The sequence below is a fragment of the Streptomyces sp. NPDC050743 genome (genome assembly GCF_044456925.1).
Classification (GTDB): Bacteria; Actinomycetota; Actinomycetes; order Streptomycetales; family Streptomycetaceae; genus Streptomyces.
The window spans coordinates 1-57446 of sequence record NZ_JBITGJ010000056.1; the positions used below are offsets into that span (position 1 = coordinate 1).

50 protein-coding genes and 1 riboswitch are annotated in these 57446 nt (G+C 71.5%); of the genes, 36 read left to right on the forward strand and 14 right to left on the reverse strand.

Going from position 1 to position 57446, the window contains the following annotated elements; translation table 11 throughout:
* Positions 1–82: 82 nt before the first annotated feature.
* Positions 83–229, reverse strand: a complete 147-nt coding sequence (locus ACIBJF_RS35745) for a hypothetical protein (protein WP_399180135.1) — start codon at positions 227–229, stop codon at positions 83–85.
* A 114-nt stretch (positions 230–343) separates the two neighbouring features.
* The gene (locus ACIBJF_RS35750; RefSeq protein WP_399180137.1) at positions 344–1543 is read right to left on the reverse strand and encodes a saccharopine dehydrogenase family protein; all 1200 of its coding nucleotides are present in this window, start codon (positions 1541–1543) and stop codon (positions 344–346) included.
* 63 nt (positions 1544–1606) lie between these two features.
* Between ACIBJF_RS35750 and ACIBJF_RS35755 the strand changes: the two genes are divergently transcribed.
* The 4 genes from ACIBJF_RS35755 to ACIBJF_RS35770 all read left to right on the forward strand — a co-directional run bounded on the left by ACIBJF_RS35755 (position 1607) and on the right by ACIBJF_RS35770 (position 6603).
* Positions 1607–1789 (forward strand): hypothetical protein, encoded by a 183-nt coding sequence (locus ACIBJF_RS35755; RefSeq protein ID WP_399180139.1) that lies wholly within the window; start codon positions 1607–1609, stop codon positions 1787–1789.
* 170 nt (positions 1790–1959) lie between these two features.
* The gene (locus ACIBJF_RS35760) at positions 1960–3120 is read left to right on the forward strand and encodes a CaiB/BaiF CoA transferase family protein (protein ID WP_399180141.1); all 1161 of its coding nucleotides are present in this window, start codon (positions 1960–1962) and stop codon (positions 3118–3120) included.
* Between the two features lie 43 nt (positions 3121–3163).
* Positions 3164–4378 (forward strand): acetyl-CoA C-acetyltransferase, encoded by a 1215-nt coding sequence (locus ACIBJF_RS35765; protein WP_399180143.1) that lies wholly within the window; start codon positions 3164–3166, stop codon positions 4376–4378.
* A gap of 41 nt (positions 4379–4419) precedes the next feature.
* Positions 4420–6603: a 3-hydroxyacyl-CoA dehydrogenase NAD-binding domain-containing protein gene (locus ACIBJF_RS35770; protein WP_399180145.1), complete on the forward strand. Its 2184-nt coding sequence runs from the start codon at positions 4420–4422 to the stop codon at positions 6601–6603.
* On the opposite strand, the gene ACIBJF_RS35775 is transcribed toward ACIBJF_RS35770, so the two are convergent.
* Positions 6589–7296 carry a MerR family transcriptional regulator gene (locus ACIBJF_RS35775; protein WP_399180147.1) on the reverse strand — a complete coding sequence of 236 codons (708 nt, stop codon included), beginning with the start codon at positions 7294–7296 and terminating at the stop codon, positions 6589–6591. The genes ACIBJF_RS35770 and ACIBJF_RS35775 overlap by 15 nt on opposite strands.
* Positions 7297–7530: 234 nt before the next feature.
* Here ACIBJF_RS35775 and ACIBJF_RS35780 point away from each other — a divergent pair, with 234 nt between their 5' ends.
* Genes ACIBJF_RS35780 through ACIBJF_RS35790 form a run of 3 tightly spaced genes read left to right on the forward strand, consistent with a single transcriptional unit; the run spans position 7531 to position 10460 of the window.
* On the forward strand, positions 7531–9015 hold the full coding sequence (locus ACIBJF_RS35780) for an amino acid permease (RefSeq protein ID WP_399180149.1): 1485 nt from the start codon (positions 7531–7533) through the stop codon (positions 9013–9015).
* A 42-nt stretch (positions 9016–9057) separates the two neighbouring features.
* Complete coding sequence (locus tag ACIBJF_RS35785; protein ID WP_399180151.1) at positions 9058–9546, forward strand: macro domain-containing protein; 489 nt, start codon at positions 9058–9060, stop codon at positions 9544–9546.
* A complete protein-coding gene (locus tag ACIBJF_RS35790; protein ID WP_399180153.1) occupies positions 9543–10460 on the forward strand; it encodes a PfkB family carbohydrate kinase in 918 nt (305 codons plus the stop codon). Before ACIBJF_RS35785 ends, ACIBJF_RS35790 begins: the two co-directional genes overlap by 4 nt.
* A gap of 662 nt (positions 10461–11122) precedes the next feature.
* Here ACIBJF_RS35790 and ACIBJF_RS35795 read toward each other — a convergent pair.
* Complete coding sequence (locus ACIBJF_RS35795; protein ID WP_399180155.1) at positions 11123–12625, reverse strand: M1 family metallopeptidase; 1503 nt, start codon at positions 12623–12625, stop codon at positions 11123–11125.
* 200 nt (positions 12626–12825) lie between these two features.
* Here ACIBJF_RS35795 and ACIBJF_RS35800 point away from each other — a divergent pair, with 200 nt between their 5' ends.
* Positions 12826–14805: a Xaa-Pro dipeptidyl-peptidase gene (locus tag ACIBJF_RS35800; protein ID WP_399180156.1), complete on the forward strand. Its 1980-nt coding sequence runs from the start codon at positions 12826–12828 to the stop codon at positions 14803–14805.
* Positions 14806–14938: 133 nt separating this feature from the next.
* On the opposite strand, the gene ACIBJF_RS35805 is transcribed toward ACIBJF_RS35800, so the two are convergent.
* Complete coding sequence (locus tag ACIBJF_RS35805) at positions 14939–15853, reverse strand: FAD-dependent oxidoreductase (protein WP_399180216.1); 915 nt, start codon at positions 15851–15853, stop codon at positions 14939–14941.
* Positions 15854–15954: 101 nt separating this feature from the next.
* On the opposite strand from ACIBJF_RS35805, the gene ACIBJF_RS35810 reads away from it, so the two are divergent.
* Entirely contained in the window at positions 15955–16986 is a 1032-nt protein-coding gene (locus tag ACIBJF_RS35810; RefSeq protein ID WP_399180158.1) for an oxidoreductase, read from the forward strand.
* Between the two features lie 437 nt (positions 16987–17423).
* Positions 17424–19064: an ABC-F family ATP-binding cassette domain-containing protein gene (locus ACIBJF_RS35815; protein WP_399180160.1), complete on the forward strand. Its 1641-nt coding sequence runs from the start codon at positions 17424–17426 to the stop codon at positions 19062–19064.
* An 11-nt stretch (positions 19065–19075) separates the two neighbouring features.
* Here ACIBJF_RS35815 and ACIBJF_RS35820 read toward each other — a convergent pair whose 3' ends face one another.
* The 4 genes from ACIBJF_RS35820 to ACIBJF_RS35835 form a co-directional block, all read right to left on the reverse strand.
* The gene (locus ACIBJF_RS35820) at positions 19076–19864 is read right to left on the reverse strand and encodes a calcium-binding protein (protein WP_399180161.1); all 789 of its coding nucleotides are present in this window, start codon (positions 19862–19864) and stop codon (positions 19076–19078) included.
* Positions 19865–19961: 97 nt separating this feature from the next.
* On the reverse strand, positions 19962–20537 hold the full coding sequence (locus ACIBJF_RS35825; RefSeq protein WP_399180163.1) for a DinB family protein: 576 nt from the start codon (positions 20535–20537) through the stop codon (positions 19962–19964).
* Between the two features lie 90 nt (positions 20538–20627).
* Complete coding sequence (locus tag ACIBJF_RS35830) at positions 20628–23012, reverse strand: Tex family protein (protein ID WP_399180165.1); 2385 nt, start codon at positions 23010–23012, stop codon at positions 20628–20630.
* 111 nt (positions 23013–23123) lie between these two features.
* Positions 23124–23255, reverse strand: a complete 132-nt coding sequence (locus ACIBJF_RS35835; protein ID WP_399180167.1) for an LPFR motif small protein — start codon at positions 23253–23255, stop codon at positions 23124–23126.
* A gap of 147 nt (positions 23256–23402) precedes the next feature.
* Between ACIBJF_RS35835 and ACIBJF_RS35840 the strand changes: the two genes are divergently transcribed.
* Positions 23403–24362, forward strand: coding sequence for a GlxA family transcriptional regulator (locus ACIBJF_RS35840; RefSeq protein ID WP_399180169.1), 960 nt, complete (start codon positions 23403–23405; stop codon positions 24360–24362).
* 131 nt (positions 24363–24493) lie between these two features.
* The gene (locus ACIBJF_RS35845; protein WP_399180171.1) at positions 24494–25129 is read left to right on the forward strand and encodes a DJ-1/PfpI family protein; all 636 of its coding nucleotides are present in this window, start codon (positions 24494–24496) and stop codon (positions 25127–25129) included.
* Here ACIBJF_RS35845 and ACIBJF_RS35850 read toward each other — a convergent pair.
* Positions 25116–25871 (reverse strand): enoyl-CoA hydratase/isomerase family protein, encoded by a 756-nt coding sequence (locus ACIBJF_RS35850; RefSeq protein ID WP_399180173.1) that lies wholly within the window; start codon positions 25869–25871, stop codon positions 25116–25118. The two genes, ACIBJF_RS35845 and ACIBJF_RS35850, sit on opposite strands and share 14 nt — an antisense overlap.
* 279 nt (positions 25872–26150) lie before the next feature.
* On the opposite strand from ACIBJF_RS35850, the gene ACIBJF_RS35855 reads away from it, so the two are divergent.
* Positions 26151–26645, forward strand: coding sequence for an ATP-binding protein (locus ACIBJF_RS35855; RefSeq protein WP_399180217.1), 495 nt, complete (start codon positions 26151–26153; stop codon positions 26643–26645).
* Positions 26646–27383: 738 nt separating this feature from the next.
* Here ACIBJF_RS35855 and idi read toward each other — a convergent pair.
* The 3 genes from idi to galE all read right to left on the reverse strand — a co-directional run bounded on the left by idi (position 27384) and on the right by galE (position 30247).
* Positions 27384–27977 (reverse strand): isopentenyl-diphosphate Delta-isomerase, encoded by a 594-nt coding sequence (idi, locus tag ACIBJF_RS35860; protein ID WP_399180175.1) that lies wholly within the window; start codon positions 27975–27977, stop codon positions 27384–27386.
* A 199-nt stretch (positions 27978–28176) separates the two neighbouring features.
* Positions 28177–29118, reverse strand: a complete 942-nt coding sequence (locus ACIBJF_RS35865) for a cation diffusion facilitator family transporter (RefSeq protein WP_399180177.1) — start codon at positions 29116–29118, stop codon at positions 28177–28179.
* Positions 29119–29275: 157 nt separating this feature from the next.
* Positions 29276–30247, reverse strand: a complete 972-nt coding sequence (gene galE / locus ACIBJF_RS35870; protein ID WP_399180178.1) for a UDP-glucose 4-epimerase GalE — start codon at positions 30245–30247, stop codon at positions 29276–29278.
* Positions 30248–30519: 272 nt separating this feature from the next.
* On the opposite strand from galE, the gene ACIBJF_RS35875 reads away from it, so the two are divergent.
* From ACIBJF_RS35875 to ACIBJF_RS35970, 20 genes are all read left to right on the forward strand, one after another.
* Entirely contained in the window at positions 30520–32325 is a 1806-nt protein-coding gene (locus ACIBJF_RS35875; RefSeq protein WP_399180180.1) for a DUF5941 domain-containing protein, read from the forward strand.
* Positions 32322–33074 (forward strand): sugar phosphate nucleotidyltransferase, encoded by a 753-nt coding sequence (locus ACIBJF_RS35880; RefSeq protein WP_399180182.1) that lies wholly within the window; start codon positions 32322–32324, stop codon positions 33072–33074. The genes ACIBJF_RS35875 and ACIBJF_RS35880 overlap by 4 nt, the downstream gene beginning before the upstream one ends.
* A complete protein-coding gene (locus ACIBJF_RS35885) occupies positions 33062–34123 on the forward strand; it encodes an iron-containing alcohol dehydrogenase family protein (protein WP_399180184.1) in 1062 nt (353 codons plus the stop codon). Before ACIBJF_RS35880 ends, ACIBJF_RS35885 begins: the two co-directional genes overlap by 13 nt.
* Positions 34101–34880 (forward strand): CDP-alcohol phosphatidyltransferase family protein, encoded by a 780-nt coding sequence (locus tag ACIBJF_RS35890; RefSeq protein WP_351807020.1) that lies wholly within the window; start codon positions 34101–34103, stop codon positions 34878–34880. The genes ACIBJF_RS35885 and ACIBJF_RS35890 overlap by 23 nt, the downstream gene beginning before the upstream one ends.
* Before the next feature lie 8 nt (positions 34881–34888).
* Entirely contained in the window at positions 34889–35761 is an 873-nt protein-coding gene (locus ACIBJF_RS35895) for a glycosyltransferase family 2 protein (protein ID WP_399180219.1), read from the forward strand.
* 59 nt (positions 35762–35820) lie between these two features.
* Positions 35821–36750 (forward strand): ABC transporter permease, encoded by a 930-nt coding sequence (locus tag ACIBJF_RS35900; RefSeq protein ID WP_399180186.1) that lies wholly within the window; start codon positions 35821–35823, stop codon positions 36748–36750.
* A 79-nt stretch (positions 36751–36829) separates the two neighbouring features.
* On the forward strand, positions 36830–37570 hold the full coding sequence (locus ACIBJF_RS35905; RefSeq protein WP_399180221.1) for an ABC transporter ATP-binding protein: 741 nt from the start codon (positions 36830–36832) through the stop codon (positions 37568–37570).
* Positions 37571–37929: 359 nt separating this feature from the next.
* Positions 37930–38826: a squalene synthase HpnC gene (gene hpnC, locus ACIBJF_RS35910; protein ID WP_399180188.1), complete on the forward strand. Its 897-nt coding sequence runs from the start codon at positions 37930–37932 to the stop codon at positions 38824–38826.
* Positions 38823–39785 carry a presqualene diphosphate synthase HpnD gene (hpnD, locus tag ACIBJF_RS35915; RefSeq protein ID WP_399180190.1) on the forward strand — a complete coding sequence of 321 codons (963 nt, stop codon included), beginning with the start codon at positions 38823–38825 and terminating at the stop codon, positions 39783–39785. Before hpnC ends, hpnD begins: the two co-directional genes overlap by 4 nt.
* Positions 39785–39913, forward strand: a complete 129-nt coding sequence (locus ACIBJF_RS35920; protein WP_351807025.1) for a DUF6380 family protein — start codon at positions 39785–39787, stop codon at positions 39911–39913. Before hpnD ends, ACIBJF_RS35920 begins: the two co-directional genes overlap by 1 nt.
* Positions 39910–41343, forward strand: coding sequence for a hydroxysqualene dehydroxylase HpnE (gene hpnE / locus ACIBJF_RS35925; RefSeq protein ID WP_399180193.1), 1434 nt, complete (start codon positions 39910–39912; stop codon positions 41341–41343). The genes ACIBJF_RS35920 and hpnE overlap by 4 nt, the downstream gene beginning before the upstream one ends.
* Before the next feature lie 71 nt (positions 41344–41414).
* A complete protein-coding gene (locus ACIBJF_RS35930) occupies positions 41415–42479 on the forward strand; it encodes a polyprenyl synthetase family protein (protein ID WP_399180223.1) in 1065 nt (354 codons plus the stop codon).
* A gap of 121 nt (positions 42480–42600) precedes the next feature.
* On the forward strand, positions 42601–44628 hold the full coding sequence (gene shc, locus ACIBJF_RS35935) for a squalene--hopene cyclase (RefSeq protein WP_399180194.1): 2028 nt from the start codon (positions 42601–42603) through the stop codon (positions 44626–44628).
* Positions 44629–44630: 2 nt separating this feature from the next.
* Positions 44631–45272: a 1-hydroxy-2-methyl-2-butenyl 4-diphosphate reductase gene (locus tag ACIBJF_RS35940; RefSeq protein WP_399180196.1), complete on the forward strand. Its 642-nt coding sequence runs from the start codon at positions 44631–44633 to the stop codon at positions 45270–45272.
* A gap of 5 nt (positions 45273–45277) precedes the next feature.
* Entirely contained in the window at positions 45278–46303 is a 1026-nt protein-coding gene (hpnH, locus tag ACIBJF_RS35945) for an adenosyl-hopene transferase HpnH (protein WP_351807029.1), read from the forward strand.
* Between the two features lie 4 nt (positions 46304–46307).
* Complete coding sequence (ispG, locus tag ACIBJF_RS35950) at positions 46308–47435, forward strand: flavodoxin-dependent (E)-4-hydroxy-3-methylbut-2-enyl-diphosphate synthase (RefSeq protein WP_399180198.1); 1128 nt, start codon at positions 46308–46310, stop codon at positions 47433–47435.
* 39 nt (positions 47436–47474) lie between these two features.
* A complete protein-coding gene (gene dxs, locus ACIBJF_RS35955) occupies positions 47475–49427 on the forward strand; it encodes a 1-deoxy-D-xylulose-5-phosphate synthase (protein WP_399180200.1) in 1953 nt (650 codons plus the stop codon).
* A gap of 51 nt (positions 49428–49478) precedes the next feature.
* Positions 49479–50864, forward strand: a complete 1386-nt coding sequence (locus ACIBJF_RS35960) for an aspartate aminotransferase family protein (protein WP_399180202.1) — start codon at positions 49479–49481, stop codon at positions 50862–50864.
* Between the two features lie 141 nt (positions 50865–51005).
* Positions 51006–51629: a helix-turn-helix domain-containing protein gene (locus ACIBJF_RS35965; protein WP_399180204.1), complete on the forward strand. Its 624-nt coding sequence runs from the start codon at positions 51006–51008 to the stop codon at positions 51627–51629.
* Positions 51626–51748: a DUF6126 family protein gene (locus ACIBJF_RS35970; RefSeq protein ID WP_356311148.1), complete on the forward strand. Its 123-nt coding sequence runs from the start codon at positions 51626–51628 to the stop codon at positions 51746–51748. The genes ACIBJF_RS35965 and ACIBJF_RS35970 overlap by 4 nt, the downstream gene beginning before the upstream one ends.
* Before the next feature lie 51 nt (positions 51749–51799).
* Here the strand turns inward: ACIBJF_RS35970 and ACIBJF_RS35975 are convergent, their stop codons facing one another.
* On the reverse strand, positions 51800–52597 hold the full coding sequence (locus ACIBJF_RS35975) for a tyrosine-protein phosphatase (protein WP_399180206.1): 798 nt from the start codon (positions 52595–52597) through the stop codon (positions 51800–51802).
* Between the two features lie 175 nt (positions 52598–52772).
* Between ACIBJF_RS35975 and ACIBJF_RS35980 the strand changes: the two genes are divergently transcribed.
* The 3 genes from ACIBJF_RS35980 (at position 52773) to ACIBJF_RS35990 (ending at position 57215) form a co-directional block, all read left to right on the forward strand.
* Entirely contained in the window at positions 52773–54845 is a 2073-nt protein-coding gene (locus ACIBJF_RS35980; protein WP_399180208.1) for an alpha-galactosidase, read from the forward strand.
* Between the two features lie 269 nt (positions 54846–55114).
* Positions 55115–55298, forward strand: a riboswitch (cyclic di-AMP (ydaO/yuaA leader).
* Positions 55299–55301: 3 nt separating this feature from the next.
* On the forward strand, positions 55302–56204 hold the full coding sequence (locus ACIBJF_RS35985) for a peptidoglycan DD-metalloendopeptidase family protein (RefSeq protein ID WP_399180210.1): 903 nt from the start codon (positions 55302–55304) through the stop codon (positions 56202–56204).
* A gap of 225 nt (positions 56205–56429) precedes the next feature.
* A complete protein-coding gene (locus ACIBJF_RS35990; RefSeq protein ID WP_399180225.1) occupies positions 56430–57215 on the forward strand; it encodes an SGNH/GDSL hydrolase family protein in 786 nt (261 codons plus the stop codon).
* Positions 57216–57446: the final 231 nt, after the last annotated feature.

The window sequence follows — 57446 nt, forward strand, 5'->3', positions numbered from 1 at the left end:
GCCGACCCGTGCTCACGTGCGGGTCAGAGCGGGCTTGAGATGGCCTTCACCACCGCCCCCAAGGGCGGCGCACCGGCCAAGATCAAAGGTAGACGGCCGAGCCGTCTCCGGGTTCGAGGGCGTAGTGGTGGAGGTTCCCGCCCCAGTAGCGCAGGATGCGCCCCAGCTCACCGGCGCGGTCCTGCGCCGACGCGCCTTCGTCCACGGTCACTTCGAGCACGAACTTCATGCCTCACCCGCCTCCTTCGTTCAGCGGCCCGGGCCTCCATCGTTTCATTGAAGATCCTTGTGAGACTTTCGCGACGGAGGCCGCGGGTGGCCTGGGCCATCGGCGGCGAAAGTCTCAAACGGGGGAGGAGACGGCCGGGCCCGTGGCCGCGACCCGGAAGGTGATTCCCGCGGCGCGCAGCCGCCCGGTCAGGGCGTCCCCCATCGCCTGCGCCGTGGTGACCTGCCCGGCCGTCGGCGGGAGGTCGTCGAAGGTCAGGCTGAGGGCCGCCTCGGCGAACATCTTCGCCGTCTCGTCGTAACCGGGGTCGCCGCCCGAGACCTCCGTGAACACGCGCCGCCCGCCGCCCTCGCCGACGAAGCGCACCGCGAACCGGCTCCGCGCCCGCCGCTCCGCGCTCGGCCCGTCCCCCGGCTGCAGTCGGCCCGACAACCAGCGCCGGGCGGGCGGCAGTTGGGCGGCCGCCAGCACCGCGCCGACGGCGGCGACCCCGCCGAGGGCGACCGGCAGGTGGCGCACCGCCGCGTAGTGCCGGTAGCGGAAGTCGGGGCCGTAGCGGTCGAGCGCCTTCGCCGAGCGGCGCACGATCTGCGGGTCGACGGTCGGCAGCGGCAGCGCCCACGCGCCGACCTCCTTGGCGAACCGGGGCGCGCCCGTCGGCGCCGCGACCCGTCGCCCCATCAGCCGCGGCTCGTGCCGGCCCCGTTCACGCGCCGCGGCCAGCAGTTGCCGGCCGCGGGCGAACTGGTTCAGCGCCGAGGCCAGGGTGCCGCCGGAGAACGCCGCGTCGGCGGTCACGTATCCGTCCACGGTCAGCGGTACGCCCTCGGGCAGTTGCCGGACGGTGAAGTACACGCCCAGGTCGTGGGGTACGGAGTCGAAGCCGCACGCGTGCAGCAGGCGCGCGCCGGTCTCCCGTGCGCGTGCGTCGTGCCGGACGTACGTCAGGTCCACGAACTCCGGTTCGCCGGTCAGGTCCAGGTAGTCGGTCCCGGCGTCCGCGCAGGCGGCGACCAGTTCCTCGCCGTAGAGCACGTACGGCCCGACGGTCGTGGCGACCACGCGCGCGTGCTCGGCGAGGGCGCGCAGGGTCGCGGGTTCGGTCACGTCCGCCCGCAGGACGCCGATGTCGGCGCCGCCGGGCAGGCGCTCGCGCAGCCGCTCCAGCCTGCGTTCGTCGCGGCCGGCCACCGCCCAGCGCAGGTCCTTGGGCGCGTGCGCGGCGAGATACTCCGCCGTGAGGGTGCCGACGAAGCCGGTGGCTCCGAAGAGCACGAGGTCGTAGGGACGGTCTGTCCTGTTTAGCCTGCTCATGACACCCCTTGGTCCCGCAGCCCGCGCCGCTGTCGGTGGCTGAGGCTAGCGTGAGGAGTGCGAGTGTCGACGACCAGCCCGGAGGCAGCGGTGGCCGAAGCCAGGAATGCCCTGACGAAGCGGGGGAAAGTGCCCGGGTTCACGCTCGGTCCCGAGGGCGGGCCGCTGCGGGAGTGGGGCGGGGAGGGCCGCCGGTCGACCGCCCCGGAACGCTCCATAGCCGAGTTCGACACACGGGTCTCCTAGCGCACACGGGCTGCGCCACGGCGCAGGCGCCTCTCACCCTCCCGGGTGATCCGCGCTGATCCGGGCACTTGGCTAAGCGCTTGCTCGTTAGGTCTTGTGCCCGGTGGAGCACGTTCTTAGCATCACCGGTGTTACATCAGTTGTGTCACACACCCTTGGGAGCTGGACGCATGACGACGGCAGAGACGCCGGCGGCGCCGGGCGGCGGGCCGCTGTCCGGCGTGCGCGTGGTCGAGCTGGCCGGCATCGGGCCGGGCCCGTTCGCGGCCATGCTCCTGGCGGACCTGGGCGCGGACGTGGTCCGGGTGGACCGGCCGGGCGGCCCCGGCCTCGGCATCGACCCCGCGTACGACGTCACCAACCGCAACAAGCGCTCGATCGTCGTGGACCTGAAGGCAGCGGACGGCTCCGCGCGCGTGCTGGACCTCGCCGAGCGGGCCGACATCCTCATCGAGGGCTACCGCCCGGGCGTCGCCGAGCGCCTCGGCGTCGGCCCCGAGGACTGCCACGCCCGCAACCCGCGCCTGGTCTACGGCCGCATGACCGGCTGGGGGCAGGACGGCCCGCTCGCCGACCGCGCGGGCCACGACGTGTCCTACATCGCGGTGACCGGCACCCTCGGCATGACCGGCCGCCCGGACGAGCCCCCGGTCTTTCCCGCCAACCTGCTCGGCGACTACGCGGGCGGCTCCCTCTACCTGGTCGTCGGCGTCCTGGCCGCCCTGCACCACGCGCGCGTGACCGGCACCGGACAGGTCGTCGACGCCGCCATCGTGGACGGCACGGCCCACCTCTCGGCGATGATCCACGGCATGCTCGCGGCCGGCGGCTGGCAGGACCGGCGCGCCGCCAACCTCCTCGACGGCGGCTGCCCGTACTACGGCACCTACGAGACCGCCGACGGCGAGTACATGGCGGTCGGCGCCCTGGAGGGGCGGTTCTACGCGGAGTTCCTGCGTCTGCTCGGGCTGGACGACCTTGCAGCGGCTCACACGGACTGGAGCCGCTGGGACGAGCTGCGCGAGCGCGTCGCCGCCCGCTTCAAATCCCGCACCCGCGACGAGTGGACGGCACTCTTCGAGGGAACCGACGCCTGTGTGGCGCCCGTGCTGTCCCTGCGCGAGGCCCCGCACCACCCGCACCTGGCCGCCCGCGGCACCTTCACCGACCACGCCGGCATCACCCAGCCGGCCCCCGCCCCCCGCTTCTCCGCCACCCCGACGTCCGTCCGTACCGGCCCCGCCCTGCCGGGTGCCGACACGGAGGCGGTGGCGCGGGACTGGGGGATACCCGCACCCGTCGACGGCGACCCGGTCACCGACGCCGACTGACCCGGCCCACCCCGCTCGGCCCACCCTCCCGAAAGGCACACCAGTGAGCACCGAAGCGTACGTGTACGACGCGATCCGCACCCCGCGCGGCCGCGGCAAGGCGAACGGCGCCCTGCACGGCACGAAGCCCATCGACCTGGTCGTCGGCCTCATCCACGAGATCCGCGACCGCTTCCCCGGCCTCGACCCGGCCGCCGTCGACGACATCGTCCTCGGTGTCGTCGGACCGGTCGGCGACCAGGGCTCCGACATCGCCCGGATCGCCGCGATCGCCGCCGGACTGCCCGACACGGTCGCCGGCGTACAGGAGAACCGCTTCTGTGCCTCGGGCCTGGAGGCCGTCAACCTGGCCGCGGCCAAGGTCCGCTCCGGCTGGGAGGACCTGGTCCTCGCGGGCGGCGTGGAGTCGATGTCCCGGGTGCCGATGGCCTCCGACGGGGGCGCCTGGTTCAACGACCCGATGACCAACCTCGCGGTCAACTTCGTGCCGCAGGGCATCGGCGCCGACCTGATCGCCACCATCGAGGGCTTCTCCCGCCGGGACGTCGACGAGTACGCGGCCCTGTCCCAGGAGCGCGCCGCCACGGCCTGGAAGGAGGGCCGCTTCGACCGCTCGGTCGTCCTCGTGAAGGACCGCAGCGGCCTGGTCGTCCTCGACCACGACGAGCACCTGCGCCCCGGCACCACCGCCGACTCGCTCGCGAAGCTCAAGCCGTCCTTCGCGGACATCGGCGAGCTGGGCGGCTTCGACGCCGTCGCGCTGCAGAAGTACCACTGGGTGGAGAAGATCGACCACGTCCACCACGCGGGCAACTCCTCCGGCATCGTGGACGGCGCCTCGCTCGTCGCGATCGGCTCCAAGGAGGTCGGCGAGCGCTACGGCCTCACCCCGCGCGCGCGGATCGTCTCCGCCGCCGTCTCCGGCTCGGAGCCGACCATCATGCTCACCGGGCCCGCCCCCGCCACCCGCAAGGCCCTGGCGAAGGCCGGCCTCACCGTCGACGACATCGACCTGGTCGAGATCAACGAGGCGTTCGCCGCGGTCGTGCTGCGCTTCGTCAAGGACATGGGCCTGTCCCTGGACAAGGTCAACGTCAACGGCGGCGCCATCGCCCTCGGCCACCCGCTCGGCGCGACCGGCGCGATGATCCTCGGCTCGCTCATCGACGAGCTGGAGCGCCAGGACAAGCGCTACGGCCTCGCCACCCTGTGCGTCGGCGGCGGCATGGGCATCGCCACCATCGTCGAGCGCATCTGAACTCCCCGCGGAATCACCAGACTTCAACGGAGACGACTGTCATGACCGAGAGCACCACCATCCGCTGGGAGCAGGACGACACCGGTGTCGTCACCCTCGTCCTGGACGACCCCAACCAGTCCGCGAACACCATGAACCAGGCGTTCCGCGACTCCCTCGCCGCGATCACCGACCGCCTGGAGGCCGAGCAGGACTCCGTCCGCGGCATCATCTTCACCTCCGCCAAGAAGACCTTCTTCGCGGGCGGCGACCTGCGCGACCTGATCCGGGTCACCCCGGAGACCGCCCAGGACCTCTTCGACGGCGGCCTCGCCATCAAGCGCAACCTGCGCCGCATCGAGACCCTCGGCAAGCCCGTCGTCGCCGCCATCAACGGCGCCGCCCTGGGCGGCGGCTTCGAACTGGCCCTCGCCTGCCATCACCGGGTCGCCCTCGACACCTCCGGCACCAAGATCGGCTGCCCCGAGGTCACCCTCGGCCTGCTCCCCGGCGGAGGCGGCGTCGTGCGCACCGTACGGCTGCTGGGCATCGCCGACGCCCTGCTGAAGGTGCTCCTCCAGGGCCAGCAGTACAACGCACGCCGCGCCCAGGAGAACGGCCTCGTCCACGAGGTCGCCGCCACCCCCGAGGAACTGCTCGCCAAGGCCCGCGCCTTCATCGACGCCAACCCCGAGTCGCAGCAGCCCTGGGACAAGCCCGGCTACAAGATCCCCGGCGGTACGCCCGCCAACCCGAAGTTCGCCGCGAACCTGCCCGCCTTCCCGGCCACCCTGCGCAAGCAGACGAACGGCGCCCCCTACCCGGCTCCGCGCAACATCCTCGCCGCGGCCGTCGAGGGTTCCCAGGTCGACTTCGAGACCGCCCAGGTCATCGAGGCCCGCTACTTCGTGGAGCTGGCCGCCGGTCAGACCTCGAAGAACATGATCCAGGCGTTCTTCTTCGACCTCCAGGCCGTCAACTCCGGCGCCAACCGCCCCAAGGGCATCGAGCCCCGCCAGGTCCGCAAGGTCGCCGTCCTCGGCGCCGGCATGATGGGCGCCGGCATCGCCTACTCCTGCGCCCGCGCCGGCATCGACGTCGTCCTGAAGGACGTCTCCCTGGAGGCGGCGACCAAGGGCAAGGGCTACTCCGAGAAGCTGTGCGCCAAGGCCGTCGCCAAGGGCCGTACCAGCCAGGAGAAGGCGGACGCGCTGCTTGCCCGGATCACGCCCACCGCCGAGGCCGCCGATCTCGCGGGCTGCGACGCGGTCATCGAGGCCGTCTTCGAGGACACCTCGCTCAAGCACAAGGTGTTCCAGGAGATCGAGTCCGTCGTCGCGCCCGACGCGCTGCTGTGCTCCAACACCTCCACCCTGCCCATCACCACCCTCGCCGAGGGTGTGGAGCGCCAGGCCGACTTCATCGGGCTGCACTTCTTCTCGCCCGTCGACAAGATGCCGCTGGTGGAGATCATCAAGGGCGAGCGCACCGGTGACGAGGCGCTGGCGCGCGCGTTCGACCTGGTCCGGCAGATCAACAAGACGCCGATCGTCGTCAACGACTCGCGCGGCTTCTTCACCTCCCGCGTGATCGGCCACTTCATCAACGAGGGTGTCGCCATGGTCGGCGAGGGCATCGAGCCCGCCTCGGTGGAGCAGGCCGCCGCCCAGGCCGGCTACCCGGCCAAGGTCCTCTCCCTCATGGACGAACTGACTCTCACCCTGCCGCGCAAGATCCGCAATGAGACGAAGCGGGCCGTGGAGGAGGCGGGCGGCACCTGGACCGCGCACCCGGCGGAAGCCGTCATCGACCGCATGGTCGACGACTTCGGCCGCCCCGGCCGCAGCGGCGGCGCCGGCTTCTACGACTACACCGAGGACGGCAAGCGCGCCGGACTCTGGCCGGGCCTGCGCGAGCACTTCACCAAGCCCGGGCACCAGATCCCGTTCCGGGACATGCAGGAGCGGATGCTCTTCTCCGAGGCGCTCGACACCGTACGCCTCCTCGAAGAGGGCGTCCTGACGTCGGTCGCCGACGCCAACATCGGCTCGATCTTCGGCATCGGCTTCCCCGGCTGGACCGGAGGCGTCCTGCAGTACATCAACGGCTACGAAGGCGGCCTGCCCGGCTTCGTGGCCCGCGCGCGGGAACTCGCCGAGGCATACGGCGAGCGCTTCACCCCGCCCGCGCTGCTCGTGGAGAAGGCCGAGAAGGGGGAGCCGTTCAGCGACTCAGTCCGTTCCTGACCCGGTGACCCACCCGCTCAGCTCTTCCCGCAGCGAGCGCTGGAACGTCGTCAGCAGCGCCTGCACCACCAGAGGGTGCATGTGCGCCGACAGGGACTTCACGTCCCGGGCGTCACGCTCCGCCACCTCGCCGCGGAAGAGCTGGGAGAGCTCGTGAGCCGCGGCGCGCGAGTGCTCGATGAGCACCTTGCGCGCCGCGAGGATCACCTCGTGCGACAGTGGCACGTCGAGCAGCTGCACCCCGAGCCGGAGCAGCCCGGAGTCGACGCGGAAGGCGCCGCCCTCCGCCGCCTTGACGACGTTCATCGCCGCCAGCCGCTCCACGTCCTCGTCGGCGAGCGGCCGTCCGGCCCGCCGCTCCAGCTCCTCCCGCGACACCGTGTCGACCGTGTCCGGCGCCCAGGACGCGACGACCGCACGGTGAATGGCCAGGTCGTGCGGGGAGAGACCGGCAGGCAGCTGCCTGAGGTAGCGATCGATCGCCGACAGGGTCATGCCCTGCTGCTGCAACTCCTCGATCAGCGCCAGCCGCGCCAGGTGATCCGGTCCGTAGTGCCCCACCCGGCGCGGGCCGATCACCGGGGGCGGCAGCAGCCCCTTGCTGCCGTAGAACCGGACGGTGCGCACCGTGACACCGGCCCGGGCGGCCAGCTCGTCGATGGTGAGGGGCGTGTCCCCGGCATCGGTCGTCATGTGCAGCAGTATCGCTGTCTCACCAATGGTGTGAAACCTCGGGTGAACGCTATATGGACTCTGGGTTGATTGTGTGAGAAGTAACGCTGTGTGACGTGGGCCACCGCGTAGGGGCGGATCTTTCCGGGAAGCTGCTGCCTTGGTCTGTACCGCGACTCATCAGGGTGGTGCGGACCAAGCCCTGCACGTCCCCCGAACCCACGAGGTCCGGGCGCACCAGGAAGTGAACCACCCGTGAGCAAGGACGCCGTGGAATCGGCACGGGCCCCCGCCCGCATCCAGGCCGCGCAGGCCGCCCAGACGCCCGCGGACGCGGGCGACGCCGGCTACAGCAAGGACCTCAAGGCCCGCCACGTCAACATGATCGCCATCGGTGGCGCCATCGGCACCGGACTCCTCCTCGGAGCCGGCGGCCGCCTGCACAACGCGGGCCCGGCGCTCGCCCTGGCCTACCTGGTCTGCGGCGTCTTCGCCTTCTTCGTCGTCCGGGCCCTCGGCGAACTGGTCCTGTACCGCCCGTCCTCCGGGTCCTTCGTGTCCTACGCGCGCGAGTTCCTCGGCGAGAAGGGCGCCTATGTCGCCGGCTGGATGTACTTCCTGAACTGGTCGACCACCGGCATCGCCGACATCACCGCGATCGCGCTCTACACGCACTACTGGAGCATGTTCACCAGCATTCCCCAGTGGGTGCTGGCGCTGATCGCCCTCGCGGTGGTCCTGGCCGTGAACCTGATCTCGGTGAAGATCTTCGGCGAGCTCGAGTTCTGGTTCTCGATCATCAAGGTCGCCACCATCGTCGGCTTCATGCTGATCAGCATTTTCCTGCTCGCCACCCAGCACAAGGTCGGCGGCCACACACCTGGTCTGAGCGTCATCAGCGACCACGGCGGACTCTTCCCGCACGGCGCGATGCCGGTCGTCCTGGTCATGCAGGGCGTGATCTTCGCCTACGCCGCCCTGGAACTGGTCGGTATCGCCGCCGGCGAGACCGCCGAGCCGGAGAAGGTCGTCCCGCGTGCGGTGAACTCGATCATGTGGCGTGTGGGCCTGTTCTACGTCGGCTCCGTCGTGCTGCTCGCCCTGCTGCTGCCCGGCTCGGTGTACTCCGCCGACGAGAGCCCGTTCGTCACGGTCCTGTCGAAGATCGGTGTCCCCGCGGCCGGTGACGTGATGAACCTGGTCGTGCTGACCGCCGCCATGTCCTCGCTGAACTCCGGCCTGTACTCCACCGGCCGCATCCTGCGCTCCATGGCCATGGCGGGCTCCGCCCCTAAGTTCACCGCCCGCATGAACCGCAGCCAGGTCCCCTACGGCGGCATCCTGCTGACCTGCGCGGTCTGTGTGCTCGGCGTCGGCCTGAACTACCTGATGCCCAGCCAGGCCTTCGAGATCGTGCTGAACATCGCCTCCCTCGGCATCATCAGCACGTGGGTGATCATCATGATCTGCCACATGATCTTCGTCCGCCGCGCCCGCGCGGGCCTCGCGACCCGGCCGCACTTCCAGCTGAAGTTCAGCCCGGTCATCGAGATCGCCACGATCGCGTTCCTGCTGATCTGCCTCGGCATGATGTGGAACGACCCCGAGGTCGGCCGGAAGACCATCCTGCTGATCCCGGTGATCGCCGTCATGCTGGTCGCAGGCTGGTTCGGCGTGCGCCGCCGGGTGTCGAAGACCACCGACCAGGAGCTGACGGAGCTGTCGCGCTCCACGAACTAGCAGTTCAGCGCCACTGTCAGTGGCATCGCCTACGGTGGCGTCATGTCGGGGATCATGTATGTCCGGGGTGACGCCACCGTGCCGTCGGTCAAGGGCGTCAAGGTGATCGCCCACGTCTGCAACGACATCGGCGGCTGGGGGAAGGGCTTCGTCCTCGCCGTCTCGCGGCGCTGGCCGGAACCGGAGGCGGCGTACCGCGCCTGGCACCGCGACCGCGCCCGGAGCGGCTTCGGGCTGGGCGCCGTCCAGATGGTCCGGGTCGAGCCGTATGCGTGGGTGGCCAACATGATCGGCCAGCGCGGTATCCGCAGGGGCAGCAAGGGCGTCCCCGTCCGCTACGAGGCGATCGACACCGCCCTCGCCCGCCTCGCGATCGAGGTGACCCAACGCGGCGCGTCCGTGCACATGCCCCGCATAGGCTGCGGGCTGGCGGGCGGCACCTGGTCCCGCATAGAGCCGCTCATCATCGAGCGGCTGGTGAAGCACGGCATCGCCGTGACGGTCTACGACCACGGAGAGGGCGGCGGATGAGCTCACACACCCCTGCGACGGACGTCCTGGTACTGGGCGGAGCCGGCGTGGACACGATCATCCACGTCCCCGAACTGCCCCTCCCGTACGCCGACAGCTACATGATCGACTCCGGGATCCGCACCCGGGCCGGGCAGACCGGCGACTTCGTCGCGCTGGGCCTCGCCGCACTCGGCCTGCGCACCCACCACCTCGACCTGCTCGGCGACGACCCCGAGGGCGACCTCGTACGCGCCCTGCACCGCGAGCACGGCATCGGACTGACCGCACTCCCGCAGCCCGCCGGCACCAAACGGGCGGTCAACCTCGTCGGCCCGGACGGCCGCCGCCTGTCCCTGTACGACACCAGCCGAGCCCGCCCCGGCGACCGCTTCCCGCAGGAGACGCTGCGGACGCTGGCCGGGGCGAGCCAGCATGTGCACGTGACCATCACCCAGCCCTGCGCCGAGGCTCTGCCGGTCCTGGCCGCGACGGGCGTGCCGCTGTCCACGGATCTGCACGACTGGGACGGGGAGAACCCCTACCACGAGCCCTTCGCCCACGCGGCGGACGTCGTCTTCCTGTCGGCCACCGCCCTGACCGACCCCGAGCGCACCATGCGTCGGATCACCGAGCGGGGCAGGGCCGAGGTGGTCGTCGCCACCGCCGGAGCCGAGGGCGCGTATCTACTGGCCGACGGCGAGCTGACCCGCGTGCCCGCGGCGTTGCCGCCCGCGCCGGTGGTGGACTCCAACGGCGCGGGCGACGCCTTCGCCGCCGCGTTCCTCTACGGCCGCCTCGCCGGCGAGCCGCCCGCGACCTGCGCCCGCTACGGCGCGGTCGCGGGCGCGCACGCGTGCACCGTCCCGGCCTCCCGAGCGGAGTCGATAGCCCGGGACGAACTCCTCAAACGGTCAGCGGAACCGAGCCCCTGAACGGGCCGGATGCCAGGGCCGGGTCTCTGCGCAGGCCGGGGGGGTGGGCCGGGTCTCTGCGCAGGCCGGGGGGGGTGGGCCGGGTCTCTGCGCAGGCCGGGGGGGTGGGCCGGGTCTCTGCACTGGCCGGGTGTCAGGGCCGAGCCCCTGAACCGGGCCGGACGGCAGGGCCGGGGCTGTGCATTGGCTGGGTGGCGGGGCCGGGGGCCCGCACTGGCCGGATGTCAGAGCCGAGCTCCTGCACCCGGCCGGGTGTCAAGGCCGAGCTCCTGAACCGGCCGGACGGCTGGGCTGGGGCTCTGCATTGGATGGGTGGCGGCTCCGGGGCCCGCACAGGCCGGTTGCCAGGGCTGAGCTCCTGCACCCGGCTGGATGCCAGGGGCTGGGTCTCTGCGCTGGCCGGGCGGAGGAACCGAGCCCCTGAACCGGCCGGGTGGCGGGGCCGGGCGCCTGCACCGGCCGGATGCCCGAGTCGAGCCGAGCTCCTGCACCGGCCGGATGCCAGGGGCCGCGTCTCTGCGCATGCCGGGCGGTGGGGCCGGTGCCTGCCCTGAGCCCGCCGGGCGGCGGGCCCGGGCGCCCGCACCGGCCGGGTGCCCGGGCCGAGCCCCTGCGCCGGCCGGACGGCAGAGCCGGGGTGGCCTCGGGCCGCCCGGCCCGGGTCAGTGGCCGCGTGTGGCGTGGATGTCGTTCGTCGCCTCGATCTTCTTCCACGACTTCGGCTGGGCCACCGCCGTGTCCGCCTTCGCCGGCGCCGCGGCGCGGGCCGCGGGCGCGGCCGGCTTCGACGGCTGGAACAGCCAGGTGTCGAACAGCGCCGCGAGGGGCTTGCCGGACACCTGCTCGGCGTACTTCTGGAAGTCGGCCACCGAGGCGTTGCCGTACGCGTGCTCCTGCGGCCAGCCCTTCAGGATGCGGAAGAACGCGTCGTCACCGATCTCGTTGCGCAGTGCCTGGATGGCGAGCGCTCCGCGGTCGTAGACGGCGATGTCGAACTGGTCGTCCGGACCCGGGTCACCGGGCTTGACCGTCCAGAACGCGTCATCGGCCGGGTGGGAGGCGTACACGTAGTCGGCGAGTTCCTGCGTGGTGCCCTCGCCCTCGTGCTCCGACCACAGCCACTGCGCGTACCGGGCGAAGCCCTCGTTGATCCAGATGTCCTTCCAGCCCTTCAGCGACACGTCGTCGCCGTACCACTGGTGGGCCAGCTCGTGCACGACCACCGAGGTGTTGGAGCCGTTCGCGAACTGCTTCGGGCTGTAGTAGACGCGGGTCTGGGTCTCCAGCGCGTACCCGGTGGTGGTGTTCGGCACGTATCCGCCGGCGGTGCTGAACGGGTAGGGCCCGAAGTAGCCGCTCAGCCAGTCGACGAGCTCCCCGGTGCGTTCCACGCTCGCCCGCGCGGCCCCGTCGTTGTCGCCGAGGTCCTTGCTGTAGGCGTTGATGACCGGCACCCCGCCGTCGGAGGTGCTGGTCGTGATATCGAACTTGCCGAGGGCGAGCGTGCTCAGATAGGTCGCCTGCGGCTTGTTCTGCCGCCAGTTGTAGCGGGTCCAGCCCAGCCTCGAACTGGTCGACTGCAGCGTGCCGTTGGAGAGGGCCTGGGTGCCGTCGGGCACGGCCACCGACACGTCGTAGGTGGCCTTGTCGCTCGGGTGGTCGTTGCTCGGGTACCACCACCAGGCGGCCTCGGGCTCGTCGGCCGCGACCGCGCCGTCGGGCGTGCGGTGCCAGGTGGTGAAGCCGTAGGCGCTCTTCGTCGACGGCACCCCGCTGTAGCGGACCACCACGGTGATCGGCGTGCCCTTGGCGAGCGGCGTCTTCGGCGTGATCACCAGTTCGTGCTGCCCGGACGTGGTGAAGGCGGCCTTGGCGCCGTTGACCCGCACCTCGCTCACGTCCAGCAGGAAGTCCAGGTCGAAGCTGGACAGGTCCTGCGTGGTCCTCGCCAGGATCGTCGCCGTGCCCTGCAACTCGTCCGTCGTCGGCTGGTACTGGAGCCTCAGGTCGTAGTGGGAGACGTCGTAGCCGCCGTTGCCGTAGTACGGGTAGTAGGGGTCGCCGATGCCCGGCGCGCCGGGGGAGAAGCTCGCGGCCGATGCCGGGATCGCCAGCAGGAGGGAGGCCGCCGCCAGTGCGCCCGGCGCGATGATTCTGCGGTGCACGTCAGCTCCAAGTCGTCGGGACTGCAAGTCCGTTCGGAAGGGTCCTTCGGGGAACGCTGTTCGGAGCCTATTCAGTCCCTGTGGCCCCTCACCTGTCCATGGCCACCGCTGTCGCACGATCGCCATTCGGCCGTCACGTACCCGCGGACTGCCGTAAAGTCCCCTTCTGTAGCGGGAGTTCACCGGAGTACCGTCCGCGCATGCCGATACGCACCCTCATCCGGACGCGCTTCACGATCTGGAGAGCGCTCGCGACCGCGGTCGTCGCCATCCTGACGGCCGCCCTCCTCACTCCCTCCGCCGCGCAGGCCGGCACCGGCACGAGCCGGGCCCCGCGCGAGAGCCGGCCCGTCTACTCCTACGCCCACGCCGTCCGCGAGTCCGTCTGGGTGGACACGGGGCTCGACGAGGACGGCGACGGCCACACCGACCGCGTCGCCGCCGACATCGTCCGGCCCGCCGAACCCGCCCGGCAGGGCCGCAAGGTGCCCGTCATCATGGACGCCAGCCCCTACTACTCCTGCTGCGGACGCGGCAACGAGAGCCAGGTCAAGACGTACGACGCGCAGGGCCACGTCGTCCAGATGCCGCTCTTCTACGACAACTACTTCGTTCCCCGCGGTTACGCCTTCGTCGGCGTCGACCTCGCCGGCACCAACCGCTCCGACGGCTGCGTCGACGTCGGCGGCCGCTCCGACATCCGGTCCGCTAAGGCCGTCGTCGACTGGCTCAACGGCCGCGCCAAGGCGTACACGAGCCGGACCGGGGCGACGACCGTCAAGGCCACCTGGACCAACGGCCGGACCGGCATGATCGGCAAGAGCTGGGACGGCACGATCGCCAACGGCGTCGCCGCCACCGGCGTCAAGGGCCTGAAGACCATCGTCCCGATCAGCGGCATCTCCTCCTGGTACGACTACTACTTCGCGCAGGGCGCCCCGCTGTACGACGGCGGCCCCGACGAACTGGCCGGTTACGTCGAGAGCGACGCGGCGCAGGCCCACTGCGCGGCCGTACAGAAGAAACTCGCCGACGGCAGCCCCCGCAGCGGCGACTGGACCCCGCTGTGGACCGAGCGGGACTACGTCGAGGACACGGCCAAGGTGCGCGCCAGCGTGTTCCTGGTGCACGGCATGCAGGACCTCAACGTCCGCACCAAGCACTTCGGCCAGTGGTGGGACGCGCTGGCGAAGCACGGCGTCGAGCGCAAGATCTGGCTCTCCCAGACCGGGCACGTCGACCCCTTCGACTACCGGCGCGGCACCTGGGTGGACGCCCTGCACCGCTGGTTCGACCATGAACTCCTCGGTTACGACAACGGCATCGACCGTGAGCCGATGGCCGACATCGAACGCCACCCCGACCAGTGGGTCACCTCCCGCGTCTGGCCCCCGCGGAGCACCCGTACCACCGTGGTGCACCCGGCCCCCGGCACCCAGGCGGGCGTCGGCACGCTCGGTCCGCGCCCGGCCACCGGCACCGAGACCTTCACCGACGACCCGAAACTGAGCGAGACCGACTGGGCGGCGCACCTGACCACGCCGACCCCGGAGAAGGCGGGCTTCCTCACCGTGCCGCTCAGCCATGACCTGCGACTGTCCGGCTCGTCCACGGTGACGGTGACCGCGACACCGACCACCACCTCGGCCCACCTGTCCGCCGTGCTGGTCGACCTCGGCCCGGACACCATCCGCGACTACGCCGACGCCGCCGAGGGCATCACCACCGTCACCCACCGCACCTGCTGGGGCGCGAGCACGGCGGGGGACAGCGCCTGCTTCAAGGAGACGGCGGCCAAGACGGCGAAGGTCGACTACACCGTGTTCAGCCGCGGCTGGGCCGACCTCGGCCACTACGCCTCGCTCGGCGACGGCGTCCCGCTCACCCCGGGCAAGGCGTACACGATGACGCTTCGTCTCGCGGCCACCGACCACGTCGTCCCCAAGGGGCACCGGCTGGCCCTGATCATCGCGGGCACGGACAAGGACCTCATCGACCCGCCCGCCACGAAGCCGACCCTCACGGTGTCCCTGTCGGGTACGTCGGCCGGGCTGCCGCTGGTCGGTGGGGCGCCGGCGTTCGCGAGGGCCACCGGCGGTACGACGGCCAAGGCCCCCGCCCCGGCACGGCTGACCGGTGTCCGCGCACCGCACGCCGGTCAGCACATTCCGGCGAACTGACCGGCGCCGGGTCACTGCGCGGCTTGGGCCGCCCGGCGCCTGCGGAGTCGTCGTGGCTGGTCGGCCCACGCGGCGGAGCCGCATATCGATACAGCCCCGCGCCCCTTTCGGGGCGCGGGGCTGCGGGCACCTTTCAGGCGGCCGGGAACGCCAACCCGGCCGCCTCCCGTGCACACCCCCATGCGACGGTGATCCCGGCCCCGCCGTGCCCGTAGTTGTGGACCAGCGTCCGGCCGTCCGGCAGCGGCTGCCGTTCCAGGCGTACCGCCTCCCTGGCCGGCCGCAGACCCACCCGGTGGTCCAGCACCCGCGCCTGCGCGAGCTCCGGGCGGACCGCGGCGCACCGGGCCACGATCGCCGCGGCGGTGGCCGGGTCCGGCTCCAGGGACCAGTCGTCCTCCTCCGCCGTACCGCCGAGCAGCAGACCCCCCGGCTGCGGGATGAAGTACGTGGAGGCGGCGGAGGAGTGGTCCACGGAGGTGAACCACGTCGTGACCCCCGGGTTCTCCACGACCACCAGCTGCCCGCGCACCGGGCGCACCGCCGGGTCCGGCACCAGAGAACGCGCGTCCAAGCCCGAGCAGTTGACCACGACCGGCGCGGGCACCGCGGCCAGGTCGGTCACCTCGCGCGCCTCGATCACGCCTCCGGCCTTCGCGAGCCGCTCCCGCAGCCACGCCAGATGCACCGGCATGTCGATCACCGGCAGCCGCGCCGCCAGACCGTCGGCCACCGCCCGCAGGCCCGGCACCCGGCCCCCCCAGGCACCCAGCTCGTCCAGCCGGGTCCCCTGGTGTACGCCGTCGACCAGGCGTACGCCCGTCTCGTCCGGACGGCCCGCCGACTCCTCGTACACGGCGAGGGACGCTAGCGCCCACGCGCCCACCAGAGGCTCGGGTTCGATGCGGTACGGCCACCACAGGCCGCCCGCGACCGCCGAGGTCGTACGCTCGGCGGGCTCCCGCGCCCACACCCGCACCCGGCGCCCGGACTCCGCCAGGACCACCGCCGTCGTCAGCCCGGCGACCCCGCTCCCGACCACGATCACTTCGTCACTCGGCTCGCTGTCCACGCCAGGACGATAGGCCCTGTCCGGCCGACTCTGTCATGCTGCGCTCACATCCATGCCGGTGTGGGGATACTCACAGCATGTCTGCCGCATACGCGACCTTCGGCCTGGCACCGGCGATCCGCGCCGGCGGTGTACTCGCCGACGGCGGCTACCAGGTCCACCGCGACTTCGTGGACTTCGTCGTGGACGGCCGTCCGCTGCTGTTCCGGCTGTCCGACCTCGACGCCGTCTCCCCGCTCGCCTCGGACGTCCCGCCCGCCATCTTCACCGAGCAGGTGCGCGCACTGCTCCTGGAGGCCGAACCGCCGCTCCCGGACGGCCGGTTCGTCATCTACGGCTGCCCCGAGTGCGCGGACCTGGCCTGCGGGGCGGTCACCGCCGTGATCGAGCGCGACGGCGAGGACTACGTGTGGCGGGACTTCGCCTGGCAGACGGACGAACACGCCGACCTGGAGCTGAACGGCTACCACGGCATAGGGCCGTTCCGCTTCCGGGGTGCCGAGTACCGCGCCGCACTCGGCGACCTGATGGAGGGCTCCGCCGCGCCCCGCCGGCGGGTGCTGCTGATCGGCGCCCGGGTCGCGGTCCTGGCCAAGCTGGCCGCCGCGCTGCGCACCATCGGCATCGGCGCCGACATCACCCAGGACGCCCGGGCCGTCCCCGCCGAGGAACTGCGCGGTTACGGCGCGGTCGCCTTCGGCCGCGCGGTCGGCGAAGCCGACCGGGCCGCCGTACTGGAGGCCTTCGAGCGCGCCGGGGTCGACATCGCCCGGGTGGACGGCCTGGCCCCGATCGTGCCGCTGCTCGTCGCGCAGATCGAGCACGCCCTCGACCGCAGCCCGCTCCCGCAGCGCCGACTTGTGGGACTGGCCGCAGCCGGCGGCACCGCGGATGTCGAGGTGACCTCGGCGTGCCGCGTACGGATCACCGCCTACCGCCTCGACCGGCTCCACCGCGCCCACACCCGCGAGGTCTTCGACGGCGTCCTGGAGCCCGGCCGGCACCGCGTCCCGCTGGACCCCAAGGCGGTCAAGGCAGAGGCGTACGTCGTCGCCCGCACCACGGGGGGCGTCCTCGCGGCGCCGGTCACCGGCGGGAGACGGGACTGAGGCGCAGAGCGGACCCGCTGGGAAACGGGGGGTGCGATGCGGGCGGGGCCCAGGAGGCGGGCTGGGGCGCGTTGAGGGGCCTGGGGGAAGCGGGGGTCGTGGACGTGTGGGGGCGGGGTGCCGGGAGGCCGGGTTGGGGCGCGTGGGCGGGTCCTCCGGTCAGTGGAGGCTGTGAGACGTGGAGGCGTGAGATGCGGGGCGGCCACCGGGAACGCCGCTGAGGCCCGAGGGCGGGTCCGGCGGGAACCGCGGCGAGGTGCGAGGGCGGGCCGCCGGGAAGCGCGGCGAGGTGCGAGGGTGTGGCGGGCCGCTGGGAAACGCTGCTGAGGCTCGCGGGCGTGGCGGGCCGCCGGGAAACGCTGCCGAGGCGCGACGGCGGGGCCGCCGGAAAACGTGGCTGAGACGCGGGTGCCGAGCCTATTAGGATCGGCGTCCTGATGACTGCCACCCTCGTCGCCAAGAACCTCGCCGCCGGACACGGTGACCGTTCCCTCTTCTCCGGGCTGGACTTCGTCGTCGCACCCGGCGACGTGATCGGTCTCGTCGGTGCCAACGGCGCGGGCAAGTCCACCCTGCTGAGACTGCTCGCCGGACTCACCCCGCCCGAACAGGGCGAGCTGCGGCTGTCCCCGCCGGCCGCGACCGTCGGTCATCTGCCGCAGGAGCCGGAGCGCAGGCCGGGCGAGAGCGTCCGGGAGTTCCTGGCCCGTCGTACGGGTGTCGCCGAGGCCCAGCGCGTCATGGACGAGGCCACCCAGGCACTCGTGGACGGGGCACCCGGGGCCGACGACGCCTACGCGACCGCACTGGAGCGCTGGCTCGGCCTCGGCGGCGCCGATCTGGAGGAGCGCGCGGAGGAAATCGCCGACACACTCGGCCTCGCCGTGGACCTGGACCAGCCGATGACCGCCCTGTCCGGCGGCCAGGCGGCCCGCGCAGGGCTCGCCTCGCTGCTGCTGTCCCGCTACGACGTCTTCCTCCTGGACGAGCCCACCAACGACCTCGACCTCGACGGTCTGGAGCGCCTGGAACGCTTCGTCACCGGCCTGCGCGCCGGCACGGTCGTCGTCAGCCACGACCGCGAGTTCCTCACCCGCACGGTCACCAAGGTCCTGGAACTCGACCTGGCCCAGCGGCAGATCAACCTCTACGGCGGCGGCTACGCGGCCTATCTGGAGGAGCGCGAGGTGGCCCGGCGGCACGCGCGCGAGGACTACGAGGAGTACGCCGACAAGAAGGCCGCTCTCCAGGACCGCGCGCAGACGCAGCGGGCCTGGATGGACAAGGGCGTGAAGAACGCCCGGCGCAAGGCCGGCAACGACAACGACAAGATCGGCCGCAAGTTCCGCAGCGAGGCCAGCGAGAAGCAGGCGGCCAAGGCGCGGCAGACCCAGCGCATGATCGAGCGCCTTGAGGTGGTCGAGGAGCCGCGCAAGGAGTGGGAACTGCGGATGGAGATCGCGTCCGCCCCGCGCTCCGGCGCGGTCGTGGCGACCTTGCGGGACGCCGAGGTCCGGCGCGGCGACTTCACCTTCGGACCGGTGTCCCTGCAGATCGACTGGGCGGACCGGGTCGCGGTCACCGGCGCCAACGGCGCCGGCAAGTCCACCCTGCTGGGCGCGCTGCTCGGCCGTGTCCCGCTCGACTCGGGGCACGCGGCGCTCGGCTCGGGCGTCCTGGTCGGCGAGGTCGACCAGGCCCGCCGGCTCTTCCACGGCCCCGAGTCCCTGCTGGACGCCTTCTGCGCGGCCGTCCCCGACACCGAGCCGGTCGAGGTCCGCACCCTGCTCGCCAAGTTCGGCCTGAAGTCCGAGCACGTCCTGCGCCCGGCCGCGACCCTCTCCCCGGGCGAACGCACCCGCGCCGCGCTGGCGTTGCTGCAGGGCCGGGGGGTCAACCTCCTCGTTCTGGACGAGCCGACGAACCATCTCGACCTGCCGGCCATCGAACAGCTGGAGTCCGCCCTCGACTCCTACGAGGGCACCCTGCTCCTGGTCACCCACGACCGTCGCATGCTGGACGCGGTCCGGGTGACCCGCCGCCTGGAGGTGGCGGCGGGGAAGGTGACGGAGCGTTAGGGCCCGCCGGGTCAGCCCGTGGTGACGTCGACGTAGTCGCCGGAGGCCTTGGCCGGCCCGGTCGTGCCGGTCCCGGCGAAGCTCCAGCGCCAGTAGCCGTCCGCGGTGGCCGTCGCCGTGGTCTTGAGAGCGCCGCCGGTGCCGCTGGTCACCGTCTTCACGGTGGTGTACGTCGTGGTGCCGGCCTTCCGGAACTGCAGCTTCACCGACTGGCCCGCGTAGCCGCTGTAGGTGCCGCCCTTGCCCCAGTCGGCGCGGGTCAGCGCACCCTTGACGGTGATCGTGGCACCCGCGGCCACCGGCTCGGGGGAGGCGTCGACGGTCAGCTTGGCGGCACGCTTCATCAGGAAGGTGCCCGCGTTCTCGGTGTCGACGTAGTCGAAGTCGTTGGCGTCCACGGACGTCCAGATGTGCCAGGTACCGGCGTTGGCGTTGATGAGCATTGCGTTCGGGTCGATGGTGATGCTGGCGGTGCAGGTGGAGGTGGTGGTGCTGCCGGCGACCGGGGTGCAGGTCAGCGGAGTGTCGGAACCGGGGCCGGCGAAGCCGTCGGGGTTGTCGAACGAGCCGTGGTAGAGCCAGCCGTAGGCGTCCTTGATCCCGGAGTCGTCGCTCGCGCTGATGCTGAGGGTGACCGTCTTCTTCGTCATCGCGCCCAGCACGACCGGCTCGCCGCCGTTGACGACGGCCAGGAGGACCTGGGTGTCTCCGGCGCCGGAGTCGGCCCGGGCGGCCGTCACGGTGAGGGCCGACAGTGCGAGCGCGCCGGACAGGGCCGCGACGGCGGAACGTCTGAACATGAGTCCCCAAAAGGATGAGTTTTCGCCCCGAAGCAGGGCAGAAGTCGAAACCGATCGAATGGTAGTGATCCGACCGTTCTCTCAACAGACTTTTCCGTCAAGCTTCTTCGGCTGCCCTCTGCACCCGCTCCCGGCGCGCCGCCCAGGCGGCTCGGTCCCCGGGCGCCATGTTGGTGCCGCCCGGCCGCTGCCCCGTCGCCCCGTCGATCAGCTCCCGGACGATGTCGGCGTGTCCGGCGTGCCGGTGGGTCTCGGCGATCAGGTGGGTGAGGCTGTGGTGCAGCGTCACCTCTCTGCCCTTGCCCCCGGGTATCCGGCCGACCGCGTCCAGGGGCAGTGCGGCGATGGTCTCGTCTGAGTGCGCCCAGGCCGCGCGGTACCGGCCGACGATGTCCTCGCGGCTCTCGTCCGGTCGGGCCCACAGGTCGGCGTTGGGTTCCGCGTCCCCGGTGATCCACAGGGGCGTTCCGTCGAAGGGCCGGCCGTAGGTCGCGCCGAAGTACAGGGCTTCGGCGCCGGTGAGGTGCTTCACCAGCCCCAGCAGATTGGTCCCCGTCGGGGTCAGGGGGCGCCGGACGTCGTACTCGGACAAGCCCTCCAGCTTCCACAGGAGGACGTCGCGGGCGTCCTGGAGATAGGTCTGGAGGTCGTGCTTGGGGTCCGTGACGGTCATGGGGTGAGTCTGACAACCAGGTGATCTCCGGGGCACCCGGTTTTGCGGGTACGGGCCGGACGATCGACTCGCCCGGCCCGGCCCCATCCGTCAGCGCTTCTTCGGATCCAGCAGCCCTGCCCGCCGCAACGCGTCGGCCATGGCGCTGTTGGCCGGCGGCGGCGCCTGCCGCCCGCCCTGTTCGCCACCGCGGCCCTGACGCTGGCCCTGCCGCTGCTGGGGCGGCCGGGCGCCGCCACCGCGCTGCTGCCGGCCGCCGCCCTGTCCCTGCGGCGCGGCCTCGTCGTCCAGGCGCAGGGTCAGCGCGATCCGCTTGCGCGGGATGTCCACGTCGAGGACCTTCACCTTGACGATGTCGCCGGGCTTGGCGACATCGCGCGGGTCCTTGACGAACGTCTTGGACATCGCCGAGACGTGCACCAGGCCGTCCTGGTGGACACCGACGTCCACGAACGCGCCGAACGCGGCCACGTTCGTCACCACGCCCTCCAGGATCATCCCGGGGGACAGGTCGGAGATCTTCTCCACGCCCTCCTTGAAGGCGGCCGTCTTGAAGGCGGGACGCGGGTCGCGGCCCGGCTTCTCCAGCTCCTTCAGGATGTCCGTCACGGTCGGCAGTCCGAACGTGTCGTCCACGAAGTCGGCGGGCCGCATCGAGCGCAGCACACCGGTGTTGCCGATGAGGGAGGCGACCTCCTGGCCGGTGGTCTTCACCATGCGGCGGACCACCGGGTAGGCCTCGGGGTGCACGCTGGAGGCGTCCAGCGGGTCGTCGCCGCCCCGGATCCGCAGGAAGCCCGCGCACTGCTCGTACGCCTTCGGGCCGAGCCGCGCCACCTTCTTCAGCTCGGAGCGGGACCTGAACCGGCCGTTGGTGTCCCGGTGCGCCACGATGTTCTCGGCCAGGCCGGAGGAGATGCCCGACACGCGCGACAGGAGCGGCACGGACGCGGTGTTGACGTCCACACCGACGCCGTTCACACAGTCCTCCACGACCGCGTCCAGCGAGCGGGACAGCTTCACCTCGGACAGGTCGTGCTGGTACTGGCCGACGCCGATGGACTTCGGGTCGATCTTCACCAGCTCGGCCAGCGGGTCCTGCAGCCGACGGGCGATGGAGACCGCGCCGCGCAGCGACACGTCCATGTCCGGCAGCTCCTGCGAGGCGTACTGCGAGGCCGAGTACACCGACGCGCCCGCCTCGGACACCATCACCTTGGTGAGCTTCAGCTCCGGGTGCTTGGTGATCAGCTCACCGGCGAGCTTGTCGGTCTCGCGGGAGGCGGTGCCGTTGCCGATCGCGATCAGCTCGACCGCGTGCTCCTTCGCGAGCCGGGCCAGCTTGGCGAGGGCCTCGTCCCACTTGTTGGCCGGCACGTGCGGGTAGATCACGTCCGTGGCGACGACCTTGCCGGTCGCGTCTACCACGGCCACCTTCACGCCCGTACGGAAACCGGGGTCCAGGCCCAGCGTCGCGCGCGTGCCGGCCGGGGCGGCCAGCAGCAGATCGCGCAGGTTCGCCGCGAACACGTTCACCGCCTCGTCCTCGGCGGCCGTCCGCAGCCTGAGGCGCAGGTCGATGCCGAGGTGGACGAGGATGCGGGTGCGCCACGCCCAGCGGACGGTGTCCGTCAGCCACTTGTCGGCGGGGCGGCCGCGGTCGGCGATCCCGAACCGGTTCGCGACGATGCCCTCGTACGACGAGGGAACCGATGAGGAATCAGCCGGTTCCTCCGGCTCCAAGACGAGGTCCAGGACCTCCTCCTTCTCGCCGCGCAGCATCGCCAGGACGCGGTGCGAGGGCAGCTCGGTGAAGGGCTCGGCGAAGTCGAAGTAGTCGGCGAACTTCGCGCCCGCCTCCTCCTTGCCCTCGCGCACCTTCGCGGCCAGCCGCCCGCGCACCCACATGCGCTCGCGCAGCTCGCCGATCAGGTCGGCGTCCTCCGAGAACCGCTCGGTGAGGATCGCCCGAGCGCCCTCCAACGCGGCCTGCGGGTCGGCGACGCCCTTGTCGGCGTCCACGAACGCGGCGGCGGCCGCCAGCGGCTCCACCGTCGGATCGCCCAGCAGGCCCTCCGCCAGCGGCTCCAGACCCGCCTCGCGCGCGATCTGCGCCTTGGTGCGCCGCTTGGGCTTGTAGGGGAGGTAGATGTCCTCCAGCCGCGCCTTGGTCTCGGCGCCGCGGATGCGGGCCTCCAGCTCCTCGGTCAGCTTGCCCTGCTCGCGCACCGAGTCCAGGATCGCGGTCCGCCGCTCCTCCAGCTCCCGCAGATAGCGCAGCCGCTCCTCGATCGTGCGCAGCTGCGCGTCGTCGAGCATCTCGGTCGCTTCCTTGCGGTAGCGGGCGATGAAGGGCACCGTCGAACCGCCGTCGAGCAGTTCCACCGCGGCCTTCACCTGCCGCTCCCGTACGCCGAGTTCCTCGGCGATCCTGCCTTCGATGGATCCCGCTCCGATGGATCCGGGTGTCGTCACGATCCCGTACCGCCTTCTCCACTGAGGTTGCGCGGCAATTGTGGCAGGTGACACCGACAACCGGGGATCAGGGCGGCATCTCGGCGGGCCGCCGGGCCGCCGGGCCCTTTCTCAGGCCCGGCTCCCGCGTGCGGTGGACGAGGCTCCGCCGAACAGCCGGGCGAGCGCCCGGAACGGCAGCGTGACCACCGTGGCGACGGCCCCGCCGATCTGGCGCACTATGTCTGCGAGGGCACTGAACACGGAATTCTCCCTTCTCACCGGTTCCGCTGACCGTCACCGGGTACCTCGGACGCCGCCCGCCCATGCGCCGCGACACGGCCACGCATGGCAGAAAAGGTGGGAAACACGTCATTGCGGCCACCCCGGCGGGAGCGAAGAATCGAGGGCATGGCGCAGCGAACCGTCCTCTTCGTCCTCTTCGACGGCGTCCAGAGCCTCGACGTCACCGGGCCGCTCGAGGTGTTCGCGGGCGCCGAGAAGCACACGCCGGGCACCTACCGGGTCCGAACCGCCTCCCTGGACGGCGGCCCGGTGCGCACCTCCAGCGGCCTGACCCTCGTACCCGACGAGGCGCTCACCACCGCCCCCGACCCGCACACCCTGCTGGTGCCCGGCGGCGAGGGCACGCGCCACCCCGACCCCCGGCTGATCGACTGGCTGCGCGCCCGGGGACCGCGCGCGTCGCGCCTGGTCTCGGTGTGCACGGGCGCCATCCCGCTCGCCGCCGCCGGTCTCCTCGACGGCCGCCGGGCGACGACCCACTGGGCCTACTGCGGCAAGCTCGCCCGCGACCACCCGGCCGTCGCCGTGGATCCGGAGCCGATCTACGTCCGGGACGGGCACGTCGCCACCTCGGCCGGGGTGACCTCCGGCATCGACCTGGCCCTGGCCCTGGTCGAGGAGGACCTGGACCGGGACGTGGCGCTCGCCGTCGCCCGGCACCTGGTGGTCTTCCTGCGCCGGCCCGCCAACCAGGCGCAGTTCAGTGCCCAGCTCGCCGCGCAGACAGCGCAGCGCGCACCACTGCGGGAGGTCCAGCGCTGGATCACCGAGCATCCCGCGGGCGACCTGACGGTCGACGCGCTCGCCGCCCGCGCCCGCCTTTCCCCGCGCCACTTCGCGCGCGCCTTCCGCGAGGAGACCGGCATGACCCCCGGCCGCTACGTCGACCGGGTCCGCCTGGAACACGCCCGCCGCCTGCTGGAGGACACCCCCGACAACATCGAGGAGGTCGCCCGCGCCAGCGGCTACGGCACACCCGAGGCCATGCGCCGCGCCTTCGTCAAGACCCTCGGCACGGCCCCGGCCGAGTACCGCCGCCGCTTCCGCCCGGCCATGGCCCCCTGAGCCCTGGGCTGAAGCCCACTGATCTCCCGGCCCCGCAGTCCATCGAGTCCCGGCGGGTCGAGCCGCCGTCCGCCCGACGCAGCGGCCGGCTGCTGCCGGAGGACCGGGGACACACCACGAAGGGACACCCCATGCAGATCGCCGTCGTCGTCTACGACCGGTTCACCGCCCTCGACGCGGTCGGCCCCTACGAGATCCTCTCCCGCCTCCCCGGTGCCGAGACCGTGTTCGTCGCCGAGCGCTCCGGTCCCGTCCGTACCGACACGGGCTTTCTCGCCGTCACCGCCGACAAGGCACTCGACGAGGTGCCCAGCCCCGACGTCCTGGTGGTCTCGGGAGGACCCGGCACCGTTACCCAGATGGAGAGTCCGGCCCTGCTGAACTGGCTGCGCGCGGCCGACGCGACGAGCGCCTGGACGACCTCGGTCTGTTCGGGCTCGCTGCTGCTCGCCGCCGCGGGGCTGCTGCGCGACCGCCGCGCGACCAGTCACTGGGCCGTCCTGGATCTGCTGAAGGAGTTCGGCGCCGAACCGACGGGCGACCGGGTCGTCACCGACGGCAAGTACGTCACCGCGGCCGGGGTCTCCGCCGGTCTCGACATGGCCCTCACCCTGGTCGGCAGGATCGCCGGCGACGAACACGCCCAGGCCGTCCAGCTGTGGACCGAGTACGACCCCCGGCCCCCCTACGACGCGGGCGCGCCGCACAAAGCGCCCGCCCACCTCGTCGAGGAGCTCCGCACTGGCGGCCGGTTCAGTCTGACGTAGACCCGCTCCACGTGAACCGCGGCTGCCGGCGCTCCAGGAACGCGGCGACCCCCTCCGCGGTGTCCGGGTTGCCGCGGGCCGCCTGCGCCCAGTGGGCGTCCCGGTCGGTACGGCCGCCCGCGAACTCCTTCGCGGCGGCCTGGGTCAGCTGCGAGCGGGAGACCAGGACCCGGGCCAACTCCGCGACCCGCTTGCCCAGTTCGCCCTCCGGCAGCACCTCGTCCACCAGCCCGGTGCCGAGCGCCCGCCCGGTGTCGATCAACTCGGCCGTGAACAACAGGTACTTGGCGGTGGCCGGACCCACCAGCGACACCAGCCGGCGGGTCGAGGAGGCCGGATAGACGATGCCGAGCCGCGCCGGGGTCACACCGAACAGCGCGCCCTCCTCCGCCAGGCGCAGATCGCAGGCCGCGGCGAGCTGTGCCCCGCCGCCCACGCAGTGTCCGCGCACGGCGGCCACGGTCGGCTTGGGGAACGCGGCGAGCGCCTCCTCGGCCGCCACCGCGAGCCGCTGTGCCTCCTCCGGGGAGCCCTGGAGCGTGCTGATGTCCGCGCCCGCGCAGAAGGTCCCGCCCTCACCGGTGAGCACCAGCGCCCGTACGCCGGGGTCACGCGCCAACTCGTCCAGCAGCGGCGGCAGGGTCCGCCACATCGCGGCGGTCATGGCGTTGCGCTTGGCCGGGTTGCGGATGACGACGGTGGCGACAGCACCTTCGATGCGGTGCGACAGCTGGGGCTCCATGCGCGGATCGTATCGGGGGCTCAGGCTGGTACGGCGGGTGTGGGCCGGGCCGGGCACACGCAGGGACAGGAGCAGGGGCAGTCCAAACACGTACGACCCGACTAGTTCGCGAACCGGCGTCCGGGCGACAGGAACAGTCCCACACGTGACCGTGTCATACGCACTCGGTCAAAAAACGTTCGATACCCGCTGACTTGTGTTCAGTCCTGCGGACCGGAGCGGATCGTTACCAACACTCGACGTGTGGTGACAATCGAGCGCGAGGGTGGCGACCGGACGATGGACAACCACGGGCGCGGTGACGGGCCGCGCCCAGCGGGGGGCGCCGAGCGGCTGCCCGATCCACTGCCGTACGAAGGCGTCTGGCGGTTCACCGCCGCCGCGGTGGACGCCTCGGTCCCGCAGGCCCGGCACGCCGTACGGGACCTGCTGTTGCGCCAGGGCGTACCGGTCTCCGACGAGCTGGTGTACGGCCTGCTGCTGATCGTCTCCGAGCTGGTCACCAACGCGGTCCGGCACGCGGCGCTGCTGTCGCCGATGCTGGCCGTGGAGGTCGCCGTCGGGGCCGAGTGGGTGCGGGTGTCCGTGGAGGACAACCACCCCTACCGTCCGACCGCCCTGGAGGCCGATCACGGCCAGACCGGGGGCAGGGGCCTGCTCCTGGTCCGCGAGGTGGCGTATGAGGCGGGCGGGACGGTCGATGTGGAGCACACCGCGAGCGGCGGCAAGGTGATCTGGGCCGCCCTGCCCCTCAAACCCGCGACGGTCCCGTAGATCCACGCCGAGCCGCCTTGTCACCGCAGACCCGCGGGCCGGCGCGAGTGCCGTAACGCTGCAGGCCGGCGAGATTGCCGACCCCGGTAGGCCTCTGTGCGTGCCCTCGCGGGCCGGCGAGCCTGCCGTGGCGCCGTGGTCGGCGGGAGCGTCGAGGCCCGGGGCCGAGGAGGCTGCCATACCGGAGGCCGACGGGACTGCGTGGCCCGGCGGGCCGACGGCAGCGGCGTAACGCTGCAGGTCCACGAGGCTGCCGACCCGGCAGGCCTCTGTGCGTGCCCCCGCAGGCCGACGAGGCTGCCGTGGCCCCGAGGTCGGCGGGAGCGCGGTGGCCCCGGGGCCGAGGAGGCTGCCGTACCGGAGGCCGGTGAGACTGCGTGGCCCGGCGGGTCGGCGCGAGTGCCGTAGCGCTGCAGGCCGGCGAGGCTGCCGACCCGGCAGGCCTTTGCTCGCGCTGCGGCGGGCCGGCGAGGCTGCCGGGCCAGCGAGAGCCGTGGACCCGAAACCGAGGAGGTTGCCGTACCGGAGGCCGACGGGACCGCGTGGCCGGGCGGGCCGGCGAGAGTGCCGTAGCGCTGCAGGCCCACGAGGCTGCCGACCCGGCAGGTCACTGTGCGTGCCCGCGGGCCGGCGAGGCTGTCGTGGCGCCGAGGTCGGCGGGGGTGCTGATCCGCGAGGCCCGGCGGCGCTGTCGTAGCGTCGCGGGCCGCCGTATGCGTTCTACGATCCCTGCGCGGCTCACCAGCCCGCGGACGGGCCCGTCAGTTCTCTGATCGCCGGGCGGGCCGCGTCCAGGACGGTCATGAACCAGGCCGAGAAGGGGTCGCGGGCGTGCCGCTCGGCCAGCTCGGCGGGCGTCACGAAGGCGGTCTGGGCGACCTCCTCCGCGTCCGGCGCGAGCGGCGCCTGCACCAGGCCGACGAACAGGTGGTTGTACTCCTGCTCGACCAGGCCCGAGGCCGGGTCCGGGTGGTTGTAGCGGACCGTGCCCGCCTCCGCCAGCAGCGACGGGGACACGCCGAGCTCCTCGAAGGTGCGCCGGGCCGCGGCGGCGAACGGCGCCTCGCCCGGGTACGGGTGACCGCAGCAGGTGTTGGACCACACACCGGGGGAGTGGTACTTGCCGAGCGCCCGCTGCTGCAGCAGCAGCCGGCCCTGCTCGTCGAAGAGGAACACCGAGAACGCGCGGTGCAGCTGTCCCGGCGGCTGGTGCGCGGCGAGCTTCTCCGCCGTGCCGATCGTCACACCCTTCTCGTCGACCAGTTCCAGCAAAATCGCCTCTGCGGTGCCATTCGACGAGCTGTGCGTCGCGGTGGCAGGTGTGATCGGCATACCCATCCTTCGCCTCGGTCTTCGCACCCCAAGTCTGCCGTACGAATCCGGCACTCCCGGCACTTCCCCGCACGTCCGCGCGCGGCGCGGCACCGGAAGCCGGACCCGGTAGATCATCTGCCCTATCAGGAGATCACGGAACCGTCCGGGGTGGGTGCCGAACGCCCGTGCGCCTCGTCGGTGGTGTCCTCGCGCCCGGTCAGTGGCACAGCCGGACCTCGTGCTCCGCGTGCCCGCTCGGCTCCAGCTGGAAGGTGCAGTGCTCCACGTCGAAGTGGTCGCCGAGGCAGCCCTGCAACTCGTGCAGCAGCTTCTCGTGGCCGACGGCGCTGAGCACGTCGGACCTGACCACCACATGCGCCGACAGCACCGGCATCCCGGAGGTGATCGTCCACGCGTGCAGGTCGTGGACGTCCTCCACGCCGTCCAGCGCCAGGATGTGCGCCCGCACCTCGGCCATGTCGACGCCCTTCGGGGCCGCCTCCAGCAGCACGTCCAGCGTCTCGCGCAGCAGCTTCAGCGTCCTCGGCACGATCATCACGCCGATGACCAGCGACGCGACCGGGTCGGCGCCCTGCCAGCCGGTGGTCAGGATCACCGCCGCCGACACCAGCACCGCGAACGAGCCCAGCGCGTCCGCGGCGACCTCCAGGAAGGCGCCGCGCACGTTCAGGCTCTCCTTCTGCCCGCGCATCAGCAGGGTCAGCGAGACCGAGTTCGCGACCAGGCCGATCAGACCGAACACGATCATCACGCCGCCCCGGGTCTCCGCGGGCGTCACGAACCGCTGGATCGCCTCGTACAGAACGTATCCGCCGACCCCGAGCAGCAGCACGCAGTTGGCCAGGGCGGCGAGGATCTCGGCGCGGGCGAAGCCGAAGGTGCGGTTGGTGCTCGGCGGGCGGTTGGCGAAGTGGATCGCGAGCAGGGCCATGCCGAGGCCCACCGCGTCGGTCGCCATGTGCGCCGAGTCCGCGATCAGCGCGAGCGAGTCCGCGACCAGACCGCCGACGATCTCCACCACCATGATCGTGAGCGTGATGCCCAGCGCGATCCGCAGCCGGCCCCGGTACGCTGCCGCGGCCGTACCCGTGGGCGGCGCATGGCTGTGCGCGTGTCCGTGGTCGTGCCCTGCCCCCATGACGTCCGCCCTTCCGTATCCGTCCGGCTCGGCCCAGTGAACTACGGGTGGGGGGTATGGGGCAACGCGGCACTGAACACCGTTGTCATGTGCCCTGACCTGCGGAAACGTTCCGCAGGTCAGAACGGGTGCGGCTGCCCCTCGGTTCGTCCTCCGCTCAGCCGCCGTGGTGCAGCAGCCAGCCCTGCCAGGCCGAGGCGACCATCTCGTGGACCCCGCGCCGGGCCCGCCAGCCCAGCTGTTCGGCGGCCCGCTCGGCCGAGGCGACCGCGCGCGGCGCGTCCCCCGGCCGGCGCGCCTGCACCACCGGCTCCCGGCGGTCGCCGGTGACCTCGCCGACGACCGTGATCAGTTCGCGCACCGAGACGCCCTCGCCCCGCCCGATGTTCAGCGTCAGATCGCCGGACACGCTCCCGTCGGCGAGCCGGCGGGCCGCGGCGAGGTGGGCCTCGGCGAGGTCGGCCACATGGATGTAGTCCCGGATGCAGGTGCCGTCCGGTGTCGGATAGTCGGCACCGAAGATCCGCGGGGCCTCGTCGCGGGTGAGCCGGTCGAAGACCATCGGCACGATGTTGAACACGCCGGTGTCCGCGAGTTCCGGTGCCGCGGCGCCCGCCACGTTGAAGTAGCGCAGGCACACCGTGGAGATTCCGTGCGCCTTTCCGGCCGCCCGCACCAGCCACTCACCGGCCAGCTTGGTCTCGCCGTACGGGTTCACCGGTGCGCACGGGGTGTCCTCCGTGATCAGGCCCACATCCGGGTTGCCGTACACCGCCGCCGACGAGGAGAACACCAGGCGCTTGATCCCCGCCTCGGCGACCGCGTCCAGCAGAGTGGCCAGACCGCCCACGTTCTCCTGGTAATAGCGCGTGGGCTGCGCCACCGACTCGGCGACCTGCTTGCGCGCCGCGAGGTGGACGACGCCCGTGACGTCGTACTCGGCGAGGACCCGCTTCAGCCGGTCGCCGTCCAGTGTCGAGCCCTCGACCAGCGGGACGTCCGCGGGCAGTCGCGCGGGCACCGCCGCCGAGAGGTCGTCCAGCGCCACGACGCTCTCCCCGGCGCCTGCCATGGCCCGTGCCACGTGCGCCCCGATGTATCCGGCTCCGCCGGTGATCAGCCACGTCATGGTCGTTCACCCTATGCCGACGTGCCGACGCGCCGGGTGTCCCGGATGCCCGGGTCTGGGCCCTTGGTTTGTGGGCCGGGCCCCGGATCCCCGATGATGATCGCGGCAAAGGCCGGGGCAGCCTCCGTGGGCCGGGCCGTGAACGGCCGGTGAACAAGGGCTCCCGCCCATCCGATAACCTCTGCCGACATGCCGCCCGGGTGCCGTTGGCAGGGCGCCCCACCACGCAAGAGACCGGCGCCACATCGCCGGCACCCAGGGAGTGAGTTCGGTTGTCGACCGCCATCGTCACCGGTCAGCCGGTCCCCGGATCGTCCCTCGAGAACGATCTGCGGTCGCTCGGCTTCGACGTCCGGGTGGCAACGGACGCCGCCGAGGCCGAGACCCTGCTCGCCGCCGCACCCGCCGGCGACCGTGTGGCCCTGGTCGACGCCCGCTTCGTCGGTCACCAGCACGCCCTGCGTCTCGGCCTGACCGACCCGCGCTTCCCGCTCTGCGCGATCCCCGGCGCCGTGACCGCCCAGCCGGCCGCCCGGCAGGCCATGACCCGGGCCGTGGCCCGCGAGACCTCCGCCGGGGGCGGCACCGTGCTCGCCGTGGACAGCCTCGCCGACCGCGTCGTCACCACCCTCGACGCCGACGGCGGCGAGGTGCACCGGCCGGAGCTGGGCAGCCTGGTCGCCGCGGTCCCCGCCGACCCCCAGGCCCGCAACGAAGCGCGGCAGGCCGTCGCCGCCGTCGACGACGAGGCCGTACGCCTGAAGTCGGCGGTGAAGTCCCGCGACGGCTTCTTCACCACCTTCTTCATCAGCCCCTACTCGCGCTACCTCGCCCGCTGGTGCGCCCGGCGCGGCCTGACCCCGAACCAGGTCACCACGGCCTCGCTGCTCACCGCCCTGATCGCGGCGGGCTGCGCGGCCACCGGCACCCGCGGCGGATTCATAGCGGCCGGCGTGCTGCTGATCGCGTCCTTCGTGCTGGACTGCACCGACGGCCAGCTCGCCCGCTACGCCCTGAAGTACTCCACGCTCGGCGCCTGGCTCGACGCCACCTTCGACCGGGCCAAGGAGTACGCCTACTACGCCGGCCTCGCGCTGGGAGCGGCCCGGGGCGGCGGCCATGACGACGTATGGGCCCTCGCCCTCGGCGCCATGGTCCTGCAGACCTGCCGGCACGTGGTCGACTTCTCCTTCAACGAGGCCAACCACGACGCCGCCGCCAACACCAGCCCCACCGCCGCGCTCTCCGACAAGCTGGACAGCGTCGGCTGGACGGTGTGGCTGCGGCGGATGATCGTGCTGCCGATCGGCGAGCGCTGGGCGATGATCGCGGTCCTCACCGCGGCCACCACCCCGCGGATCACCTTCTACGCGCTGCTCGTCGGCTGCGCCTTCGCGGCGGCCTACACCACGGCGGGCCGCGTGCTGCGCTCCCTGACCCGCAAGGCCCGGCGCACCGACCGGGCGGCCCGGGCGCTGGCGGACCTCGCCGACTCCGGACCACTCGCGGACGCCGTCAAGCAGGTCGCCAAGCGGGGCCTGCCGGGTCTCGCCGTGCCCGCCGTCGCGCTCCTGGGCGGTGCCGCGGTGGTCGCCTGCTCCGCCGTCAGCGCCTACGGCTCGGTGCTGCCGGTGATCGGCGCCCTGCTCTACGTCCTCACCTCGGCCCTCGCCGTCGCCCGCCCCCTCAAGGGCGCCCTCGACTGGCTGGTCCCGCCCTTCTTCCGGGCCGCCGAGTACGGCACCGTGCTCGCCCTAGCCGGTAAAGCGGGGGTGAACGGTGCCCTTCCTGCGGCTTTCGGCCTGGTGGCGGCCGTCGCCTACCATCACTACGACACGGTGTACCGCATCCGCGGCAACGCCGGAGCGCCCCCGGCCTGGCTGGTGCGCGTCATCGGCGGGCACGAGGGGCGGACGCTGCTCGTCACCGTTCTGGCCACGGTGCTCACCGCTTCGCAGTTCACGGTCGCGCTCACGGTCCTCGCCGTGGCCGTAGCCCTCGTGGTGCTCGCCGAGAGCATCCGCTTCTGGGTCTCCGCCGGGGCCCCAGCCGTACACGACGAAGGAGAACCCGCATGATCGGCCTCGTGCTGGCGGCCGGCGCCGGACGGCGTCTGCGCCCCTACACCGACACCCTGCCCAAGGCGCTGGTGCCGGTGGGGCCCGCGGGCATAGAGGACTCGATCACGGTGCTCGACCTGACCCTCGGCAACTTCGCCGAGATCGGCCTGACCGAGGTCGCGATCATCGTCGGCTACCGCAAGGAGGCCGTGTACGAGCGCAAGGCGGCCCTGGAGCGGAAGTACGGCCTCAAGCTCACCCTCATCGACAACGACAAGGCCGAGGAGTGGAACAACGGCTACTCCCTGTGGTGCGGCCGTGACGCCCTCAAGGGCGGCGTGATCCTCGCCAACGGCGACACCGTGCACCCGGTCTCCGTCGAGAAGACGCTGCTCGCGGCCCGCGGCGAGGGGAAGAAGATCATCCTCGCGCTGGACACCGTGAAGAACCTCGCCGACGAGGAGATGAAGGTCGTCGTCGACCCCGAGAAGGGCATGACGAAGATCACCAAGCTGATGGACCCCGCCGAGGCTACCGGTGAGTACATCGGCGTCACCCTGATCGAGGGCGACGCCGCCCCCGAGCTGGCGGACGCGCTGAAGACGGTCTGGGAGACGGACCCGCAGCAGTTCTACGAGCACGGGTACCAGGAGCTGGTCAACCGCGGCTTCCGGATCGACGTGGCGCCGATCGGCGACGTCAAGTGGGTCGAGATCGACAACCACGACGACCTCGCCAAGGGACGGGAGATCGCGTGCCACTACTGACCAGGCTGATTCCCTCGCCGGTCGTCGTGGACATCCGCCCGGGTGCCCTGGACGACCTGGCCGGCGTCCTCGCCGACGAGCGCATCGCCCAGTCCGGCCGGCTCGCCGTCGCCGTCAGCGGCGGCTCCGGCTCGAAGCTGCGCGAGCGCATCGCCCCCTCGCTGCCCGGCGCCAGCTGGTACGAGGTCGGCGGCGGCACCCTCGACGACGCGATCCGGCTGGCCGGCGAGATGAAGTCCGGCCACTACGACGCGGTGGTCGGGCTCGGCGGCGGCAAGATCATCGACTGTGCCAAGTTCGCGTCGGCCCGCGTCGGCCTGCCCCTGGTCGCCGTGCCGACGAACCTCGCGCACGACGGCCTGTGCTCGCCGGTCGCGACGCTCGACAACGACGCGGGACGCGGCTCCTACGGTGTGCCGAACCCCATCGCGGTCGTCATCGACCTGGACGTGATCCGCGAGGCCCCGGCCCGTTTCGTCCGGGCCGGCATCGGCGACGCGATCTCCAACATCAACGCGGTCGCGGACTGGGAGCTGTCGAACCGGGTCAACGGCGAGAAGATCGACGGTCTTGCCGCGGCCATGGCCCGCCAGGCCGGCGAGGCGGTGCTGCGCCACCCCGGCGGCATCGGCGACAACGACTTCCTCCAGGTGCTCGCCGAGGCGCTCGTCCTCAGCGGCATCTCGATGTCGATCTCCGGCGACTCCCGCCCGTCCTCCGGCTCCTGCCACGAGATCAACCACGCCTTCGACCTGCTGTTCCCCAAGCGGGCGGCCGCCCACGGCGAGCAGTGCGGACTCGGCGCGGCCTTCGCGATGTACCTGCGCGGGGCGCACGAGGAGGCCGTCCACACCGCCGGCGTGCTGCGCCGGCACGGGCTCCCGGTGCTGCCGGAGGAGATCGGCTTCACCGCGGACGAGTTCGTGCGCGTGGTGGAGTTCGCCCCGGAGACCCGCCCCGGCCGTTACACGATCCTCGAACACCTCGACCTCAAGACGAACCAGATCAAGGACATCTACGCCGACTATGTCAAGGCCATCGGTAGCTGAACTCCGTCCGGTCGTCCACCCCGCGGGGGTGAAGGACCGGCGCAGCGGTGAGCACTGGATGGGACGCCTCTACATGCGTGAGGTGTCCCTGCGGGTCGACCGCTACCTGGTCAACACCAGGGTCACGCCCAACCAGCTCACGTACCTGATGACCGTCTTCGGCGTGCTCGCGGCCCCGGCGCTCCTGGTGCCGGGGATCCCGGGCGCGGTGCTCGGCGTGGTGTGTGTCCAGATGTACCTGCTGCTGGACTGCGTCGACGGTGAGATCGCGCGCTGGAAGAAGCAGTACTCGCTGAACGGCGTCTACCTGGACCGGGTCGGCGCCTATCTGACCGACGCCGCGGTGCTCACCGGCTTCGGGCTGCGCGCCGCCGACCTGTGGGGCAGCGGCCGTATCGACTGGCTGTGGGCCTTCCTCGGCACCCTGGCCGCGCTCGGCGCCATCCTGATCAAGGCCGAGACGGACCTGGTCGGCGTCGCCCGCCACCAGGCCGGCAAGCCCCCGGTCAAGGAGGCCGCCGCCGAGATGCGCTCCTCCGGGATGGCGCTGGCCCGCCGGGCCGCCGCCGCCCTGAAGTTCCACCGGCTGATCCTCGGCATCGAGGCGTCCCTGCTGATCCTGGTCCTGGCGATCGTCGACCAGGCGCGCGGCGACCTGTTCTTCTCCCGGCTGGGTGTGGCGGTGCTGGCCGGCATCGCCCTGCTGCAGACCCTGCTGCACCTGGTGTCCATCCTCGCCTCCAGCAGGCTGAAGTGAACACGGCCATGCGGGTCGGCGCCGTTGTCATCACCATGGGCAACCGCCCCGAGGAGCTGCGGGCCCTGCTCGACTCGGTCGCCAAGCAGGACGGCGACCCGGTGGAGGTGGTGGTCGTCGGCAACGGCTCGCCCGTCCCGGACGTCCCCGAAGGCGTACGGACGATCGAGCTGCCCGAGAACCTGGGCATCCCCGGCGGCCGCAACGTCGGCATAGAGGCCTTCGGCCCCGGCGGCCGGGATGTCGACATATTGCTCTTCCTCGACGACGACGGGCTGCTCGCCCGTGACGACACCGCCGAGCTGTGCCGCGAGGCCTTCGCCGCGGATCCGGAGCTCGGCATCGTCAGCTTCCGGATCGCCGATCCGGAGACCGGCGAGACCCAGCGCCGCCATGTGCCCCGGCTGCGCGCCTCCGACCCGATGCGCTCCTCCCGGGTGACCACCTTCCTGGGCGGCGCCAACGCCGTCCGTACCCGGGTGTTCGCCGAGGTCGGCGGGCTGCCGGACGAGTTCTTCTACGCCCACGAGGAGACCGACCTGGCCTGGCGGGCCCTCGACGCCGGCTGGATGATCGACTACCGGTCCGACATGGTGCTGTACCACCCGACGACCGCGCCCTCGCGGCACGCGGTCTACCACCGCATGGTCGCCCGCAACCGCGTCTGGCTGGCCCGCCGCAATCTCCCCGCCCTGCTGGTCCCCGTCTACCTCGGGGTCTGGCTGCTGCTCACCCTGCTGCGCCGCCCCTCCCGTCCGGCGCTGCGGGCCTGGTTCGGCGGCTTCAAGGAGGGCTGGACCACGCCGTGCGGCCCCCGCCGCCCGATGCGCTGGCGCACGGTGTGGCGGCTGACCCGGCTGGGCCGTCCCCCGGTGATCTGAGAAGCTTCTCTTACCGAAGAGAGCAAGCTTCTTACCAAAGAGAGTCCGGATTTCCACTCGTGAGTCACACAACCCATGACGGCGGTGTCGCGGTGAGCGCGATACCGTCGCCCGACGAGGGACTGACGGCGGCGCAGCTCGCCGCCAAGTACGGGCTCGCCGTGAGCGGCGCCCGGCCCTCGCTGTCCGAGTACGTCCGCCAGCTGTGGGGGCGGCGCCACTTCATCCTCGCCTTCTCCCAGGCGAAGCTGACGGCGCAGTACAGCCAGGCCAAGCTGGGCCAGCTGTGGCAGGTGGCGACGCCGCTGCTGAACGCGGGCGTGTACTACTTCATCTTCGGCGTGATCCTGCACGCGAGCCGCGGTCTGTCCCAGGACGTGTACATCCCGTTCCTGGTCACGGGCGTGTTCGTGTTCACCTTCACGCAGAGCTCGGTCATGTCGGGTGTCCGTGCGATCTCCGGCAATCTCGGCCTGGTGCGCGCCCTGCACTTCCCGCGCGCCTCGCTGCCCATCTCCTTCTCGCTGCAGCAGCTCCAGCAGCTGCTGTTCTCGATGATCGTGATGTTCGTCGTGGCGATCGGCTTCGGCAGCTACCCGAGCCCCGCCTGGCTGCTGATCGTGCCGGTCCTGCTGCTGCAGTTCCTGTTCAACACCGGGCTCGCGATGATCGTGGCCCGCATGGGCGCCAAGACGCCGGACCTCGCCCAGCTGATGCCGTTCATCCTGCGTACCTGGATGTACACCTCCGGTGTGATGTTCTCCATCAACAAGATGATGGAGGGCCGCTCCGAGATCGCGGTCCGGCTGCTCCAGGTCAACCCGGCCGCCGTCTACATGGACCTGATGCGCTACGCGCTGATCGACGGCTACGGCGCCTCGAACCTGCCGCCGCACGTGTGGGCCATCGCGCTGTTCTGGGCCGTGGTCGTCTTCGCCGGCGGTTTCGTGTACTTCTGGAAGGCGGAGGAGAGGTACGGCCGTGGCTGAGCTGAACGCCGAGCACAACGCAGGGCAGAACGCCGAGCAGAACGCGGAGCGGAACACCGGGGAGCTTCGCCCCACCGTCATCGCGGACGACCTGCACATCGTCTACCGCGTCAACGGCGCCAAGACCGGCAAGGGCAGCGCGACGGCCGCCCTGAGCCGCATCATCAAGCGCGGCGAGGAGCGCGGGGTGCGCAAGGTGCACGCCGTGCGCGGTGTGTCCTTCGTCGCCTACCGCGGCGAGGCCATCGGCCTGATCGGCTCCAACGGCTCCGGCAAGTCCACGCTGCTGCGCGCCATCGCCGGCCTGCTGCCCGCCGAGAAGGGCAGGGTCTACACCGACGGCCAGCCCTCGCTGCTCGGCGTCAACGCGGCCCTGATGAACGACCTGACCGGTGAGCGCAACGTCACCCTGGGCGGTCTCGCCATGGGGATGTCCCGGGAGCAGATCAAGGAGCGCTACCAGGACATCGTCGACTTCTCGGGCATCAACGAGAAGGGCGACTTCATCACCCTGCCGATGCGCACGTACTCCTCCGGTATGGCCGCCCGGCTCCGGTTCTCCATCGCCGCCGCCAAGGACCACGACGTCCTCATGATCGACGAGGCGCTCGCCACCGGTGACCGCAAGTTCCAGAAGCGCTCCGAGGAACGCATCCGGGAACTGCGCAAGGAGGCCGGCACGGTGTTTCTGGTCAGTCACAACAACAAGTCCATCCGCGACACCTGCAACCGCGTCCTGTGGCTGGAGCGCGGCGAGCTGCGCATGGACGGACCGACCGAAGAGGTCTTGAAGGAGTACGAGAAGTTCACGGGCAAGTAGCCCGTTTCGGCCAAGGCCCCGCCGGAAGCCGTCCGGCGGGGCCGGCGTATGCAAAGGAACCGTCAACTCCGTTTGATCTGAGGAATCTTGGAGCCAATCGGTGTGTTGTTGTGATGTGCAGGACACCCCGACGGACCTCGCCGCGTTGTACAACGTAAGCTGTACCGGTGCCGGAAAGCGGCAAGTGGGGCGATAATGCGCGACACCCCGCGCCAGGGCGACCCCGCGGATTGCCGGGCGGCGTGTCCGAAATAGTGTCTATTGGGTCGGCAGTGTAGAACGGGAGATGTGACGGCAATGGCTACGGAAACTCCCCAGCTCAACGCAGCATGTGCCGTCCCCGCGCATGGCAGCGCCCGGTGACGGCCACCGAAACGGCGTCGGATCCGGAGCGCGCCACCCTGGACAAGGCCACGAGCGAGAACTTTCCCGTGGCCCCCTTCTTCCTGCCCAAGGCCTGGCGCACCGACCTCATGGCCGTCTACGGCTTCGCCCGCCTCGTCGACGACATCGGTGACGGCGACCTCGCCCCCGGCGGTGCCGACGCCCGGCTGCTCGGCGTGTCGCCGGCCGAGTCCGAGGACCGCCTGGTCCTCCTCGACGCCTTCGAGGCCGACCTGCGCCGCGTCTTCGACGGCGCTCCGCGCCACCCCCTGCTGCGCCGCCTCCAGGCCACCGTCCGCCGTCGCTCCCTCACCCCCGAGCCCTTCCTCGGCCTGATCGCCGCCAACCGCCAGGACCAGCTCGTCACCCGCTACGAGACCTACGACGACCTCCTCGCCTACTGCGAACTGTCCGCCAACCCCGTCGGCCGCCTCGTCCTCGCCGTCACCGGCACCTCGACCCCCGAGCGGATCCGGCTCTCCGACGCGATCTGCACCGCGTTGCAGATCGTGGAACACCTCCAGGACGTCGCGGAGGACCTCGGCCGCGACCGGATCTACCTCCCGGCCGCGGACATGAAGCGCTTTCACGTCCAGGAAACGGATCTCTCCGCGAAAACCGCGAGCGCATCGGTGCGCGCCCTGGTTGCATACGAGGTGCAACGCGCCCGCGATCTGCTGAATGAAGGCGCCCCCCTGGTGGGTAGCGTCAACGGCAGGTTGAAGCTGCTGCTCGCAGGGTTCGTGGCGGGGGGAAGGGCGGCGATCAGGGCGATCGCCGCCGCCGAATACGACGTACTTCCCGGCCCGCCCCGACCCGGCAAGGTCCAGTTGCTGCGTGAGGCGGGCGTGATCCTGCGAGGAGAGGGGTGATCCAGACCGTGGATTCTCCGTCGCACGTGTCCGCACCGGTACTCGCCGCCTACAGCTACTGCGAGACCGTCACCGGGCAGCAGGCGCGCAACTTCGCCTATGGCATCCGCTTGCTGCCCACGCCCAAGCGCCGCGCCATGTCGGCGCTGTACGCGTTCTCCCGGCGCGTGGACGACATCGGCGACGGCGACCTGGCCGACGAGGTGAAGCTGAAGCGGCTGGAGGACACCCGGGCGCTGCTCGCCCGGGTCCGGGAGGACGAGGTCGAGGAGGACGACACCGATCCGGTCGCCGTCGCCCTCGCCCATGCCGCGCGCGCCTTCCCGATCCCGCTCGGCGGGCTCGACGAGCTCATCGACGGCGTCCAGATGGACGTGCGCGGCGAGACCTACGAGACCTGGGACGACCTGAAGGTCTACTGCCGGTGTGTCGCCGGTGCCATCGGCCGCCTCTCGCTCGGCGTGTTCGGCACCGAACCGGGCGCGCGCGGCGCCGAGCGCGCACCCGAGTACGCGGACACGCTCGGCCTCGCCCTGCAGCTGACCAACATCCTCAGGGACGTCCGCGAGGACGCGGCCGGCGGCCGTACCTATCTGCCCGCCGACGACCTCGCCAAGTTCGGCTGCTCCGCCGGGTTCCATGGCCCGACCCCGCCGGAGGGCGCGGACTTCGCGGGCCTCGTGCACTTCGAAGTGCGCCGGGCCCGCGCCCTGTTCGCCGAGGGCTACCAGCTGCTGCCCATGCTCGACCGGCGCAGCGGCGCGTGCGTCGCCGCCATGGCCGGCATCTACCGCCGGCTGCTGGACCGCATCGAGCGCGACCCGGAGGCCGTGCTGCGCGGCCGGGTCTCGCTGCCCGGACGCGAGAAGGCGTATGTGGCCGTGCGCGGTCTGTCGGGTCTGGACACCCGGCATGTGAGCCGCCAGGTCTCCCCGCGCTCGGTCAGGAGGCGCGGCTGATGGACCTCACCGAACCAGGAGACACGCGGCAGGCAACCCTCCACTGCGGCGTGGCGTCCCTGACTGCGACGGCCGACCGTGCACCGTTCAACCTGCACGCTCGCCACGCACGGAAGGACGCACGATGAGCGACGGCTCACGCCCCGCACAGCAGCACGCCACCGCGGGAGAAGAGGGTGCGGCAGGCCGCAGCGCCGTCGTGGTCGGCGGCGGGCTCGCCGGGATCACCGCATCACTCGCGCTCGCCGACGCGGGCATGCGCGTCACCCTGCTCGAAGGCAGGCCCAGGCTGGGCGGCCTCGCCTTCTCCTTCCAGCGCGGCGACCTGACCGCCGACAACGGCCAGCACGTGTACCTGCGCTGCTGCACCGCCTACCGCTGGTTCCTCGACCGGATCGAGGGCGCGGCGCTGGCACCGCTGCAGGACCGCCTGGACGTGCCCGTCGTCGACGTCGCCAAGCCCGAGGGCAGGCGGCTCGGCCGGCTGCGGCGCGACCCGCTGCCCGTCCCCCTCCATCTGGGGCGCAGCCTGGCCGCCTATCCGCACCTCTCGCTCGCCGAGCGCGCCGCGGTCGGGCGGGCCGCGCTCGCGCTGAAGGGGCTCGACCTCGCCGATCCGGCCCTGGACACGCAGGACTTCGGCAGCTGGCTGGCCGCGCACGGCCAGTCGGCGCGCGCCGTCGAGGCCCTGTGGGACCTGGTCGGGGTCGCCACCCTCAACGCGGTCGCGGGCGACGCCTCGCTGGGGCTCGCCGCGATGGTGTTCAAGACCGGTCTGCTGTCCGACCCGGGCGCGGCCGACATCGGCTGGGCCCGCGTCCCGCTGGGCGAACTGCACGACCGGCTGGCCCGCAAGGCGCTCGACTCCGCGGGCGTCCGTACCGAGGTCCGTACACGCGTCACCTCCGTCTCTATCAACGAGAACGGCACCTGGAGCGTTCAGGTTCCCGGCGAGCGCCTGGAAACCGACGCCGTCGTCCTCGCCGTTCCCCAGCGCGAGGCCCACGACCTGCTGCCGCCCGGCGCCCTCGACGCCCCCGGGCAGCTGCTGGACATCGGCACCGCGCCGATCCTCAACGTCCATGTCGTCTACGACCGCAAGGTGCTCGCGCGCCCCTTCTTCGCGGCCCTCGGCACCCCCGTGCAGTGGGTGTTCGACCGCACCGATGCCTCCGGACTGAGCGAGGGTCAGTACCTCGCACTGTCCCAGTCGGCCGCGCAGGAGGAGATCGATCTGCCGGTCGCCGAACTGCGCGAGCGCTACCTGCCCGAGTTGGAGCGGCTGATCCCGGGTACGCGGGGCGCCGTGGTGAAGGACTTCTTCGTGACCCGGGAGCGCACGGCCACGTTCGCCCCCACCCCTGGCGTCGGGCGGCTGCGGCCCGGCGCCCGCACCAAGGCCCCCGGCCTGTACCTGGCCGGAGCGTGGACCGCCACAGGGTGGCCCGCGACCATGGAGAGTGCGGTCCGCAGTGGAGTGAGCGCGGCCGATGCCGCCCTCAGTGCCCTGGGCCGGCCCCGCCCCCGCCATCTCTTCGAGTTCGAGGAGGCGGCCTGATGCTCGATCAGGAGCCCACGGCAGGCCCCCGCACCCCCGGTACCGCAACAAGAGGAGAGACTGTGCCCACTGTGCCCCCGGCCTCGACGCCCGCCCCACGGGCCGCGGTGGACGTGACCGCGCTGCTGGAGCGCGGCCGCACCCTGGCCACCCCGGTCCTGCGTGCGGCCGTCGACCGGCTGGCGTCTCCGATGGACACCGTCGCCGCCTACCACTTCGGCTGGATCGACGCCCAGGGCAATCCGGCCGACGGCGACGGCGGCAAGGCCGTGCGTCCCGCGCTCGCCGTGCTCTCCGCCGAGGTCACCGGCGCCGCGCCGGAGGTGGGCATCCCCGGCGCCGTCGCCGTCGAACTCGTCCACAACTTCTCGCTGCTGCACGACGACCTGATGGACGGCGACGAGCAGCGCCGGCACCGCGACACCGTCTGGAAGGTGCACGGCCCCGCCCAGGCGATCCTGGTCGGCGACGCCCTGTTCGCCCTGGCCAACGAGATCCTGCTGGAGCTCGGCACCGTCGAGGCCGGCCGCGCCACCCGCAGGCTCACGACCGCCACCCGCGCCCTGATCGACGGTCAGGCGCAGGACATCTCCTACGAGCACCGCGACCGGGTCACCGTCGAGGAGTGCCTGGAGATGGAGGGCAACAAGACCGGCGCGCTGCTCGCCGCGTCCAGCTCCATCGGAGCGGTCCTCGGCGGCGCCGACACCGCCACAGCCGACGCCCTGGAGCGGTACGGCTACCACCTCGGCCTCGCCTTCCAGGCCGTCGACGACCTGCTCGGCATCTGGGGCGACCCGGAGGCCACCGGCAAGCAGACCTGGAGCGACCTGCGCCAGCGCAAGAAGTCCCTGCCGGTCGTCGCCGCGCTCGCGGCCGGCGGCTCCGCCTCCGAGCGGCTCGGTGAGATCCTCGCCGCGGACGCCAAGAGCAGCGACTTCGAGAACTTCTCCGAGGAGGAGTTCGCGGCCCGCGCGGCTCTCATCGAGCAGGCCGGCGGCCGCGACTGGACGGCCGAGGAAGCACGCCGGCAGCACACCATCGCCATCGAAGCCCTTGACGCCGTCGACATGCCCGACCGGGTGCGCGACTCCTTCACGGCGCTCGCCGACTTCGTCGTCGTACGAAAGAGATGATCACTATCGGCCCAACACGCCTCGCGTAGTCGCCGGCCGGTGTCCGAGGATCGGCATCAGGACACCGGCCGACGGCGGACCCACAGCAGCACGACTCGCACGACTGCACGAAGGGGAAGCCATGACAGCGACGACCGACGGAAGCACCGGGGCGACTGTGCCGTCCCGCGCTGCCGCGGCCAGCGACACCACCGCCATCACCACCCCCGAGACGGCCGGGGTACAAGAAGCCGCCGCACGCGCCGCACGGCGCGCCACCGACTTCCTGCTCGCGCGGCAGGACGCCGAGGGCTGGTGGAAGGGCGACCTGGAGACGAACGTCACCATGGACGCCGAGGACCTGCTGCTCCGCCAGTTCCTGGGAATCCGCGACGACAAGACCACGCAGGCCGCCGCCAAGTTCATCCGCGGCGAGCAGCGCGAGGACGGCACCTGGGCCACCTTCTACGGCGGGCCCGGCGAACTGTCCACCACCGTGGAGGCCTATGTCGCGCTGCGCCTGGCCGGCGACGCGCCCGACGAGCCGCACATGGCCAAGGCCTCAGCCTGGATCCGTGAGCGCGGCGGTATCGCCGCCTCCCGTGTCTTCACCCGGATCTGGCTGGCCCTGTTCGGCTGGTGGAAGTGGGAGGACCTGCCCGAGCTCCCGCCGGAGCTGATCTACTTCCCCACCTGGTTCCCGCTCAACATCTACGACTTCGGCTGCTGGGCGCGGCAGACGATCGTGCCGCTCACCATCGTCTCCGCCAAGCGCCCGGTGCGCCCGGCGCCGTTCCCGCTGGACGAGCTGCACACCGACCCGGCGAACCCCAACCCGCCGCAGCCCCTCGCCCCGGTGGTGAGCTGGGACGGGCTGTTCCAGCGGCTCGACAAGGTGGTCCGCGGCTACCGCAAGGTCGCCGTGCGCAGACTCCGCAAGGCCGCGATGAACTCGGCGGCCCGGTGGATCATCGAGCGGCAGGAGAACGACGGCTGCTGGGGCGGCATCCAGCCCCCGGCCGTGTACTCGGTCATCGCCCTGCACCTGCTCGGCTACGACCTCCAACATCCCGTGATGCGTGAGGGCCTCGCCTCGCTGGACCGTTTCGCCGTATGGCGCGAGGACGGCGCCCGGATGATCGAGGCCTGCCAGTCCCCGGTGTGGGACACCTGCCTCGCCACCATCGCTCTCGTCGACGCGGGTCTCCCCGTCGACCACCCGCAACTGGTCAAGGCGGCCGACTGGATGCTCGGCGAGGAGATCGTCCGGCCCGGCGACTGGGCCGTGCGCCGACCCGGACTCCCGCCGGGCGGCTGGGCGTTCGAGTTCCACAACGACAACTACCCCGACATCGACGACACCGCCGAGGTCGCCCTCGCGCTGCGCCGGGTCCGGCACCACGACCCCGACCGCGTGGACGGGCCGATCGGGCGGGCGGTGCGCTGGAACCTCGGGATGCAGTCGAAGAACGGCGCGTGGGGCGCCTTCGACGTCGACAACACCAGCCCGTTCCCGAACCGGCTGCCGTTCTGCGACTTCGGCGAGGTCATCGACCCGCCGTCGGCCGACGTCACCGCGCACGTCGTGGAGATGCTCGCCGCCGAGGGGCTCGCCCACGACCCGCGCACCCGGCGCGGCGTCGACTGGCTGCTCGCCGAACAGGAGCCGGACGGCTCGTGGTTCGGCCGCTGGGGCGTCAACTACGTCTACGGCACGGGCTCGGTGGTGCCCGCGCTGACCGCGGCCGGGCTGCCCGGCTCGCACCCGGCGATCCGGCGGGCGGTGGGCTGGCTGGAGAGCGTGCAGAACGACGACGGCGGCTGGGGCGAGGACCTGCGCTCCTACAAGTACGCCAAGGAGTGGAGCGGCCGTGGCGCCTCCACCGCCTCGCAGACAGCGTGGGCGCTGATGGCGCTGCTCGCGGCGGGGGAGAAGGACTCCAAGGCCGTCGAGCGCGGCATCCAGTGGCTGGCTGACACCCAGCGCGAGGACGGCACCTGGGACGAGCCGTACTTCACCGGCACCGGCTTCCCCTGGGACTTCTCCATCAACTACCACCTGTACCGGCAGGTCTTCCCGCTCACCGCGCTCGGCCGGTATCTGCACGGCGACCCCTTCGAGCGCGGCCTCCTCACCCGGAAACCGCTGTCCGAGGCGAAGGGGAGCTGACTTTGACCACCCGGCCCGCACCCGTCCCGCTGCTGATCGCCTGCGCGCTCGGCATCGAGCACCTCGCCCTGCGCTCCGGGGACAGGAGCGGGGCGGACGGGCCGGTCAGCTTCCTCCGTACGGGCATGGGTCCCCGTGCGGCGGAACGCTCCGTCACCCGGCAGCTCGCGGGCCCGGCGCTGGCCGGCGCGGCCGTGATGGCCACCGGTTTCTGCGCCGGGCTCGCTCCCGGTATGCACCCCGGCGACCTGGTGGTCGCCGAGGAGACCCGGGACCCGCGCGGCGCCGTCGCCTGCGTGGGCACCGAACTGCTCGTCCAGGAACTCGTGCGCATCCTGCCCGGACGCACGGTCCACACCGGCCCGCTCACCGGCTCCGACCATGTGGTCCGGGGCCATGAGCGGTCCGACCTGCTCGCGACCGGAGCGATCGCGGTCGACATGGAGTCGGCGGCCACGCTCCTCACGGCCGTCCGCGGCGGTCAGCGCCCGGTCGCGGCCGTACGGGTGGTCGTGGACGCTCCCGAACATGAACTCGTCCGGATCGGCACCGTACGCGGCGGAATATCCGCTTTCCGTGTTCTTCGTTCCATTCTTCCTGCATTTTTCGAATGGCACCGTTCTTTGCTGCTCCCCCGGAGGTGAGCCAGATGGCCATGCCGTTGCGCCAGACAATCAAGGTCGCTACGTACCTGTTCGAACAGAAGCTCAAGAAGCGGGACAAGTTCGCCCTGCTGGTCGAGTTGGAGCCGCTGTTCGCGTGCAACCTCAAGTGCGAGGGCTGCGGCAAGATCCAGCATCCGGCGGGCGTCCTCAAGCAGCGCATGCCCGTCGCCCAGGCCGTGGGCGCGGTGCTGGAATCCGGTGCGCCGATGGTGTCCATCGCCGGTGGCGAACCGTTGATGCACCCTCAGATCGATGAGATCGTACGGCAGTTGGTCGCCAAGAAGAAGTTCGTGTTCCTGTGCACGAACGCCCTTCTCATGCGCAAGAAGATGGACAAGTTCAAGCCCTCGCCGTACTTCGCGTGGGCCGTGCACATCGACGGGCTGCGCGAGCGGCACGACGCCTCGGTGGCGAAGGAGGGCACCTTCGACGAGGCGGTGGAGGCCATCAAGGAGGCCAAGCGGCGCGGCTTCCGGGTGACCACCAACTCCACCTTCTTCAACACCGACACCCCGCAGACCGTCATCGAGGTGCTGAACTACCTCAACGACGACCTGAAGGTGGACGAGATGATGCTCTCGCCCGCCTACGCCTACGAGAAGGCCCCCGACCAGGAGCACTTCCTCGGTGTGCAGCAGACCCGCGAGCTGTTCAAGAAGGCGTTCGCGGGCGGCAACCGCAGGAAGTGGCGGCTCAACCAGAGCCCGCTCTTCCTGGACTTCCTGGAGGGCAAGGTCGACTTCCCCTGCACGGCGTGGGCGATCCCGAGCTACTCGCTCTTCGGCTGGCAGCGCCCCTGCTATCTGATGAGCGACGGATACGTGTCCACGTACCGCGAACTCGTCGAGGAGACCGACTGGGACAAGTACGGCCGCGGCAAGGACCCGCGCTGCGCCAACTGCATGGCGCACTGCGGCTACGAGCCGACCGCCGTACTGGCCACGATGGGCTCCCTGAAGGAGTCCCTGCGGGCCGCGCGCGAGACGATGACGAGCGGAAAGCAGGGCTGAGGCGATGACCGCCGTGCCCTTGGGCGTCCCCGAGGTACCGGCCCGGCCGGTCGCGCCGCGGCGGCAGTCGCGGCAGATCCAGGTCGGGCCGGTGGCGGTCGGGGGCGGGGCCCCGGTGTCGGTGCAGTCGATGACGACGACCCGTACGTCGGACATCGGCGCCACCCTGCAGCAGATCGCGGAACTCACCGCGTCCGGCTGCCAGATCGTCCGCGTCGCCTGCCCCACCCAGGACGACGCGGACGCCCTCGCGACCATCGCGCGCAAGTCGCAGATCCCGGTGATCGCGGACATCCACTTCCAGCCGAAGTACGTCTTCGCGGCCATCGAGGCCGGCTGCGCGGCGGTTCGGGTGAACCCGGGCAACATCAAGAAGTTCGACGACCAGGTGAAGGAGATCGCGCGCGCCGCGAAGGACCACGGCACGCCGATCCGGATCGGCGTCAACGCCGGCTCCCTGGACCGGCGGCTGCTGCAGAAGTACGGCAGGGCCACCCCGGAGGCGCTGGTGGAGAGCGCGCTGTGGGAGGCGTCGCTCTTCGAGGAGCACGACTTCCGGGACATCAAGATCTCGGTCAAGCACAACGACCCGGTCGTGATGATCGAGGCCTACCGGCAGCTCGCCGAGAAGTGCGACTACCCGCTGCACCTGGGGGTCACCGAGGCCGGCCCGGCGTTCCAGGGCACGATCAAGTCGGCGGTGGCCTTCGGGGCGCTGCTCAGCCGGGGCATCGGCGACACGATCCGGGTGTCGCTGAGCGCTCCGCCCGCCGAGGAGGTCAAGGTCGGCATCCAGATCCTCCAGTCGCTGGGGCTCAGGCAGCGGCGCCTGGAGATCGTCTCCTGTCCGTCCTGCGGCCGGGCCCAGGTGGACGTCTACAAGCTCGCGGAGGAGGTCACGGCGGGCCTCGACGGCATGGAAGTGCCGCTCAGGGTCGCGGTGATGGGGTGCGTGGTGAACGGTCCCGGCGAGGCCCGCGAGGCCGACCTCGGAGTTGCCTCGGGCAACGGAAAGGGGCAGATCTTCGTGAAGGGCGAGGTCATCAAGACCGTCCCCGAGTCGAAGATCGTGGAGACCCTCATCGAGGAGGCCATGAAGCTCGCCGAGCGGACGATCCCCGCCGACGAATGAGTTGAGCAGAGCACGGCACGGACCGAGAGGGGGCACAGCGTGACCATTCTGGAGACCATCCGGACACCACGCGACCTGAAGGCGCTGTCCGAGGCGGAACTCGGTGAACTGTCCCATGAGATACGCGAGTTCCTGGTGCAGGCGGTATCGAGGACCGGAGGTCACCTCGGGCCCAACCTGGGGGTGGTGGAACTGTCCATCGCGCTCCACCGGGTCTTCGAGTCGCCGGTCGACCGCATCCTGTGGGACACGGGCCACCAGTCCTACGTACACAAGTTGCTGACGGGTCGTCAGGATTTTTCCAAGCTGCGCGGCAAGGGCGGACTGTCCGGCTACCCCTCACGCGAGGAGTCCGAGCACGACGTCATCGAGAACAGCCACGCCTCCACCGCGCTCGGCTGGGCCGACGGCCTCGCCAAGGCCAACCAGGTGCAGGGGGAGAAGGGCCATGTGGTCGCGGTCATCGGCGACGGCGCGCTGACCGGCGGCATGGCCTGGGAGGCGCTGAACAACATCGCGGCCGCCAAGGACCGCCCGCTGATCATCGTCGTCAACGACAACGAACGCTCCTACGCCCCGACCATCGGCGGCCTCGCCAAGCACCTGGCCACCCTGCGCACCACCGACAGCTACGAGAAGGTCCTCGCCTGGGGCAAGGACGTACTGCTGCGCACTCCGATCGTGGGGAACACCATCTACGAGTCCCTGCACGGCGCGAAGAAGGGCTTCAAGGACGCCTTCGCCCCGCAGGGCATGTTCGAGGACCTGGGCCTGAAGTACGTCGGCCCGATCGACGGCCACGACGTCAAGGCCGTCGAGTCGGCGCTGCGCCGCGCGAAACGCTTCCACGGCCCGGTGCTGGTCCACTGCCTCACCGAGAAGGGCCGCGGCTACGAGCCCGCCCTCGCCCACGAGGAGGACCACTTCCACACCGTCGGTGTGATGGACCCGCTGACCTGTGAGCCCCTCGCACCGTCCAACGGACCTTCCTGGACCTCGGTGTTCGGCGACGAGATCGTGAGGATCGGCGAGGAACGGGACGATGTCGTCGCCATCACCGCGGCCATGCTGCACCCGGTCGGCCTCGGCAAGTTCGCCGAGCGCTTCCCCGACCGCGTGTGGGACGTCGGCATCGCCGAGCAGCACGCGGCCGTCTCGGCGGCCGGCCTCGCCACCGGCGGGCTGCACCCGGTCGTCGCCGTCTACGCCACCTTCCTCAACCGGGCCTTCGACCAGCTGCTGATGGACGTCGCCCTGCACCGCTGCGGCGTCACCTTCGTCCTCGACCGGGCCGGCGTCACCGGCGTCGACGGGGCCTCCCACAACGGCATGTGGGACATGTCGATCCTCCAGGTCGTCCCCGGTCTCAGGATCGCCGCCCCGCGTGACGCGGGCCAGTTGCGCGCCCAGCTGCGCGAGGCCGTCGCCGTGGACGACGCGCCGACCCTGGTCCGCTTCCCGAAGGAGTCGGTCGGCCCGGACATCCCGGCCGTCGACCGGGTCGGCGGCATGGACGTGCTGCACCGTGCCGAGCGCCCCGAGGTGCTGCTGGTGGCCGTCGGCGCGATGGCCCCGGTGTGCCTCCAGGCGGCCGACCTGCTGGCGGCGCGCGGCATCGACTGCACGGTGGTGGACCCCCGTTGGGTCAAGCCCGTCGACCCATCGCTGCCGGGCCTCGCCGCCGAACACCGGCTGGTGGCCGTGGTGGAGGACAACAGCCGCTCCGCGGGCGTCGGTTCGGCCGTGGCGCTGGCCCTGGGCGACGCCGACGTGGACGTGCCGGTACGGCGGTTCGGCATCCCGGAGCAGTTCCTCGCGCACGCCAAGCGCGGTGAGGTGCTGGCCGACATCGGTCTCACGCCCGTCGAGATCGCCGGGCGGATCAGCGCCGGTCTCGCGGTGCGGGACGCCGTGCGCGGGGCCGGCAGTGCCGGGAAAGGCCGCATCGCGTCCGCGGCGCCGTCGGGGCTCGTCGCGCCCTCGCGGCGGTAGCCGCGCACCGACTCGGCCCCGCGTCCCTCGGGGCACTGACAAGGAGAGTGAATGAGCACGGAGTTCGACCTCGGCGCCCTGCTCGCCGAGCGCGGAGCCGAACGCTACGAGCTGCACACCAAGCACCTCAACCCGCAGCTCCCGCGCATGCTGCACACCATCGGCTTCGACAAGGTCTACGAGCGGGCCGAGGGCGCCCACTTCTTCGACGCGGACGGCAACGACCACCTGGACATGCTCGCCGGGTTCGGGGTGATGGGCCTTGGCCGCCATCACCCGGTCGTCCGCAAGGCGCTGCACGACGTGCTCGACCTGGACCTCGCCGACCTCACCCGGTTCGACTGCCAGCCGCTGCCCGGACTGCTCGCCGAACGGCTCCTGACCCACAGCCCGCACCTGGACCGGGTGTTCTTCGGCAACAGCGGCACGGAGGCCGTCGAGACGGCCCTGAAGTTCGCCCGGTACGCCACCGGCAAGCCCAGGATCCTCTACTGCGAGCACGCCTTCCACGGCCTGACGGCCGGCTCCCTGTCGGTCAACGGCGAGAACGGCTTCCGTGACGGCTTCGCCCCGCTGCTGCCCGACACCGCCGTCCCCCTCGGTGATCTCGACGCCCTGGCGCGGGAGCTGAAGAAGGGCGACGTGGCCGCGCTGATCGTGGAGCCGATCCAGGGCAAGGGGGTGCACGAGGCCCCTCCCGGCTATCTGCGCGCCGCGCAGGAGCTGCTGCACAAGCACAAGGCGCTGCTCATCGCCGACGAGGTGCAGACCGGTCTCGGCCGCACCGGCGACTTCTACGCCTACCAGCACGAGGACGGCGTCGAACCCGACCTGGTGTGCGTGGCCAAGGCGCTGTCCGGCGGGTACGTCCCGGTCGGCGCCACCCTGGGCAAGGACTGGATCTTCAAGAAGGTCTACTCGTCCATGGACCGGGTCCTGGTCCACTCGGCGAGCTTCGGTTCCAACGCGCAGGCGATGGCGTGCGGACTCGCGGTGCTGTCGGTCATGGAGAACGAGCAGATCGTCGCGGGCGTGCGCAAGACGGGCGAGCTGCTGAAGTCCCGGCTGACCGCGATGGTCGACACCTACGAGCTGCTCGCGGACGTCCGCGGCCGGGGCCTGATGATCGGCATCGAGTTCGGCAGGCCCTCCTCGCTGAAGCTGCGCAGCCGCTGGACCATGCTCCAGGCCGCCCGCAAGGGCCTGTTCGCGCAGATGGTCGTCGTGCCGCTGCTGCAGCGGCACCGGATCCTCACCCAGGTCTCCGGCGACCACCTGGAGGTGATCAAGCTGATCCCGCCGCTGATCATCGACGAGGCGGACGTCGAGCGGTTCGTGGACGCGTTCGCGGCGGTGATGGACGACGCGCACAGCGGCGGCGGCCTGATGTGGGACTTCGGCAAGACACTCATCAAGCAGGCGGTGGCCAACCGCTGACCCCACCGCGCCCGCCTCCGTCCCGCACCGGCACGGCCCGGGGCGGGACGGCGGTGTTTCTGGGGCGAGTCGCCGGGCCCCGGTTCTTGCCTCACAGGCAAAAAAATTGCCACATAGGCAAAACAGGCGCTGAATGGAGATATGAACCCCTCAGACGCCGGACCACCGGCGGGCCCGGGCGACGAGCTGCCCTCCGTCGCGCCGCAGCTGCGGGCACTGCGCCGGACCACCGGCCTCACCCTGGAGGCCGCGGCCCGCGCCGCCGGGCTCTCACCGGCCCATCTGTCCCGGCTGGAGACCGGACAGCGGCAGCCGTCGCTGCCGATGCTGCTGGCCCTCGCCCGTATCTACGGTACGACCGTCTCCGAACTGCTCGGCGAGACGGTCGCCGACCGTGACGCGATCGTGCGGGCCGGCGACATGGAGCCGACCCGGGCGGGCGGCTGGACGTACTTCCAGGCGGGGGCGCCGGGCCGCGGCATGCAGGCCCTGCGCGTGCGCGTGCCGTACGGCTCGCAGGGCGACATCGTGCGCGTCCACCCGGGCGAGGAGTGGCTCTACGTCCTCCGGGGCCGGCTGCGGCTGCGCCTCGGTGACGCCGCGCACCTGCTCGCGCCTGGCGACAGCGCGCACTTCGACTCCCTCACCCCACACCGCCTCGCCGCCGTGGATCACGACGGCGTCGAGCTGCTGTTCGTCCACACCCTGTTGCAGAGCCCCACGGCCACGCTGTGCCTGGGCCCGCTGACCGGAGAGCTGCCATGAGCGACCTCGAAACGAAGTTCCCCCGTTCCCTGTGGATCCGGCTGATCATCTACATCGCCGCCGGTCATCTCCTCGCCGCGTTCCTCTTCCTGCTGTTCGCGTTGGGGGCGAAGAACTGACCCGTCCGGGCCGTCATGCCGCCGTTGCTGCCGGACACGGTCCTGGGCCGGTCAGTCCAGCAGACGCTCGCGCAGCACGTCGCGGGACGCCGGGGTGAGACCGAGGCCCCGTTCCAGGTAGGTGTCCACCCCGCCCCAGGTCTCCTCGATGGTCTCGAACGCCGCCTGCAGGTACTCGGCGCGGGCGTCGAAGAGGGGGCTGAGCAGCTCCATGATCTCCGGGGTGTACGCCGTGTCCGCGCTGCCGCTGCGGCGGACCTTGTAGCGCCGGTGCTTGGCGTTGGACTCCAGGTAGTCGGTGACGATCGCCTCGCGCTCCACACCGAGCGCGAGGAGCGTCACCGCCATGGAGATGCCCGCGCGGTCCTTGCCCGCCGCGCAGTGCATCAGGGCGGGCACGCTGTCCTCGACGAGGGCGCGTAGCACCTGGGAGTGCTCGGCGGTACGCTCTGTGACGATCGACCGGTACGAGGCGATCATCCGGGCCGCCCCCTTGCCGTCGTCCAGGATGCCGCGCAGCTGGTCGAGGTCGCCGTCGCGGACCATCTTCCAGAACTCGGCGCCGTCCGCCGGGTCGCTCAGCGGCAGGTTCACGTTCCGCACGCCGGGCAGCTCGATGTCCGGGCCCTCCAGCTTCTGGTCGGCCGCGTTGCGGAAGTCGAAGATCGTGTGCAGGCCCAGGGAGGCGAGGAAGGCCGCGTCGTCCTCCGTCGCGTGCGCCAGGTGCCCGCTGCGGAACAGCACGCCGTGACGCACCCGCCGTCCGTCCGTGGTGGGCAGTCCGCCCACGTCACGGAAATTGCGCACACCGGCCAGCTCCGGCTCGGTCGACGGGACCTGCTGCGTCACGGGGGCTCCTCCCGGGTCGGGCCCCGCCGTCGCATCTCGCCGGCGGGCGCTCCGTCGACCATACGACATCGGTTTCCTCGGGCAAGGAGTTGTCCACAGGCATTGTCACCAGGGGTCGCGCCCCCTGATGATGTTGGCACTTGAGCGGATCTGTTGGCACCTGTGAGGTCTTTTCGTGGTGGACATCGCCGAAGACGGTCGTACCTGGCTCCTGTCGGGGCCCACCAGTAGCTATGCCCTGCATCTCACCGACGCGGACGAGCTGCTCCACCTGCACTGGGGGCCGCGGATCGCCCTCCCGGACGCGGAGGCCCTGGCCGTGCACCCGCTGCCCGGCTACTGGCCCTTCGAGTCCCCGCTCGACGGCCGCGAGGAGTACCCCGTCGAGGGCGGGCCCCGCTTCGTCCGTCCCGCCCTGTCCGTGCGCACCGAGGAGCGCCGCGGCACCGAGTGGCGTTTCGTGTCGTACGACACACAGGACGACGAGCTGCGGCTGCGCTTCGACGACGACGGCCTCGCCGTCACCCTGCACTACCGGATGCGGGCAGACGTGGTCGAGCGCTGGGTCACCGTGGCGAACGGCACGCACGCACGCGTGGAGCTGCTGCGCGCCGACGCGGCCACCTGGACCCTGCCCGAGCGCGACGGCTGGCGGCTCTCCCAGCTGCACGGCCGCTGGGCCGCCGAGTCCCGTCTCACCACCGCCCCGCTCACCTACGGCGAGAAGGTCATCGGCAGCCGCCGCGGCCACACCGGCCACCAGCACCTGCCCTGGGTCGCGCTCGACACCGACGCCACCGAGGAACACGGCGAGGTCTACGGCTGCGCGCTCGGCTGGTCCGGCTCCTGGCGCATCGCGGTCGCGCAACTCCCGGACGCGCGCGTGCAGATCACGGGCGGCGCCGGCTATGACGACTCGGGCCTGCTGCTCCTTCAGCCGGGGGAGTCGTACACCACTCCCGTCTTCGCCGGGCTGTGGAGCGACGGCGGTTTCGGCGCCGCGAGCCGCACCTGGCACGCCTACCAGCGCGCGTACGTCATCCCGGACGCCGGGCGGGACCGGCCGGTGCTGTTCAACTCCTGGGAGGCGACGACCTTCGACATCTCCGAGGAGCAGCAGCTCGCGCTCGCCCGCCGGGCCGCCGGGATCGGCGTCGAGCTGTTCGTCGTGGACGACGGCTGGTTCGGCGCCCGCACCAGCGACCGCGCGGGCCTCGGCGACTGGACCCCCAACCCCGACCGCTTCCCGCACGGGCTGAAGCCCCTCGCCGACCAGGTGCACGGCCTCGGCATGCAGTTCGGCATCTGGGTCGAGCCCGAGATGGTCAACCCGGACAGCGACCTGTACCGCGCCCACCCCGACTGGGTGCAGTACCAGCCGGGACGGAAGCGGACGGAACTGCGCAACCAGCTCGTCCTCAACCTCGCCCGCGAGGACGTCCAGGAGTACCTCTGGGAGCAGCTGGACACCCTGCTCTCCAGCGCGCCGATCGACTATGTGAAGTGGGACTTCAACCGCTGCTTCACCGACGCGGGCTGGCCCGGGGAGCCGTACCCGCAGCGCCTGTGGGTGGACCACGTCCGCGCCTTCTACGCCCTGCTGGACCGGCTGCGCGCGGCCCACCCGCGGGTCGCCTTCGAGTCCTGCTCGGGCGGCGGCGGCCGGATCGACCTCGGTGTCATGAGCCGCACCGACCAGGTGTGGACCTCCGACAACACCGACCCGCTCGACCGGCTCGCCATCCAGCACGGCTTCAGCCAGATCCACCCCGCCCGGGTCATGGCCGCCTGGGTCACCGACAGCCCGAACACCCAGCTCAACGGCCGGGTCAGCTCCCTGCGCTTCCGGTTCGTCAGCGCCATGGCGGGCGTCCTCGGGGTCGGCGGCGACCTCACCGAGTGGACCGACCAGGAGCTGGCCGAGGCCCGGCGGTGGGTCGACCTCTACAAGGAGATCCGTCCGGTCGTCCAGCAGGGCGAGCAGTACCGGCTGCGCCCCCCGGCCGGCGGTCTGAGCGCCGTCCAGTACGTCCTGGGGGAGGAGACGGTGGTCCTCGCCTGGCTCCAGGCGCAGAGCTACGGCGAGCCGGTGCCGGCGCTGCGCCTGCGCGGGCTCGACCCCACGGCGTCGTACGAGTGCCGCGAAACGGGGGAAGTGCACCGCGGTGCCGTCCTGCTGCACCACGGGCTGCGTACCGGGCTCAAGGGCGACCTGGATGCGACGGTCCTCCGACTGCGCCGCATCTGAGCTTTCTGCCCGGATTGGCGCCTTCGTTCCAACTCGCTCAGGAATAAGGGTTCGTAGCCGGACCATGCGTGAGGAGCTTCATATCCGTGACCGTGAGTCGCGCGTCATGTCCACGTAATTCCCATGCTGAAAAGGGGAATTGAAAGACCCTGGGATGCGGGAATTCACGGAGGGTGACCGTGAATTCCCGCATTCGATCTCCGGGACGGTGAATGCCGGGAACCGCCGCTTGTTTCCGTGCGTCCCGCTCGCTTACGTTCCCCACCACTCCGGACGGAACGCCGAGTCCTGCCGAGTTCCACAGTTGACCCGCGTTCGGCAGGAGCGGGGGACCCACCAGGTACGACCGCCTGTCCGGTCTCCGCGACAGGGTCGGGGTGAAGCCGCCACGGCGGCCGGGCCGCTCCAGCCCGAACCCGACAGCTGACCTCGCAGGCGTCGGAGAGGAAATGCGCCATGCCCGCGAAGGGTAAGCACCGACGTCCCAAGACCCCGCGTCTCTCCCGGTCGATCGCCGTTGCCGGAACCGGTGGCGCCGCTCTGGCCCTCCCGCTCATCGGAACCACGGGAGCGCACGCCGCGACCACCACGCAGGGCATTTCCGCAAAGTCGGTGCGGGCCCTTCAGTCCCCGGCGAAGAAGACCGTCGCGCAGACGAATCCGCCCGTGCGCACCTACACGGTGCGATCCGGTGACTGCCTTTCGACGATCGCCGGCGCGCAGCATGTCGCCGGCGGCTGGCACCGCCTCTACGACGACAACCGCGAGGCCGTCGGCGACGACCCCTCGCTGATCCACCCGGGCCTGAAGCTCGCGCTCGGCACGCAAGCCGTACAGACCCGCACCGAGCCCGCCGCCCCGAGCCGGTCGTCGGCCAAGACCCGGTCCGCCGCGCCCCAGGCGGCCCCGGCGCCCGAGTCCACCGGAGCCGCCGCCACGACCACCGCCGCCGGCTTCACCCTCCCGGTGACCGGCGCGACCGTCGGCACCGGCTACCACGTGGCCGACGGCATGTGGTCCAGCGGCCACCACACCGGAGTCGACTTCGTCGTACCGACCGGCACCCCGGTCAAGTCCGTCGGCGCGGGCATGGTCGTCTCCGCCGGCTGGGGCGGCGCCTACGGCAACCAGGTCGTCATCAGGCTGAACGACGGCCACTACGCGCAGTACGGCCACCTGTCCCAGCTCTCCGTCACGGCCGGGCAGACCGTGACCACGGGCCGGCAGATCGGCCTGTCCGGCGCCACCGGCAACGTCACCGGCCCGCACCTGCACTTCGAGATCCGCACCACGCCGAACTACGGCTCGGACATCGACCCGGTCGCCTACCTCCGCGCGCACGGCGTCCCGGTCGTCTGACGCCCGAGCACCCGGACCACCTTCCCGACACGCCGCCGAAGGCCGGACCCACACCCCCCGGGTCCGGCCTTCGGCGTACCGTCCGGCCCTATTCCTGGATTGGCAAATTATTTAAGGGTGTCACATCTCACCGTTCGTCAACCCCTCCTTACGGTCGCGTAAGTCACATATGAAGGTGAATCATGGTCCGACGTGGCAGACGATTCGAAGAGTGACAACAGATCAGTGATCGGGTCGTACGTGGCGGTGGGGGACAGCTTCACCGAGGGCGTCGGCGACCCGGGGCCCGACGGGGCGTTCGTGGGCTGGGCCGACCGGTTCGCGGTATTGCTCGCCGACCGGCAGCCCGAGGGCGACTTCCAGTACACCAATCTCGCGGTCCGCGGGAAACTGCTCGACCAGATCGTGCAGGACCAGCTCCCCAAGGCTGTGGAACTGGCCCCGGACCTGGTCTCCTTCTGCGCGGGCGGCAACGACATCATCCGGCCCGGCACCGACCCGGACGAGGTGGCCGAGCGCTTCGAACGGGCCGTGGCCCGGCTGACCGAGGTGGCCGGCACGGTCATGGTGACGACCGGCTTCGACACCCGTGGCGTCCCCGTGCTCAAGCATCTGCGCGGCAAGATCGCCACGTACAACGGGCACGTCCGCGCCATCGCGGACCGGTACGGCTGCCCGGTGCTCGACCTGTGGTCCCTGAAGTCCGTGCAGGACCGCAGGGCGTGGGACAACGACCGTCTGCACCTCTCACCCGAGGGGCACACACGCGTGGCGCTGCGCGCGGGTCAGGCCCTCGGCCTGGAGGTACCGGCCGACCCGGAGCAGCCGTGGCCGCCGCAACCGCCCCGGGGCACCCTGGAGATCCGCCGCGACGACGTCCACTGGGCTCGCGAGTACCTCGTCCCGTGGATCGGCCGCCGACTGCGCGGCGAGTCCTCCGGCGACCATGTGACGGCGAAGGGCACCCTGTCGCCCGACGACATCAAGATGCGCATCGCCTCGGTGGCCTGACCGGCGCCCACGGGCCCCGTGCCGCGGAATGTGGTGCGGGGCACGGCTGCAGGGGGGCGGGGTGTGTGTCTGGTGTTCCTCAGTCGGACGGGCGGGGCAATGCGGGGCCCGCTCCGGGAATCGATCGCACGGTGTCGGGCAGGACCCGAGGCCGATCGGGACGTGTGTCGTGCCGGGGCGGCCCGTCGCCGTGACCGCGGGCACCGGGCGGCCCGCCTCACGGGCTAGGGC

Excerpts from the sequence above, each read along its gene's own strand:
- ACIBJF_RS35745 (WP_399180135.1), bottom strand. The coding sequence starts at position 229 with ATGAAGTTCGTGCTCGAAGTGACCGTGGACGAAGGCGCGTCGGCGCAG.
- ACIBJF_RS35750 (WP_399180137.1), bottom strand. The coding sequence starts at position 1,543 with ATGAGCAGGCTAAACAGGACAGACCGTCCCTACGACCTCGTGCTCTTC.
- ACIBJF_RS35760 (WP_399180141.1), top strand. The coding sequence starts at position 1,960 with ATGACGACGGCAGAGACGCCGGCGGCGCCGGGCGGCGGGCCGCTGTCC.
- ACIBJF_RS35770 (WP_399180145.1), top strand. The coding sequence starts at position 4,420 with ATGACCGAGAGCACCACCATCCGCTGGGAGCAGGACGACACCGGTGTC.
- ACIBJF_RS35775 (WP_399180147.1), bottom strand. The coding sequence starts at position 7,296 with ATGACGACCGATGCCGGGGACACGCCCCTCACCATCGACGAGCTGGCC.
- ACIBJF_RS35785 (WP_399180151.1), top strand. The coding sequence starts at position 9,058 with ATGTCGGGGATCATGTATGTCCGGGGTGACGCCACCGTGCCGTCGGTC.
- ACIBJF_RS35790 (WP_399180153.1), top strand. The coding sequence starts at position 9,543 with ATGAGCTCACACACCCCTGCGACGGACGTCCTGGTACTGGGCGGAGCC.
- ACIBJF_RS35800 (WP_399180156.1), top strand. The coding sequence starts at position 12,826 with ATGCCGATACGCACCCTCATCCGGACGCGCTTCACGATCTGGAGAGCG.
- ACIBJF_RS35810 (WP_399180158.1), top strand. The coding sequence starts at position 15,955 with ATGTCTGCCGCATACGCGACCTTCGGCCTGGCACCGGCGATCCGCGCC.
- ACIBJF_RS35815 (WP_399180160.1), top strand. The coding sequence starts at position 17,424 with ATGACTGCCACCCTCGTCGCCAAGAACCTCGCCGCCGGACACGGTGAC.
- ACIBJF_RS35820 (WP_399180161.1), bottom strand. The coding sequence starts at position 19,864 with ATGTTCAGACGTTCCGCCGTCGCGGCCCTGTCCGGCGCGCTCGCACTG.
- ACIBJF_RS35825 (WP_399180163.1), bottom strand. The coding sequence starts at position 20,537 with ATGACCGTCACGGACCCCAAGCACGACCTCCAGACCTATCTCCAGGAC.
- ACIBJF_RS35840 (WP_399180169.1), top strand. The coding sequence starts at position 23,403 with ATGGCGCAGCGAACCGTCCTCTTCGTCCTCTTCGACGGCGTCCAGAGC.
- ACIBJF_RS35845 (WP_399180171.1), top strand. The coding sequence starts at position 24,494 with ATGCAGATCGCCGTCGTCGTCTACGACCGGTTCACCGCCCTCGACGCG.
- ACIBJF_RS35850 (WP_399180173.1), bottom strand. The coding sequence starts at position 25,871 with ATGGAGCCCCAGCTGTCGCACCGCATCGAAGGTGCTGTCGCCACCGTC.
- ACIBJF_RS35855 (WP_399180217.1), top strand. The coding sequence starts at position 26,151 with ATGGACAACCACGGGCGCGGTGACGGGCCGCGCCCAGCGGGGGGCGCC.
- idi (WP_399180175.1), bottom strand. The coding sequence starts at position 27,977 with ATGCCGATCACACCTGCCACCGCGACGCACAGCTCGTCGAATGGCACC.
- ACIBJF_RS35865 (WP_399180177.1), bottom strand. The coding sequence starts at position 29,118 with ATGGGGGCAGGGCACGACCACGGACACGCGCACAGCCATGCGCCGCCC.
- galE (WP_399180178.1), bottom strand. The coding sequence starts at position 30,247 with ATGACGTGGCTGATCACCGGCGGAGCCGGATACATCGGGGCGCACGTG.
- ACIBJF_RS35880 (WP_399180182.1), top strand. The coding sequence starts at position 32,322 with ATGATCGGCCTCGTGCTGGCGGCCGGCGCCGGACGGCGTCTGCGCCCC.
- ACIBJF_RS35890 (WP_351807020.1), top strand. The coding sequence starts at position 34,101 with ATGTCAAGGCCATCGGTAGCTGAACTCCGTCCGGTCGTCCACCCCGCG.
- ACIBJF_RS35895 (WP_399180219.1), top strand. The coding sequence starts at position 34,889 with ATGCGGGTCGGCGCCGTTGTCATCACCATGGGCAACCGCCCCGAGGAG.
- ACIBJF_RS35920 (WP_351807025.1), top strand. The coding sequence starts at position 39,785 with ATGGACCTCACCGAACCAGGAGACACGCGGCAGGCAACCCTCCACTGC.
- hpnE (WP_399180193.1), top strand. The coding sequence starts at position 39,910 with ATGAGCGACGGCTCACGCCCCGCACAGCAGCACGCCACCGCGGGAGAA.
- shc (WP_399180194.1), top strand. The coding sequence starts at position 42,601 with ATGACAGCGACGACCGACGGAAGCACCGGGGCGACTGTGCCGTCCCGC.
- hpnH (WP_351807029.1), top strand. The coding sequence starts at position 45,278 with ATGGCCATGCCGTTGCGCCAGACAATCAAGGTCGCTACGTACCTGTTC.
- ispG (WP_399180198.1), top strand. The coding sequence starts at position 46,308 with ATGACCGCCGTGCCCTTGGGCGTCCCCGAGGTACCGGCCCGGCCGGTC.
- ACIBJF_RS35960 (WP_399180202.1), top strand. The coding sequence starts at position 49,479 with ATGAGCACGGAGTTCGACCTCGGCGCCCTGCTCGCCGAGCGCGGAGCC.
- ACIBJF_RS35965 (WP_399180204.1), top strand. The coding sequence starts at position 51,006 with ATGAACCCCTCAGACGCCGGACCACCGGCGGGCCCGGGCGACGAGCTG.
- ACIBJF_RS35970 (WP_356311148.1), top strand. The coding sequence starts at position 51,626 with ATGAGCGACCTCGAAACGAAGTTCCCCCGTTCCCTGTGGATCCGGCTG.
- ACIBJF_RS35985 (WP_399180210.1), top strand. The coding sequence starts at position 55,302 with ATGCCCGCGAAGGGTAAGCACCGACGTCCCAAGACCCCGCGTCTCTCC.